Source organism: Vagococcus fluvialis, assembly GCF_003337315.1.
GTDB lineage: Bacteria > Bacillota > Bacilli > Lactobacillales > Vagococcaceae > Vagococcus > Vagococcus fluvialis.
The window spans coordinates 1-57,671 of the sequence record NZ_QPJV01000011.1 but is presented as its reverse complement, the minus strand read 5'-3'; the positions used below and the strand labels follow the sequence as shown (position 1 = coordinate 57,671).

General features: G+C 31.1%; 64 protein-coding genes, 1 riboswitch and 1 other annotated feature (1 of these 66 running past the window's edge). Of the genes, 4 read left to right on the top strand and 60 right to left on the bottom strand.

All coding sequences use genetic code 11. The annotated features are described in order from the left end of the window. From DFR54_RS10490 to flgB, 37 genes are all read right to left on the bottom strand, one after another. Nucleotides 1-221, bottom strand: partial view of a hypothetical protein gene (locus DFR54_RS10490; RefSeq protein WP_114290182.1) — the 5' portion only. 142 nt of this gene lie to the left of the window's left edge; the window shows 221 of its 363 coding nt (coding positions 1-221); it begins with the start codon at nucleotides 219-221; its stop codon lies beyond the left edge, outside the window. Nucleotide 222: 1 nt separating this feature from the next. Continuing rightward, nucleotides 223-507 carry a flagellar biosynthesis anti-sigma factor FlgM gene (gene flgM / locus DFR54_RS10485; RefSeq protein ID WP_114290181.1) on the bottom strand — a complete coding sequence of 95 codons (285 nt, stop codon included), beginning with the start codon at nucleotides 505-507 and terminating at the stop codon, nucleotides 223-225. A 199-nt stretch (nucleotides 508-706) separates the two neighbouring features. Next, complete coding sequence (fliY, locus tag DFR54_RS10480; protein WP_114290180.1) at nucleotides 707-1,747, bottom strand: flagellar motor switch phosphatase FliY; 1,041 nt, start codon at nucleotides 1,745-1,747, stop codon at nucleotides 707-709. After that, a complete protein-coding gene (gene fliM, locus DFR54_RS10475) occupies nucleotides 1,740-2,747 on the bottom strand; it encodes a flagellar motor switch protein FliM (protein ID WP_114290179.1) in 1,008 nt (335 codons plus the stop codon). The genes fliY and fliM overlap by 8 nt, the downstream gene beginning before the upstream one ends. Next, entirely contained in the window at nucleotides 2,744-3,154 is a 411-nt protein-coding gene (locus DFR54_RS10470) for a chemotaxis protein CheW (protein WP_114290178.1), read from the bottom strand. Before DFR54_RS10470 ends, fliM begins: the two co-directional genes overlap by 4 nt. Before the next feature lie 36 nt (nucleotides 3,155-3,190). Continuing rightward, the gene (locus tag DFR54_RS10465; protein WP_086343253.1) at nucleotides 3,191-3,553 is read right to left on the bottom strand and encodes a response regulator; all 363 of its coding nucleotides are present in this window, start codon (nucleotides 3,551-3,553) and stop codon (nucleotides 3,191-3,193) included. 15 nt (nucleotides 3,554-3,568) lie between these two features. Further along, a complete protein-coding gene (locus DFR54_RS10460; protein ID WP_114290177.1) occupies nucleotides 3,569-4,165 on the bottom strand; it encodes a chemotaxis protein CheC in 597 nt (198 codons plus the stop codon). Beyond that, the gene (locus DFR54_RS10455) at nucleotides 4,162-6,183 is read right to left on the bottom strand and encodes a chemotaxis protein CheA (RefSeq protein WP_114290176.1); all 2,022 of its coding nucleotides are present in this window, start codon (nucleotides 6,181-6,183) and stop codon (nucleotides 4,162-4,164) included. The genes DFR54_RS10460 and DFR54_RS10455 overlap by 4 nt, the downstream gene beginning before the upstream one ends. Before the next feature lie 21 nt (nucleotides 6,184-6,204). Beyond that, nucleotides 6,205-6,975 carry a CheR family methyltransferase gene (locus DFR54_RS10450; protein WP_114290175.1) on the bottom strand — a complete coding sequence of 257 codons (771 nt, stop codon included), beginning with the start codon at nucleotides 6,973-6,975 and terminating at the stop codon, nucleotides 6,205-6,207. Next, a complete protein-coding gene (locus DFR54_RS10445) occupies nucleotides 6,972-7,970 on the bottom strand; it encodes a protein-glutamate methylesterase/protein-glutamine glutaminase (RefSeq protein WP_233637784.1) in 999 nt (332 codons plus the stop codon). Before DFR54_RS10445 ends, DFR54_RS10450 begins: the two co-directional genes overlap by 4 nt. Nucleotides 7,971-7,998: 28 nt before the next feature. Continuing rightward, the gene (locus DFR54_RS10440) at nucleotides 7,999-8,487 is read right to left on the bottom strand and encodes a chemotaxis protein CheD (protein ID WP_114290174.1); all 489 of its coding nucleotides are present in this window, start codon (nucleotides 8,485-8,487) and stop codon (nucleotides 7,999-8,001) included. Further along, the gene (locus DFR54_RS10435; RefSeq protein WP_086343257.1) at nucleotides 8,487-8,981 is read right to left on the bottom strand and encodes a chemotaxis protein CheW; all 495 of its coding nucleotides are present in this window, start codon (nucleotides 8,979-8,981) and stop codon (nucleotides 8,487-8,489) included. Before DFR54_RS10435 ends, DFR54_RS10440 begins: the two co-directional genes overlap by 1 nt. A 72-nt stretch (nucleotides 8,982-9,053) precedes the next feature. After that, nucleotides 9,054-11,105 carry a methyl-accepting chemotaxis protein gene (locus DFR54_RS10430; RefSeq protein ID WP_114290173.1) on the bottom strand — a complete coding sequence of 684 codons (2,052 nt, stop codon included), beginning with the start codon at nucleotides 11,103-11,105 and terminating at the stop codon, nucleotides 9,054-9,056. A gap of 129 nt (nucleotides 11,106-11,234) precedes the next feature. After that, nucleotides 11,235-13,301: a methyl-accepting chemotaxis protein gene (locus DFR54_RS10425; RefSeq protein ID WP_114290172.1), complete on the bottom strand. Its 2,067-nt coding sequence runs from the start codon at nucleotides 13,299-13,301 to the stop codon at nucleotides 11,235-11,237. Nucleotides 13,302-13,386: 85 nt separating this feature from the next. Further along, nucleotides 13,387-14,097 (bottom strand): cell division ATP-binding protein FtsE, encoded by a 711-nt coding sequence (locus DFR54_RS10420; protein ID WP_114290171.1) that lies wholly within the window; start codon nucleotides 14,095-14,097, stop codon nucleotides 13,387-13,389. 15 nt (nucleotides 14,098-14,112) lie between these two features. After that, the gene (locus DFR54_RS10415; RefSeq protein ID WP_114290170.1) at nucleotides 14,113-14,850 is read right to left on the bottom strand and encodes a flagellar hook-basal body protein; all 738 of its coding nucleotides are present in this window, start codon (nucleotides 14,848-14,850) and stop codon (nucleotides 14,113-14,115) included. A 17-nt stretch (nucleotides 14,851-14,867) separates the two neighbouring features. Beyond that, the gene (locus DFR54_RS10410; RefSeq protein ID WP_114290169.1) at nucleotides 14,868-15,572 is read right to left on the bottom strand and encodes a flagellar hook-basal body protein; all 705 of its coding nucleotides are present in this window, start codon (nucleotides 15,570-15,572) and stop codon (nucleotides 14,868-14,870) included. Continuing rightward, nucleotides 15,569-16,279, bottom strand: a complete 711-nt coding sequence (locus DFR54_RS10405) for a sigma-70 family RNA polymerase sigma factor (protein ID WP_086343266.1) — start codon at nucleotides 16,277-16,279, stop codon at nucleotides 15,569-15,571. Before DFR54_RS10405 ends, DFR54_RS10410 begins: the two co-directional genes overlap by 4 nt. A gap of 64 nt (nucleotides 16,280-16,343) precedes the next feature. Continuing rightward, nucleotides 16,344-18,422 (bottom strand): flagellar biosynthesis protein FlhA, encoded by a 2,079-nt coding sequence (gene flhA / locus DFR54_RS10400; RefSeq protein ID WP_282957109.1) that lies wholly within the window; start codon nucleotides 18,420-18,422, stop codon nucleotides 16,344-16,346. 49 nt (nucleotides 18,423-18,471) lie between these two features. Beyond that, a complete protein-coding gene (locus DFR54_RS10395; protein ID WP_114290168.1) occupies nucleotides 18,472-19,539 on the bottom strand; it encodes an EscU/YscU/HrcU family type III secretion system export apparatus switch protein in 1,068 nt (355 codons plus the stop codon). 4 nt (nucleotides 19,540-19,543) lie between these two features. Continuing rightward, a complete protein-coding gene (gene fliR / locus DFR54_RS10390; protein WP_114290167.1) occupies nucleotides 19,544-20,302 on the bottom strand; it encodes a flagellar biosynthetic protein FliR in 759 nt (252 codons plus the stop codon). 12 nt (nucleotides 20,303-20,314) lie between these two features. Then, nucleotides 20,315-20,578 carry a flagellar biosynthesis protein FliQ gene (gene fliQ / locus DFR54_RS10385; RefSeq protein ID WP_086343269.1) on the bottom strand — a complete coding sequence of 88 codons (264 nt, stop codon included), beginning with the start codon at nucleotides 20,576-20,578 and terminating at the stop codon, nucleotides 20,315-20,317. 13 nt (nucleotides 20,579-20,591) lie between these two features. Beyond that, nucleotides 20,592-21,344: a flagellar type III secretion system pore protein FliP gene (fliP, locus tag DFR54_RS10380; protein WP_086343270.1), complete on the bottom strand. Its 753-nt coding sequence runs from the start codon at nucleotides 21,342-21,344 to the stop codon at nucleotides 20,592-20,594. Further along, nucleotides 21,328-21,708, bottom strand: a complete 381-nt coding sequence (locus DFR54_RS10375; protein WP_114290166.1) for a flagellar biosynthetic protein FliO — start codon at nucleotides 21,706-21,708, stop codon at nucleotides 21,328-21,330. The genes fliP and DFR54_RS10375 overlap by 17 nt, the downstream gene beginning before the upstream one ends. 16 nt (nucleotides 21,709-21,724) lie before the next feature. Continuing rightward, complete coding sequence (locus DFR54_RS10370) at nucleotides 21,725-22,225, bottom strand: flagellar basal body-associated FliL family protein (protein WP_114290165.1); 501 nt, start codon at nucleotides 22,223-22,225, stop codon at nucleotides 21,725-21,727. A 28-nt stretch (nucleotides 22,226-22,253) separates the two neighbouring features. Next, nucleotides 22,254-22,445, bottom strand: a complete 192-nt coding sequence (locus DFR54_RS10365; RefSeq protein WP_086343282.1) for a flagellar FlbD family protein — start codon at nucleotides 22,443-22,445, stop codon at nucleotides 22,254-22,256. A gap of 43 nt (nucleotides 22,446-22,488) precedes the next feature. Further along, nucleotides 22,489-23,388: a flagellar hook-basal body complex protein gene (locus tag DFR54_RS10360; RefSeq protein WP_114290164.1), complete on the bottom strand. Its 900-nt coding sequence runs from the start codon at nucleotides 23,386-23,388 to the stop codon at nucleotides 22,489-22,491. Nucleotides 23,389-23,431: 43 nt separating this feature from the next. Beyond that, nucleotides 23,432-23,869: a flagellar hook capping FlgD N-terminal domain-containing protein gene (locus DFR54_RS10355; protein ID WP_240913530.1), complete on the bottom strand. Its 438-nt coding sequence runs from the start codon at nucleotides 23,867-23,869 to the stop codon at nucleotides 23,432-23,434. Between the two features lie 12 nt (nucleotides 23,870-23,881). After that, nucleotides 23,882-25,234, bottom strand: a complete 1,353-nt coding sequence (locus DFR54_RS10350) for a flagellar hook-length control protein FliK (RefSeq protein WP_114290163.1) — start codon at nucleotides 25,232-25,234, stop codon at nucleotides 23,882-23,884. A gap of 23 nt (nucleotides 25,235-25,257) precedes the next feature. Next, nucleotides 25,258-25,692 carry a flagellar export protein FliJ gene (gene fliJ, locus DFR54_RS10345; protein WP_170126956.1) on the bottom strand — a complete coding sequence of 145 codons (435 nt, stop codon included), beginning with the start codon at nucleotides 25,690-25,692 and terminating at the stop codon, nucleotides 25,258-25,260. A gap of 26 nt (nucleotides 25,693-25,718) precedes the next feature. Then, nucleotides 25,719-27,035, bottom strand: coding sequence for a flagellar protein export ATPase FliI (gene fliI, locus DFR54_RS10340; RefSeq protein WP_114290161.1), 1,317 nt, complete (start codon nucleotides 27,033-27,035; stop codon nucleotides 25,719-25,721). Next, complete coding sequence (locus DFR54_RS10335; protein ID WP_167807521.1) at nucleotides 27,028-27,873, bottom strand: FliH/SctL family protein; 846 nt, start codon at nucleotides 27,871-27,873, stop codon at nucleotides 27,028-27,030. Before DFR54_RS10335 ends, fliI begins: the two co-directional genes overlap by 8 nt. Continuing rightward, nucleotides 27,857-28,861, bottom strand: coding sequence for a flagellar motor switch protein FliG (fliG, locus tag DFR54_RS10330; protein ID WP_086342752.1), 1,005 nt, complete (start codon nucleotides 28,859-28,861; stop codon nucleotides 27,857-27,859). Before fliG ends, DFR54_RS10335 begins: the two co-directional genes overlap by 17 nt. An 8-nt stretch (nucleotides 28,862-28,869) precedes the next feature. Beyond that, entirely contained in the window at nucleotides 28,870-30,525 is a 1,656-nt protein-coding gene (fliF, locus tag DFR54_RS10325) for a flagellar basal-body MS-ring/collar protein FliF (RefSeq protein WP_114290159.1), read from the bottom strand. 30 nt (nucleotides 30,526-30,555) lie between these two features. Further along, on the bottom strand, nucleotides 30,556-30,879 hold the full coding sequence (fliE, locus tag DFR54_RS10320; protein WP_114290158.1) for a flagellar hook-basal body complex protein FliE: 324 nt from the start codon (nucleotides 30,877-30,879) through the stop codon (nucleotides 30,556-30,558). Between the two features lie 25 nt (nucleotides 30,880-30,904). Further along, nucleotides 30,905-31,324 (bottom strand): flagellar basal body rod protein FlgC, encoded by a 420-nt coding sequence (flgC, locus tag DFR54_RS10315; protein WP_114290157.1) that lies wholly within the window; start codon nucleotides 31,322-31,324, stop codon nucleotides 30,905-30,907. 12 nt (nucleotides 31,325-31,336) lie between these two features. Further along, entirely contained in the window at nucleotides 31,337-31,726 is a 390-nt protein-coding gene (gene flgB, locus DFR54_RS10310; RefSeq protein ID WP_114290156.1) for a flagellar basal body rod protein FlgB, read from the bottom strand. Nucleotides 31,727-32,149: 423 nt separating this feature from the next. Here flgB and motA point away from each other — a divergent pair, with 423 nt between their 5' ends. Then, nucleotides 32,150-32,914, top strand: coding sequence for a flagellar motor stator protein MotA (gene motA, locus DFR54_RS10305; protein WP_114290155.1), 765 nt, complete (start codon nucleotides 32,150-32,152; stop codon nucleotides 32,912-32,914). Between the two features lie 25 nt (nucleotides 32,915-32,939). Beyond that, nucleotides 32,940-33,671 carry an OmpA/MotB family protein gene (locus tag DFR54_RS10300; RefSeq protein WP_114290154.1) on the top strand — a complete coding sequence of 244 codons (732 nt, stop codon included), beginning with the start codon at nucleotides 32,940-32,942 and terminating at the stop codon, nucleotides 33,669-33,671. A gap of 41 nt (nucleotides 33,672-33,712) precedes the next feature. Here DFR54_RS10300 and DFR54_RS10295 read toward each other — a convergent pair whose 3' ends face one another. From DFR54_RS10295 to parE, 12 genes are all read right to left on the bottom strand, one after another. Continuing rightward, the gene (locus DFR54_RS10295) at nucleotides 33,713-34,069 is read right to left on the bottom strand and encodes a hypothetical protein (protein ID WP_126809078.1); all 357 of its coding nucleotides are present in this window, start codon (nucleotides 34,067-34,069) and stop codon (nucleotides 33,713-33,715) included. A 19-nt stretch (nucleotides 34,070-34,088) separates the two neighbouring features. Beyond that, complete coding sequence (locus tag DFR54_RS10290; RefSeq protein ID WP_206172108.1) at nucleotides 34,089-34,424, bottom strand: thioredoxin family protein; 336 nt, start codon at nucleotides 34,422-34,424, stop codon at nucleotides 34,089-34,091. A 63-nt stretch (nucleotides 34,425-34,487) separates the two neighbouring features. Further along, complete coding sequence (locus DFR54_RS10285) at nucleotides 34,488-35,432, bottom strand: DUF1803 domain-containing protein (RefSeq protein ID WP_114290152.1); 945 nt, start codon at nucleotides 35,430-35,432, stop codon at nucleotides 34,488-34,490. A gap of 59 nt (nucleotides 35,433-35,491) precedes the next feature. Next, nucleotides 35,492-36,418, bottom strand: coding sequence for a manganese-dependent inorganic pyrophosphatase (locus DFR54_RS10280; RefSeq protein WP_114290151.1), 927 nt, complete (start codon nucleotides 36,416-36,418; stop codon nucleotides 35,492-35,494). Between the two features lie 60 nt (nucleotides 36,419-36,478). Further along, nucleotides 36,479-36,793 (bottom strand): DMT family transporter, encoded by a 315-nt coding sequence (locus DFR54_RS10275; RefSeq protein ID WP_114290150.1) that lies wholly within the window; start codon nucleotides 36,791-36,793, stop codon nucleotides 36,479-36,481. A 1-nt stretch (nucleotide 36,794) separates the two neighbouring features. Then, nucleotides 36,795-37,133, bottom strand: a complete 339-nt coding sequence (locus DFR54_RS10270; protein ID WP_114290149.1) for a DMT family transporter — start codon at nucleotides 37,131-37,133, stop codon at nucleotides 36,795-36,797. Nucleotides 37,134-37,184: 51 nt separating this feature from the next. After that, nucleotides 37,185-37,285: riboswitch (guanidine-I (ykkC/yxkD leader) on the bottom strand. Nucleotides 37,286-37,348: 63 nt separating this feature from the next. After that, nucleotides 37,349-37,603, bottom strand: a complete 255-nt coding sequence (locus DFR54_RS10265; protein WP_114290148.1) for a hypothetical protein — start codon at nucleotides 37,601-37,603, stop codon at nucleotides 37,349-37,351. A gap of 21 nt (nucleotides 37,604-37,624) precedes the next feature. Then, nucleotides 37,625-38,149 carry a hypothetical protein gene (locus tag DFR54_RS10260; protein ID WP_114290147.1) on the bottom strand — a complete coding sequence of 175 codons (525 nt, stop codon included), beginning with the start codon at nucleotides 38,147-38,149 and terminating at the stop codon, nucleotides 37,625-37,627. A 150-nt stretch (nucleotides 38,150-38,299) separates the two neighbouring features. Continuing rightward, entirely contained in the window at nucleotides 38,300-39,061 is a 762-nt protein-coding gene (pflA, locus tag DFR54_RS10255) for a pyruvate formate-lyase-activating protein (RefSeq protein ID WP_086343275.1), read from the bottom strand. 69 nt (nucleotides 39,062-39,130) lie between these two features. Then, entirely contained in the window at nucleotides 39,131-41,377 is a 2,247-nt protein-coding gene (pflB, locus tag DFR54_RS10250) for a formate C-acetyltransferase (protein ID WP_114290146.1), read from the bottom strand. 291 nt (nucleotides 41,378-41,668) lie between these two features. Then, complete coding sequence (gene parC / locus DFR54_RS10245; RefSeq protein WP_114290145.1) at nucleotides 41,669-44,110, bottom strand: DNA topoisomerase IV subunit A; 2,442 nt, start codon at nucleotides 44,108-44,110, stop codon at nucleotides 41,669-41,671. 24 nt (nucleotides 44,111-44,134) lie between these two features. Beyond that, nucleotides 44,135-46,150: a DNA topoisomerase IV subunit B gene (parE, locus tag DFR54_RS10240; protein ID WP_114290144.1), complete on the bottom strand. Its 2,016-nt coding sequence runs from the start codon at nucleotides 46,148-46,150 to the stop codon at nucleotides 44,135-44,137. A gap of 515 nt (nucleotides 46,151-46,665) precedes the next feature. Between parE and DFR54_RS10235 the strand changes: the two genes are divergently transcribed. Next, nucleotides 46,666-47,868, top strand: a complete 1,203-nt coding sequence (locus tag DFR54_RS10235) for an MFS transporter (protein WP_227258511.1) — start codon at nucleotides 46,666-46,668, stop codon at nucleotides 47,866-47,868. A gap of 21 nt (nucleotides 47,869-47,889) precedes the next feature. Here DFR54_RS10235 and DFR54_RS10230 read toward each other — a convergent pair whose 3' ends face one another. From DFR54_RS10230 to DFR54_RS10185, 11 genes are all read right to left on the bottom strand, one after another. After that, nucleotides 47,890-49,431: a bifunctional metallophosphatase/5'-nucleotidase gene (locus tag DFR54_RS10230; RefSeq protein ID WP_114290143.1), complete on the bottom strand. Its 1,542-nt coding sequence runs from the start codon at nucleotides 49,429-49,431 to the stop codon at nucleotides 47,890-47,892. A 12-nt stretch (nucleotides 49,432-49,443) separates the two neighbouring features. Then, nucleotides 49,444-50,253 (bottom strand): phosphonate ABC transporter, permease protein PhnE, encoded by an 810-nt coding sequence (gene phnE / locus DFR54_RS10225; protein WP_114290142.1) that lies wholly within the window; start codon nucleotides 50,251-50,253, stop codon nucleotides 49,444-49,446. 15 nt (nucleotides 50,254-50,268) lie between these two features. Continuing rightward, nucleotides 50,269-51,081, bottom strand: coding sequence for a phosphonate ABC transporter, permease protein PhnE (gene phnE / locus DFR54_RS10220; protein ID WP_114290141.1), 813 nt, complete (start codon nucleotides 51,079-51,081; stop codon nucleotides 50,269-50,271). Nucleotides 51,082-51,083: 2 nt separating this feature from the next. Beyond that, nucleotides 51,084-51,836, bottom strand: a complete 753-nt coding sequence (phnC, locus tag DFR54_RS10215) for a phosphonate ABC transporter ATP-binding protein (RefSeq protein WP_114290140.1) — start codon at nucleotides 51,834-51,836, stop codon at nucleotides 51,084-51,086. Between the two features lie 81 nt (nucleotides 51,837-51,917). Continuing rightward, nucleotides 51,918-52,964 carry a phosphate/phosphite/phosphonate ABC transporter substrate-binding protein gene (locus tag DFR54_RS10210; RefSeq protein WP_114290139.1) on the bottom strand — a complete coding sequence of 349 codons (1,047 nt, stop codon included), beginning with the start codon at nucleotides 52,962-52,964 and terminating at the stop codon, nucleotides 51,918-51,920. Between the two features lie 292 nt (nucleotides 52,965-53,256). Further along, nucleotides 53,257-54,081, bottom strand: coding sequence for an amino acid ABC transporter substrate-binding protein (locus tag DFR54_RS10205; protein WP_114290138.1), 825 nt, complete (start codon nucleotides 54,079-54,081; stop codon nucleotides 53,257-53,259). 20 nt (nucleotides 54,082-54,101) lie between these two features. Continuing rightward, complete coding sequence (locus tag DFR54_RS10200; RefSeq protein ID WP_114290137.1) at nucleotides 54,102-54,725, bottom strand: amino acid ABC transporter ATP-binding protein; 624 nt, start codon at nucleotides 54,723-54,725, stop codon at nucleotides 54,102-54,104. Nucleotides 54,726-54,736: 11 nt separating this feature from the next. Continuing rightward, the gene (locus DFR54_RS10195) at nucleotides 54,737-55,381 is read right to left on the bottom strand and encodes an amino acid ABC transporter permease (RefSeq protein ID WP_114290136.1); all 645 of its coding nucleotides are present in this window, start codon (nucleotides 55,379-55,381) and stop codon (nucleotides 54,737-54,739) included. Between the two features lie 48 nt (nucleotides 55,382-55,429). Beyond that, nucleotides 55,430-55,671 (bottom strand) — a binding site (T-box leader). A gap of 66 nt (nucleotides 55,672-55,737) precedes the next feature. Further along, nucleotides 55,738-55,905: a hypothetical protein gene (locus DFR54_RS13240; RefSeq protein WP_167799802.1), complete on the bottom strand. Its 168-nt coding sequence runs from the start codon at nucleotides 55,903-55,905 to the stop codon at nucleotides 55,738-55,740. Further along, the gene (locus DFR54_RS10190) at nucleotides 55,905-56,480 is read right to left on the bottom strand and encodes a DUF1700 domain-containing protein (RefSeq protein WP_114290135.1); all 576 of its coding nucleotides are present in this window, start codon (nucleotides 56,478-56,480) and stop codon (nucleotides 55,905-55,907) included. The genes DFR54_RS13240 and DFR54_RS10190 overlap by 1 nt, the downstream gene beginning before the upstream one ends. Beyond that, nucleotides 56,473-56,790 (bottom strand): PadR family transcriptional regulator, encoded by a 318-nt coding sequence (locus DFR54_RS10185; RefSeq protein ID WP_086342739.1) that lies wholly within the window; start codon nucleotides 56,788-56,790, stop codon nucleotides 56,473-56,475. Before DFR54_RS10185 ends, DFR54_RS10190 begins: the two co-directional genes overlap by 8 nt. Before the next feature lie 163 nt (nucleotides 56,791-56,953). Here DFR54_RS10185 and plsY point away from each other — a divergent pair, with 163 nt between their 5' ends. Next, a complete protein-coding gene (gene plsY / locus DFR54_RS10180; protein ID WP_114290134.1) occupies nucleotides 56,954-57,586 on the top strand; it encodes a glycerol-3-phosphate 1-O-acyltransferase PlsY in 633 nt (210 codons plus the stop codon). Nucleotides 57,587-57,671: the final 85 nt, after the last annotated feature.

Genomic DNA, 57,671 nt, shown 5'->3' with positions numbered 1-57,671 from the left:
AATAAATTGTCATTTTGAATCCGCTTTATTTCTTTTAATAACTTTGTTTCCTCTTCATTTGGTATTTCTTTTATTGAATTTAAAGGAACTATTAGCTCTTCCTTTTGTTTAATAATTTTTTCAAGTAATATTCCATCATTTTTAATTAAAGCCTTTTTTTCTTTTTTTAATAAACGAAGTAATTGCTTTAGCAATGGGCTAAACGATTTTCTTACCTCCATATTAATCTTCTTGTCCTTTAAACATTTCTAACATTTTATTCGCTATTTCCTTAGCTGAAACTTTATAAGTTCCATCCTTAACCGCTTGCTTAATCTCTTCAACACGTTTTGAATTATTTGAATCATCAACTTCAATGTTTAACCGAATCTGCTTACTTGTTCTCGACAAATTAATTTCTACGGATTCTTTTTTAGTTGTTGTGGGATATTCATTTTCTTTACTATATTGATTTGATTGCGAATGATATGATTCGAAATAAGATGTATACTGATTATTTACTTTCATAAAATACTCTCCTTGTATAGATATTAGCGACCAGTCATCTACTCATACATATTAATTATCGGTAAAATATCAAAGGTATTAATAGCCTAGCTAGTGAATATTTTTAACTATTACTAATTATATTATATTTTAAATAAGAATAAAGACAATTTAAATAAAAAAGCTTCATGAATAAGCCTTAACAGCTTATTCATAGAGCTTAGTGTAAATTATTTATTCGTTGTTTTTGAGACAGAATATTAGTAATTCTAATACCAAAATTCTCATTTATTACAACTACTTCTCCTTTAGCAATCAATTTGCTATTAACATAGACTTCTAATGGTTCGTCTGTTAGTTTATCTAATTCAACAACTGAACCTACTCCTAGAGATAAGATATCTTTAATAGATTTACGGCTATTTCCAAGAACTACACTAAAATCAAGAGGTACATCCATTAATAAATCTAAATTATCAATATTAGATTCTACCTTTCTATTATCTAAATTAGAAAATTCAGGCTGTTGAATCGTTACTTTTCTATTAGATTCTTTTTTGGGTAGTTCTTCATTTTTAATTTCTTCAACCATGATTTCACGCCCCTCTAAAACTTCTGCTGTATCTTGAAGCATTGTATCTGATATTTCTTTAACCATTTCTTGAGTATATATTTGCATAATTTCACTATCTATAACACCTTCCACAGTTAAATCAAATGAAATTTTACACACAACAGTTTCACCATCAATGCCCTTGTATTGAACGGCTCCTTCATCTTTCCATAGATTCACTTCTGGAGGTAATATGTCAACCTTTTTCCCCATCATAGTTGCCATTGAAGTTGAGGCTGAACCAATCATTTGATTCATCGCTTCTCCTACAGCACTTAATTCTAATTCTGTGAATTCTGTATTAGTTGTATTACCATCGCCACCAATCATTAAATCAGCAATGATAATAGCATCCTCAACATTCAGCAGCAATAAATTACTACCTTCTAAACTTTCTTTAAACTCTACTACTGTTGAAACTTTAGGAGTCACTAATTCGTCAAGTATTTGTTGAAATTTAACATACGTTACTTTTGGTGTGGTAATCATAACTCTTCTGTTTAAAATAGAAGACAAAGTTGTTGCTGCTTGTGACATAGAAATGTTACCAACTTCGCCAATAATATCGCTAATTGTTTGATCGAACGGAGCCTCAGGTTTTGTATTCATCAGTGCATCTATTTCTTCTTGTGATAATCTTTCATTCATCGTTCAGGTTCCCTTCTGAAAATTCTAGTAATTCAACCGCAAATTTATCTTCCTTTTTACCAGGTTTTACTAGACCAAATTGTTGGTTCTCTATATACATTTTTAATGGTTCTGATATTTTTTGATCTAAGCTAATAGTGTCGCCAACCTCAAGTTGAGCAAAATCCGATAATGTCATGACTGTCTGACCTAGCACTGTTTCTAATTCTAATTCAACAGATTCTATATTTTTTTGTAAATGTTCATTATCAATTTTGTTAAAATTTTTGTCAGAATCAAACCAATTTCGGAAGCTAAGTTTATCAATAATACCTTCAAAAAATACATAAGGTATACAAAGGTTTATAAAGGTATTTCTTTTAAAAATAGTTGCCGTAAATGTTACCAAAACAACAGGCTCATTTGGAGACATATTTTGTAATAATTGTGGATTAGTATCTAAACTATCCAATTTACTTTCAATGTCTGTAATCTCTTTCCAAGCATTTTCAAAAGCAGATACAAAAGTTTTAAAAATTTCTTCTAAAATAGCAATTTCAATATCAGTAAAGCTTTTCTTTTCTACGTCCTCATTTTTTAAAATTTGAGCTTCATTTCCACCACATAATAATTCAACAATCAACATACATAATTGCGGGTTAATCTCAATCATTTGAATGCCATTTAACGGTGTCGAATGGAATAGGCCCAGTAAAGTAAATTTAGGTATAGAATGTATAAATTCGTCATAACTTATTTGCTCAATCGATGCAAGTTTTAATGAGACATTTGTTCTTATCTGAGTACTTAAATGATTGCCTGCAAATTTAGAAAAATCCTCAAAAATCATAAAGAGAGTATTAATATACTCTTTAGATAATTTAGTCGGCCTTCTAAAATCGTAAGCTTTTACTTGTCCCATCTCTTTTTCTTCTGAAAGAAGGGTCTCTTCATCAATTTCTCCATTGCTCATCGCACTTAAAAGCGCATCGATTTCTTGCTGTGTCAGTACCTGTTTCAAATGGATCCCTCATTTTCAGTAAATATTGTCATGATATCGATAATATTTGTTAATTTTTCATTAATTGAAATAATGCCTTCAATGTTACTGTTATCATTTTTATTAAGTAATTGAATTTCATTTTCATCTACAGAAAAAACACCAACTATTTGTTCAACTAAAATGCCTATCTTACTATCTTTATTTCTAATAATAATTATATTTTCATGTCTACCATTATCATCCTCATTTAAAAATTTTGAAAAATTAATTAACGTTACGATTGTTCCTCTCAAATTAATTAATCCTTCTATCCATGGTTGAGCTTGAGGCACATGAAAAATTTTAGTTGATTTTATAATTTCACCGACATTTTCTGTTCGAATACCGTAATACTTACTATCTTTTGTAAATACGACTAATTGCATTACATATCCTCCTCAAAAAAATAAAAATTCATAAAGCTAAATGCTTACTTTATCTAAAGCTTTAATTACACGATCACTATCAAAAGGTTTAACAATAAAATCAACTGCACCAGCACGAATGGCATCCATTACCATTGATTGTTGCCCCATAGCACTACACATTAAAACTTTTGCATTACTATCAAAAGCTTTAATTTCCTTTAAGGCTTCTACCCCGTCCATTTCAGGCATTGTAATATCCATTGTTACTAAATCCGGTTGAGTTGCTTTGTATTTTTCAATAGCTTCCAAGCCATTTTGCGCTTCATCTACTACTTGGTAACCATTTTTTTCTAAAATATCCTTTAATTTCATTCTCATAAAAACTGCGTCATCAACGATTAATACTTTTTTTGCCATTTTAAATTCCTCTTTCTATAAGCCGATAGCTTTAAATAATTTTTCTAAAACACCTGTTTCTGGAATAAAGTAAAGATAGGCATCCATCTGATTGCCAGAATAAAAAAATTCATTTTTAATAATTAAAACTTCTTCATCATACTGATCATACGCCATATACAAACTACTTATTATTGAACCAAACATATCAATGGTAAGATTAGGTATACTTGACATCAAACGAATATTTAATAACTCACTAATAGCATTTAAAAAGGAGTTAACAATAATATTAACAAGTTCTTTAATAGATGATTCTATTAATTCCTGAGTTTTTTCCATAGAATTTAATAGCATCATTTGACTAATCTGATTAGCTGATTCTTCTGGTAAAGCAAATAAAAATACGCCACCGCCATTACCAAGAATTTGAGTTGTAACTGAATAAACAATTTTATCTTCTGACATAATTCTGGCATATAATTCTTCATATTCCATAATTTCTATAAGTGGTACTATCATATCAACTTTGGTATTAATCAAAGATGATATACTTGTTGCTGCATGTCCACCACCTATATTAACTAACTCTTTCATTGCATCAATTTGTAATGGCAGATATTTATCTATCATAATGATGTCACACTATCTTCGCTACAAATTACGTTTGTATCTAAAATCATTGCAATATCACCGTTACCTAAAATTGTCGCACCTAAATATTTTTTTAGATGTCTTAGCTCTCTACCTAATTTTTTGATAACTATTTCTTGTTGACCAACTAATTCATCAACCATCAATGCATAATATTTTTTCCCTAAAAGAACTAAAATTAAATGAGGTTTTTCTTTAAAATCACTATCTTTATTATTCAATCCTAGTACTTTATCTAGTCTTATAACTGGAATTGCTGTATGTTGATACATATAAACTTCTTGCATATGAACTTGTTTAATATCACTTTCAGAAACCTCAACGACCTTTTCAATTGCCCCTTGAGGTAATGCAAATAATTCTCCAGATACCTTAACCATTAATGATTGAATAATAGAAAGAGTTAACGGTAGATTGATAGTAAACGTTGACCCTACGTCTACAGTACTTTGTAAATCAATCGTACCTCCTAGCTCTGAAATTTTAGAATGAACAACATCCATACCAACTCCACGGCCAGAAACGTTTGTTATTTTTTTTGCAGTTGAAAAACCAGGATGAAAAATTAAATGTAATATCTCTTTTTCACTTAGACCATCTGTTATAATGCCCTTTTCTTCAGCGCTTTTCTTGATAAGAGTTGGATTTAATCCTTTTCCATCATCTGAAACAGTAATAATAACTCGATTCCCTTGTTGGAAAGCAGTAATTTTAATCTCTCCAACTGTAGACTTCCCTAATTCAATTCTTCTTTCTGGACTTTCAATACCATGATCTGCTGAATTCCTAATTAAATGAATTAACGGCTCACTTAGTTCTGAAACAACAGTCCGATCTAATTCAGTGTCTTCACCTTCAATAATTAATGTCATTTCTTTATTTAAGTCACGAGATAAATCTCGAATAACTCTTGGAAATCGATTCATTACGACACTAACTTGTTGCATTCTAATTTTAAGTACCAAATCTTGAAGTTCAGAAGTGATTCTTGCAACTTCAGTTAGAGGTTCTTTTATCTCGTTTTTATTATCAGTTAAAGTAATGTTTTCTAATCTCGTTCTGTAAACAACTAATTCAGATACCAGATTCATAAATGTATCTAGTTTTTCTAAATCCACTTTTATAGTTTGTTGTTCATGTTTAGTAACTTTTTTGATTTTACTTTGTAAGACTTCTATTTCCTTGACGTCAGGATTCTCATTTTTTTCCATTATTACTTTTTCTATTGAAGAATCATTAAGACATTCTTCAGCATTTAAAACAAGTAAATTCTCTATATCACTATTTGATAAAATATTATCTCTTATTTCCTCAATAGTATTTTCACTAATTAAAATAAAATGAAAATCTTGTCCAAATTCACCTTGTTCTAATGTTTCAGTATCTGGAAAGCTATACGAAACTTCACCAAGTTCGTTAACTCTATCCATAATTAGAAAAACACGTGGCCCTTTTAAACTACACTCTTTATCTAAACGAATACTAACGCAGTAAGCATTAAAGCTTGTATCTTTTAATTGGTTTATTAAATTAATATCTTCCTCTGATAAAAATTCGATAGGAAAATTAATTTTTTCAATTATTTCAATAGATTCTTCTACTTCTTTTGATTCCGATGCCTCTATTTCTTCTAAGCGTTGAATTAAATGACTAATCTCACTACTATCTATAGCTTCTTCGTCTCTTAAATTCTCAACTATTTCAGCCAGTGCATCCAAACAATCAAAAATAAGTGAGATACTATCAGAATTCACTTCAATTGTTTTGTTTTTAAAATATTGAAACACGTTTTCCATTTTATGAGTTAATTTAGCCATTGTCTCATATCCCATAGTGGCTGCCATACCTTTTAACGTATGAGCTGATCTAAATATACTATCTATTGTTTCTTCACTTTCGGGATTACTCTCCAGAGTCAATACCCCGTCATTTAAATTTTCTAAATGTTCGTCTGTTTCTTCAAAAAAAAGGTCTCGGTATTTCTCGTTCTCGTCCATCTCAAACACCTCTTTCTTTATTTATTTTTGATAAATAAATGAATCTATCTTTTTGAAACCAAATTTTTCCGGTTGATTAATTGTTTCTGTAGCTCCTGTAAAAAAAATACCTCCAGGTGCTAAAGAGTCATAAAATTTTTGATACAATTCATCTCTAGCTTCCTGTTTAAAATATATCGTTACATTTCGACATATAATCAAATGATAACCTGAATCAAAGGAGCTTTTTAACAAATCATGTTCTTTAAATTTCACTTTTTGTCTAATGCGAGGGTGAATCTTAAACCCATCATCTTGATGCTCAAAATAAGTTTCACGATGTAATTGGCTAATATTTTTTAACTCACTTTCAACATACAAAGCATCCTCTGCACGTTTCAAAATAACCCTATCAATATCAGTTGCTAATATTTTTTGACTCATATTAATTTTATTATCTTCAAATAACATAGCCAAACTATAGGGTTCTGAACCATTAGAACAAGCAGCACTCCAACATTTCAAACTTTTGAATTGAGGTTTTAACGTTTTTAGAAGATGATGTTCCAACGCTTCAAACAACTCAGGATTTCTAAAAAATTCTGTCACATTTATAGTCAGATAATTTTTCAACTCTTCCCTAGCAGCTATATCTTTTTCCATCAATTTCATATAGTCGTTTAAATTAGAAACAGAATGATTCGACATAACATTCAAAATACGTCTTTGTAATTGTTTTTCCTTATACGACTCTAAATTCATATTCAAATTCTTTTTGGCCCATATATTAAATTCATTAAAAGTTTCGCTCATTGTCTCACCTTAATCATCCAATTTAATTTTTCTTCTATTTGATTTAATGATAGTACTTCATCAATGACATCAAGCTCAATTGCTCTTCTTGGCATTCCAAATACGATAGAGCTATCTTTATCTTGTGCTATTGTGTAACCTCCAGCCTCAGATATATGTTTCATTCCTAAGGCACCATCATTTCCCATTCCAGTAAGAATAATACCAACTAATTGCTTACGATATATTTTAGATGCTGACTCAAACAAAGGATCAACTGCAGGCCTGACACTATGAATTTTATCTTCTTGCGTAAGTAAAATTTTTTGATTTTCAATTCTCATATGGTAATCACCAGGAGCTATATAAACAACTCCTGGTTTAATAATTTCTCCCTGCTTTGCCTCAACAACCTTAACCTTTGCCTCTTGATCTAATCTTGTAGAAAATGATTTTGTAAAACCTTTAGGCATATGTTGGACAATAAATATTGGAACCTTTAAATTACTTGGAATTGCCTTAATTAATTGCATTAGAGCTTTTGGACCACCTGTTGATGCTCCTATTACTATTGCACTAATCTTTGTAGGAAATGAAGCTTTTTCATCACTTTTTTTTGTATATTGTACACTTCTAAGCTCTGTAGTTTGAACAATGGATTTTATTTTACTAGCTAATTCATCCGTAAATGATTCCTCAATTTTGAGTAAATTAATAGGCTTTTCAACAAAGTCCATTGCCCCTTTCTCTAAACAAGAAATAGTCATTTCTTCTCCAGTATGGGAGCTAATCATAATTACTGGGATATCATAATGTGATTTTATTTGTTCTAATGTCTCTAAACCATTCATTCCTGTCATTTCAATATCTAAAGTAATTAAGTCAGGTAAAAATTTTGGAATTTTATTTAGAGCATCCTCACCGCTTCTAGCAGTTGTACATACTAGCATTTCTGAAATATTATTAATCTGATCCGATATTACTTTTCTCATAAAAGCAGAATCATCAACCACCATTACTTTTATAGTCACATTATTTCCCACCTTATAATTCATATAGTTCCCTATTAACCATTTTGACAGATACACCTAATGTTTCTAAATCTACAAAAAGCGAACGCCCCATATTTCCGCCAACATGTTTAGCTAAAATTGGAATTTTTAATTCTGACAAAATACTTTCTACGGCTTGAATATTTCGTTCGCCAATATTTTGAGATTTTGCTTGCCCTTGTAATTGAAACATACTTGCTCCGCCTGCTATTTTAGCTACTAAACGACCATTTTTGCTTTTACTTTTTAATTCTTCAACCATTTGTGGTATAGCTAAATCAGCGAATTTTTCAATTTTCAAATTAGTTTGATGATTAAAAAGCTTACTATCTGGAAGCATAATATGACTCAAGCCCCCAACCTTAGTATCTTGATTGTAAATAACAATACCAATACATGATCCCAGTCCTAAGGTCACCAACTGATTTGGGGCTTTGGTTATCTTATAGTCTGAAATTCCCACTTTCAATTGCTCAGACATTACTCTTCTGCCAACTCTTCTTGAGGATTTTCAGCTGTATCTGCTATCTCTAAAGCTCGTAGCAACTTATCAAGCATAATATTTCCCTCAAATAAAGTATCAACATTTAATTGAATAATAATGCCATTTTCTGCTTTGATAAAACTTTCAATATAGTTTTTATCAAAGGTTACTTCATTCTCCATAAGTTCAAACTGATTTTTTTCAAAATCCATAATGCCTCTAATAGATTCTACTAAAAGACCTAAATACTCTTCCTTCCATTGAACGATAATTATTTTCATCTCGTTACTTACTTCTGTTGGGATTCCATACAAACGGTCATTTAAATCAATAACGGGTAATACATGCTCATTATGTTCAATAACGCCTAATACAAAAGTAGACGTTTCAGGCACAGGTATTGTTTCTTGCCATTGAATAATTTTATTGATTTTTTCAATTGGAATGCTTAACTCTTGTTTCTTACTCAAAAAAACAATTTGCTTTTCCATTTTTCATCCCCCATTAATTAACACAAAAGGTTCCAATGGAAATTCCATTGAAACTTTTCGTGTTCATTATACTTAAATATTAAAGCTATTGGCTTGTTTTTTAAGACTATTAGCAATTTTTTCAAGTTCATAGATATTAGCAGTAAATTCTTCCATTGTAGCTAAAATCTCTTCTGCGTTAGCAGAAACTTCTTCTGTTCCTGCCGCATTTTCTTGTGTTGAAGCAGATATATTTTCTACAGAGAATAGCACTGAGTCTTTTTGTTTTTTTATTTCTTGACTCAAAATATCAATAGAATTAACTTCTTGAATAATATCATTAAATTGATTTGTCACTTTTTTAGTTGATGAAATGGCATGATTAATTGAATCAGTTTGTTTTTGACCACCTTCATAAGAATCAGTCACTTGAAGAACCATTTCATTAGACTTACTTTGTATTTCACCAATAATCATTTCAATATCCTTAGTTGAAACAGCACTTTGTTCTGCCAATTTTCGAACCTCTTCTGCCACAACAGCAAATCCTTTTCCAGCTTCACCTGCTCTTGCAGCCTCAATTGATGCATTTAAGGCTAAAAGGTTAGTTTGAGTCGAAATATCTGTAATAACTTGAATAATCTTATTAATGTTTTGAATATCACTATTCATAGTCCCCATACTATCAACAAGACCTTTAAGTTTTTGACGTTCAATTTCCCAATTCTCATAGACATGGTTCATTAATTCAGAATTTTTTTTGTTATCTTCAGTAGCTTGAATTGCTTTTTGATTCATATCAATTGCAGAACGGTTAATCGTTTCTATAGTAGAACCGAGATCGTTCATCTCACTTACTGTTTTTTCTGAATCCATTGCTTGAGAACTTGTTGCTTGAGCAATCCCTGTTATTGTTTCTGATACTTCTTCTGTTGCCGAATTAGTTTGTTTTGATATATCAGATAAAGAAACACTCATGTCTGATATTTGATTACTTTCTTCTTGAATGCTTTTAACTAACTTAGAAAATCCATCTAACATATTATTAAAGGCAACAATAATTTGGTTAACCTCTGTTCCATGCTCTTTAACTTCTCCAGTACCAAATAACTTTTGAATTTTTGTAAGTTCTTTATCTTGGTCAGTAGCTATAGAGTTACCTCTTAAGTTAGTAATTTTCACTTTCAGATTACCTTGACTTGCTTTTTCAAAAGATTCAACTAAAACATTAGCTACTTTGATGATTTGTTTTGAAATAAATAAAGCAATAACTATAGCTAAAATTCCCCAACTTATTGTTACAATTGCAGATATTTTTAGCATAGCTTCCTTTTCAACTTTGAATTCTTTATTTTCAACTCCAGCAACAATAATTAAGCCATCATCTGTTTGAAGATAATGAGAATGACCTGTTTTTGTTTTTATATCCCCTACTGGTTCTGTTATTTGTTGAAAGAAAGGTTGATCCTTTGCATTTGTATTACGTTCTTTAGGATCTCCTGAACCTAAAACATCCCCATCTTTTGTTAAAAGAATCATTCGACCTGAACGCCCTATTTTAGTATCATTAATAATTTTAGATATCTCTTCCATATTAATATCAATTGCAAGAACACCTAAAACATTATTATTATTTTGAACAGCTTTTGAAAGTGTAATAATAATCTCACCTGTATTAATATCAGCACTTGGTTCTGATAAATGAACCTTATTCGGTTCTTCAACAGCTTCTTTGTACCAAGGTCTAGATAGATACTTATCTACCTCAATGTCCATACCTACACTTGAAATGATTTTATTACCATTTGGCGCATAATAAATATCACCAAATGTAGCATCTGTATTTCTTACAAGTTTAAGTAATTCTCTAACTTGTTCTCTCTCTACAGGTGTTTTTACTGGTTTTTGTAACAAGGCAGTTTTACTAATTTCTTCTGTTGCTTTCTCTGCTGTCGCTTCAATACCTTCAATTCCATCTTGTACACGGCTAATACTATTTTTTGCCTCAACACTAATTCTTTTATCAATTGTACTTATCATAAACTTTGTGTTTAAAAATAAAACAACTAACACTGGAATTAATCCAAGTGCAACGATAAACCCTATAATATAAGGTCCTATCGATTTATTCCTATTTTTTTTCATCCCTTACAACTCCTTAAAATATTAGTTCCAATAGACTATCGACATTTTTAAAGGAAAGTTTAATAGGCTTTTCGATTTTTTATTAAAATAAGAGTGAGACTGTGACATAAATATGTCACAGTCCCATTTTTATTTAGTAACAAATCCGTTAGCTTGAACTTCTAGAATATTCGCTATTTCTTCAAGAGTACTAATGTTATTTGAAAATTCTTCCATTGTAGCTAAAATTTCCTCAGCGTTAGCAGAAACTTCTTCTGTGCCTGCAGAATTTTCTTCTGTTGAAGCAGAAATATTCTCTACGGAAAGTAAAACTGAATCTTTTTGTTTTTTAATCTCTTGACTTAACATATCAATAGCTTTTGTTTCTTGAACTAGTATTTCAAACTGATCTGAGACTTGATTAGCTGAATCAATCGCTTCGTTAATCACTTGTGTTTGTTTAACACCGCCATCAAACGAATCTTTAACCTGCGAAACAATTCCATCTGATTTCGATTGAATCTCTTCAATGATTGTCTCAATATCTTTTGTTGAATTTGAACTTTGTTCTGCTAATTTTCTGACCTCTTCAGCAACAACAGCAAAACCTTTACCAGCTTCTCCAGCTCTAGCAGCTTCAATAGAAGCATTTAATGCTAAAAGATTGGTTTGAGAAGATAAATCAGTAATTACTTGAATAATTTTAGTAATGTTTTGAATATCACTATTCATTTCACCCATGCTTTCAACAAGTATTCCTAATTTTTGTCGTTCTAACTCCCAATTTTCATAAACTTTAAACATTAATTCTGAATTTTTCATATTAACAGTTGTAGCTACTTCAGTATTGTTATTCATATCTAAAGAAGATTGATGAATAGCATCAATAATTTCGGCTAATTGATTCATTTCCGAAACTGTTTTTTCAGCATCTACCGCTTGTGAACTTGTAGCTTGGGCAATTCCTGTAATTGTTTCTGAAACTTCTTCTGTTGAAGATGTTGTTTGTTTTGAAATATCGAGTAACGAAGATGACATTTCAGAGATTTGGTTACTTTCTAATTGAATCCCTTCTATGAGACCAGAAAAACCTGTCAGCATACTATTATACGAACTTGCAATCTGATCGATTTCATTACCATCTTCTTTAATTTTCCCATCACCAAATATTTTATCAACAAACTTAAAGTTTTTACGTTTTGAATCCTTTTCATCCATACATCTTCTTGTACTAGTAATTTTGGAAGTTAAATCACCTTGTGAAGCTTTTTTGAATGAATCCACTAAAACTTTAGCTGCACGAATAATAACACGAGAAATACCAACAGCTAAAACAAAGGCTAAAATTCCGGAAATAACAATAACATAACCGGAAACTTTAAATAAACTACTTTTTTCAATACTTAATTCATTCTTTTCAGTTCCAGAATAAAGAATTAAACCATTCTTAGTAGTTGTAAAATAAGCGGTTTCATCTATATCTTTTACAAACCCTTTGTCACCGTCTCTATTTTTAAAATAATCTGTATCAGAGATATCCTTACCTTCATTTTTTTTCAATCCTGAACCAAGAACTAAACCTTCTTCAGTTACTAACATCATATAACCAGTATTTCCAACTTTAGTGTCTCTTACCATTCTAGAAATCTGCGATAAATCTACATCGATTCCTAAGACACCTACAATTTTATCTCCATTTTTTATCGCTTTTGATAAAGTCATGGTAATTTTATTTGTTTTAATGTCTGCATCTGGTTTTGACCAAACTAATTCTCCTGGTTTCTTCATTGCTTCAACATACCAACTACGATTTTCAAACTCTCTAAAATTGACATCTCTAGAAATTGAAGATATGTTATTTTTTCCAACTGGTGCATAATAGATATGTTCAAAATTCTCATCAGATTTATGGACTAATTTCAGAAGTTTTCTAACTTTTGCTTGACTTTCATAGTTTTGATTTACTTCTTTTAAGTCAGTTTCATCAGATAACGCATCAACTGTTCTTTCAACAGTTCTTCTAATACTATCAATATTATCAGCAACTCTTTTAACACTGTTCTTTTCTTCAATAGCAACCCTATTAGTTATCAATGTTGACATAACATTAATATTTAAAAATAACACAACAATGACTGGAATTAAGCTGATTGATACGATAAACCATATAATCAATGGACCTAATGACTTATTTTTTTTTGCACCTCTTTTAATCATTTAAAACACCCTTTCTATAATTATTCTTCCAATATCACTATCGGAAAAATAACATAGAAGTTAATAGCAAACTAAAAAAAATCTGTTATATAATAAATATATCTTTGTTATCAGTTGATAGACCATAATCGCCATTACTTTGATCTCTAACTAACTCCCCATTATCTATTTCTAACACACGATTTCTAACTGTATTTACTATTGTCGAATTATGCGTAGCCATTAAAATGGTTGCTCCATCTTGATTCAACTTATAAAGAATTCTCATGATTTCAATAGAAGATTTATTATCTAGATTGCTTGTAGGTTCGTCCGCTAAAATAATTTTAGGATTATTTACAATTGCCCTAGCAATGGCCACTTTTTGTTGCTGACCAATGGATAATTCTGAAGGATAATCATTTTTAAAACTCAACATTCCCACCTGACTTAGAGCAGCTAGAGCTTTCTCTTTTATTTTTTTTCTATCAAAATCAATAGCATTTAACGAATATACAATATTTTTATATACTGTTAAGTGATCTAATAAAAAAATATCTTGTGGAATCACACCTATCTGTCTACGATAATCAGGTAGTTTTTTATCTGGCAGTTTTAATAAATCAATATTCCCAATCTGTAAAAAACCTTGTGTTAGTCTTTCTTCACAAGTTAATAACTTAATAATTGTTGACTTTCCTGAACCACTAGGACCAATTAAATAAAGAAACTCTCCTTGACTTACGTCTAAGCTAACATCAGATAACGCCAAGTTACCCTCAGTATATTTTTTATAAACATGGGAAAATCTAATCATTTATTTCAAATCCTTTTACTGTTTAAATTCATTAATTCGCTGCATCATCTCATCTGTTGATTGTAAAACTTTTGTATTCATAGAATATGCTCTTTGTGTAAGAATCATTTCTGACATTGAGTCTGCCAAATTAACATTAGATGACTCCAAATAAAATTGATTAATTTCTGGATTGTCCAGTCTCTCTGCAATTCTTCCATTTGGTAAGACGTATTGATTATTTCCAATGTCTATCAATTGTTCGCTTAAGTCTCCACTAAAAATTGGAATTTCTCCTACTGGCATCCCTGCCACACTAACCATTCCTTTTTCATTTATAGAAGGAATACCTTCTGGCCAATCATTTTTAGGAACTGATAGTGTTATTTCAACAGTATTTCCTGCACTATTTCTTAATGTTCCTTCTGAATCAAATCTAAATGATCCATCCCGTGAATAGGCTAGTTGATTATTTGGCAATCTAATTCCAAAAAAACCTTCTCCTGAAATAGCTAAGTCAAAGGGATGATTACTAGAAATTAAACTTCCTTGCTTGTTGTTGTTTTGTCCCTGTGTTATTTTAGTACCTCGTGAAATACCATTTGCAATTCCTCTATTTTCTGAAATAACATCATTTCTAAGTAACTCTTGAAAATTTGCATTTTTTTCTTTAAAACCTATAGTATTGACATTTGCAATATTATTAGAAGTAATATCTAGATTTGTTTGTAACCCTTTTAGTCCAGATTTACTTATTGATAAAGCTGAATTCATATTAGTAGCACCTCTTTTTATACTCTTCCTATTTCATTAGTTAATTTCCTTAATGTCTCATCAGAAGTGTGTAATGCTTTTTGATTTATTTCAAATTCCCTAGCTGTTTGTAATAAATCAGTCATTTCATCCACCATATCAACGTTTGAACTTTCTAACATATGGTTTTCGACACGACTATTTAAATCCTGTTCACCATTTACTCCTGAAAATAATGACTCACCAATTGCAGTTAAATTATTTAAATCATTAAATTTTGTTAATCTAAAATTTGGGTTTTGTTGTCTTGCATCAACAGGTTGCCCATTATCAGACAAAACTAAATATCCTTCTTGTGTCACTAATTGATTTTGCTCATTTACTTGAAAATGACCATTTTTAGTATATCCAATCGTTCCATTTGCTAGTTGGATATTAAAAAATCCATCTCCTAAAATAGCATAGTCTGTTTGTTTATTTGTCTGCTTCATGCTACCCGTTGTCATATTTTTATTGATTTCATCAATTCGATTACCAAAAATAAATGTTCCTATTTCATTCTTATCATTTAATTGAGGTCCTTTTAGATGATTAAACATTTGTTTTTCTTTATCTGTTTTTTGAATAATTTTTTGGCTTTTAAAACCAAATGTATTAACATTTGAAACATTTGAACTTGTATTTTCTTGCTTTTTTTGTAAAATATTAAAACTTTTCTGTAATGTATCCATACTTCTTATCATTCTAATTCCTCCTCAATTAGTTTTTTTAGTTTTATTAAAATTTTGCCGTGTAATTGTGAAACTCTTGGAATTGAGACATCTAATACTTCAGCAATCTCTTTTAAAGTCAATTCTTCAACATAGTATAAATTTAGAATAATTTGTTCTCTTTCAGGTAACTTCTCTATGGAATTTCTTAAAGCTACTTTTTTTTCATCATCTAATAATATTTCATCAATTGGTATTGTTTGTGTATCTTCGACTATATCTTTTAATTCTAGTGATTCACCTTGTGTTGTAAAAATTGTATCTTCTAATGATATATTGGCTAAATAATGCACTGTTTCATGAATTTTCGATAGTTGCTTAGAATTTATTCCTAATTCTTCACAAATCTGTAAATCAGTTGCTTCAGTCATATTTTCAGATTCAATTTTTTCTTTAGCTTTATAGAATTGATCTAAATGACTCATACGGTTTCTTGATACCCTTGATGTTTTTCTAATCTCATCAATTATTGCTCCACGAATTCGAATATAGGCATAACTTTCGAAAGATACATTTTTAGAAACATCAAATCTTTTCAATGCATCCATTAATCCGATAACACCTATATTAAATAAATCGTCCTTATCATAGTCAGTTGATTTAACTTCAATTCTATTAACAACTCTTTTAACAAATGGTAAGTATTTGACAATTTCGTGTTCGTAATCAACTTCATACACAACAATTTCCCCTTCCCAATAACGCTATAATATATTGCTCTATACTAAATTGATCTTATATCTATTAAATGTTATCTAGAGATAACATACCTACAGTTTCAATTTCAACTTCATTTGGAACTTCGTTAAGTGATAATACTGCTACTTCCGGAAAATTATAAGAGATTAATTTTCTAAAAGTTAATCGTGTATTAGGAGACGCTAATATAACATACTGAATATTCTGAGTTATTAGACTTTGATTAACTTGATTAATTGAATCAAATAATCTTGTTATCAAATCAGGTTTTAACACAGGAACTGAACCAGAAGTCGTTTTTTGAGTACTTTTTGATATCAATTCTTCTACTTCCGGATGTAAAGTCACAACTCGTAAAACACCGTCTACTCCTAGATATTGTTTTACAATAGTTCTTTTTAAAGACTGTCTAACGTGTTCAGTCAGAACTTCAACATCTTTTGTAGCTGTTCCATAATCTGCTAATGTTTCTAAAATAGTTACCAAGTCATTAATTGGTATCTGTTCTTTTAGTAAATTTTGAAGAACCTTCTGAACCTCACCAAGCCTCATAATTTCTGGAATCAACTCATCAATTACAACATTATATTTATCTTTAATACCTTCTAATAAGTGTTTTACTTCCTGACGTCCTAAAAGTTCTGCCGTATTATTATAAATTACTTCTTTAAGGTGAGTGGCAATCACCGTTACAGGTTCTACAATTGTTGAACCATGAATATCAGCTATTTCTCGATCATGTTCATCTATCCAAAGAGCATCTAAACCAAATGCAGGTTCTTTTGCAGGAATCCCATCTAGTTTCATCTGCTCATTTTCTGGATTTATAACCATAAATTTATTTGGGTAGATTTCACCTCTAGCAACTTCATTTCCCTTTATTTTGATGCAATAATCATTTGGACCTAATTGTAAATTATCTCTAATTCTAATAGGAGTTAACAATACACCTAATTCGTGAGCACATTGTTTCCTAATACTTATTATTTGCTTCATTAATGAATTGTCTAAGCTATCATCAGTCATAGGAATAAGAGCATAACCAATTTCAATTGAAATTGGCTCTACTTGGAAAGAAGAGACACTATCATCTTCTTCCAATTCTTTTTCCTTTTGCAGAAGCAGTAATTCTTGCCGTCTTTCAATTTGTCTTTGTTCTTCTAAATCTTCACTTTCGTATTTCTTAAAGGCAATAAACCCAAAAATACCGCTCATTATAAAAAATGGTATTTTAGGAAATCCTGGAACTAGTGCTACTATAAACATGACGCAAGCAACAATACCGGCTATTAATGGATTAGGAAAGAAATCCTCTTTAATCGCATTACCGAAAGTATTGTCATCATCAGATCTTGTAACAATAATACCTGATGATACAGAGATTAATAACGATGGTATTTGACTGACCAAACCATCACCAATCGCAAGTTTACCGAATCTATCAAGTGCCTCTAACACACCCATCCCTTGCATCAGTGAGAAGATTAATATACCACCTATTAAGTTAATTAAAGTAATGATAATTCCAGCAATAGCATCACCTTTTACAAATTTACTAGCACCATCCATAGCACCATAAAAGCTTGCTTCTCTTTGAAGATCTTTTCTTCTTTTTTTCGCTTCGTCTTCAGTTATTAAACCAGCATTTAAGTCCGCATCAATTGCCATTTGCTTTCCTGGCATAGCATCTAATGTAAATCTTGCTGAAACTTCTGAAACTCGACTGGCACCATTAGTAACAACTACCATTTGAATAATGGTAATAATGATGAAAATAACTGCTCCTACAATATAATTATTTCCTGCTACAACATTTGCAAAAGCATCAATAACATGACCTGCATTTCCCTTAGTTAAAACTAAACGAGTTGAAGATATATTTAACCCTAAGCGAAACATTGTAGTAATCAATAAAAGTGTGGGAAATGTTGCAAATTCTAAAACACTTTTTGTAAACAGTGTTATTAATAAGATATTAATACCGATTGTCATATTAATAATGATTAGAAAATCAAGAATTGTACTAGGTAACGGTATAATAATTAGACCAATTACAGCAACAACCATAAAGGAGATAATAACATCTGAGTAATTTAGATGTTTTAAATTTAATTTGGATAACACTCTATTTTCCTCCTTTATTAGTTATTTTTTACTATCCATTTTGTAAGACTTATATTTTATACTTATTTTTTTCATTCATCTGATAAACAAACGCTAAAATCTCAGCCATTGTTTCATACATATCTACAGGTATTGGTTCACCTATACCTGTTGTTTTATATAACGATCTTGCAACAGGTTTATTTTCCAAAATTGGTACTCTATTTTCTGTTGCTTCTTCTCTAATTTTTTTTGCCATATGATCAGCACCTTTTGCAATAACAATAGGAGCCCCGTCACTTTCTTTATTGTATCTAATAGCAATTGCTAAATGAGTTGGATTAGTGACAATTACTGTTGCATCTTTTACTTGATTCATCATCCCAGAAACCATTTGATAATATAGACCTTTTCTTTGAGCTTTTACTTGTTGATCTCCTTCTTGCTGTTTAAATTCATCTTTTACTTCTTGTTTAGTCATTTTTAATTTTTTACGATATTCAAACCATTGAACAACATAATCTAAAATTCCTAAAATAAGTAAAATAAACGCAATTTTTATAGATAATGTTTTTAAAAAAGATAAAACAAATTCTGGTAAAGTTTCAATGCCAACAGAATAGCTTGTGAAAAAAACTATCAAAACATTTTTAATTTCTTTTAAAGTGATAAAGAAAATTAAAATTAGTTTTCCAATGTTTTTAAATAAAGTAAAAAAAGCTTTCTTACTTACTAAGTTTTTAAATCCACTAATTGGATTCAACTTCTTAAAATCCGGTTTTAATGGTTTTGTTGTAAATAAAAATCCAACTTGAGACATGCTACTTATCCATGAACTAAAAAAACCAATTGCTAAAAAAGGGGCTAAAATAATCAGAAATTTAACTATGCTTTGTATAGCAATCACATTTAAATTTTCTTCAATATTTATATGATTAAATTGAAAGGAAAAATGAAGTTTTAAAATACCTACGCTTTTTTCAATAACATATTCCCATAACGGTATAAAAAATACTGAAAATATAAAAAAAGATATGGCAGAAACAAGTTCTGGACTTTTAACTATATCTCCTTTTTTTCTAGCATCTTTTAATTTTTTAGCGGAGGGTTTTTCCGTTTTTCCATCTTTATCAGCCATAATCTCACCTCACTAAAGATTCCATAAATTCATTTAAGTACCTACTAATATCAGGCAAAACTTTCTGAATTGACTCAATAAGATTTGGCATAAATAATAGAACAAAAAAGAAACTTATTAAAATTTTCATCGGCATTCCTAACATCAAAACATTAATTTGAGGAACACTTCTAGAAATAATTCCTAATACACAATCCGTCACTAAAGCCACTAAAACTACTGGTGCTGCAAGAAGGATTGATATCTTAAATACTTCTACAAATAAAATCATCATACCTTCAACTGTGTTACCATGCATGGACATTTCAGTAATTGGAATAATGCTAAAAGATTGAATCAAATTATCTATGACTAAATGATGCATATCCGTAAAGAAAAAAACAGCTAGTGCTAGCCAATAATACAGTCTCCCATAGTTTGAACCTTGAATTCCGACTCCAGGATCATAAACTGATCCCATTGAAAATCCCACTTGAAAATCAATAATTTGGCCTGCCATTTCAATGGCAGAAAATACTAACTGGACGATAAATCCTAAAGCCATTCCAACAAGAATCTCTTTAAAAGACTGTAAAGAGAATATAAATAGATTTTGAAAAACTACTATTTTTTGTAATGAACTAAGAACAGTGACACTGAATGATAAACTAAGCAGTCCCTTTAAAAGGTTAGGAGCTTGTTTTAATGAAAAACCTGGCGAAATTACCATAAAACTAGATATTCGACAAAACACTAAAAAAAATGTTGCTAATATATCATTCATTTTCAACCAACCTTACAAAGACGACATAATCTTAAATAAACTTTTTGTAAATTCTATTAATACATTTAACATAAAATTTCCTAAAATAATTAAGCTAATAAAAACCGTTAATAATTTTGGAACAAAACTTAATGTTTGTTCTTGTATTTGTGTTGTAGCTTGTAAAATACTTATTACTAATCCTACGACCATCGCTACTAGTAGTATTGGCCCTGCTATTAGAATTATTTTTAGAAAAGCTTGATGCATGACATCTAAAACCATTTGAATTGTCATAATAAATCATTCCTCACTGAAATCCACGAACGAGAGTTTCGACTACTAAATACCATCCATCTACTAATACGAATAACAGTAGTTTAAATGGTAAAGAAATCATTACAGGTGATAACATAAACATCCCCATAGACATCAGAATACTTGATACTGCCATGTCTATAATCAAAAAAGGAATGAAAATAAGGAAACCTATACTAAATGCTGTTCTAAGCTCGCTTATTAAAAATGCTGGAACAACAACATATGTTGGAAGAGACTCAGGATTTTTTACTTTCTCTAAGTTACTATATTTAACAAACAGTGCTAAATCTTTTTCTCGTGTTTCTTTTAACATAAATTTCTTTATTGGTTTTTCTGCTTCCTCAATTGCTTTTGATTGAGATATTTCATCTTTAATTAATGGCTGGATAGCAACTTTATTAACCTCGTTATACACAGGATGCATAATGAAAAAGGTTAAGAATAAAGCTATTCCAATCAATACCTGATTAGGAGGTGTCTGTTGAGTTCCCAACGAACTTCTAACAAATGATAAAACCATAATTATTCTTGTAAAAGAAGTTGTTAATATTAATAAAGCTGGAATTAATGTTAAAACTGTCATCATGACAAACATTTTCACAGAATCAGAAGAACCAGTATTTCCAGAAATTTTATTAATGGTATCACTTAACTCATTAACATCTACTGCAATTACTTTAGTTGGTAAAACAAAGAGACCTAGAAGAATTAGACAAAAAATAGACTTAATTTGTTTTTTCATTCTTGATCCCCTTCTTTACATCACGCTTTACAACGTTTTTCAAAAATGCTGTAAATTCCTGATTCTTTTTTTGTATCTTTTCTTGCTCTAATAATATCTTCATCTCTAACTCTTTGACTTCTGCATCATTGAGTTCCTTTATTATCTTATTTTCTGTTTGAGAGATACTCATCAAAAAATAATTGCCACATAAAAAAACAATTGCGATAGAAGTATCTTTCCCAAGGGAAACCTTCTCTATAATTTTTATGTTTTGGCTTTTATTTTTTGAATATTTGTCTACATATATCAAAGTAATTCTTATTAGCAAAATAATTGCTAATAAGAATACTATAGTTTTAATTAGTAAAAAAAAACTGGTCATTATTTCTCCTTCATAATTATTGAATAACTAAGTTAGTAATGAAAACTTCTCTAACTAAGGCTGATCCATAATCACCATTAATTTGGTTTTTTAATTCTTCTTTTAATTTATTAACGCCATTTTGATCTTCCAAAATACTTTCTGCATCTTTTTGTCTTAATAAGTTAATGATACTATCTCGAATTAAATCTTTACTTGAATTTATTACCTCTGCATTTTTTTCGCTAGAAGTTAATAAAGACAATTCAATACGAATGTATGTAGCTTCCCCACTTTTTCCAGTTGCCAAATTAATTAAAAATTCATCTAAAGGAACAGCTACTTCATTTTCGCTAAATTTTTGCTCCACTACTTGTGGTGTTTGCTTGCCATTTACTTTATGTGAGATAGCATTACCTATAAAGGTTCCAGCAGTCCCTGCAATTATTCCTACAACAGCTACTACTAATATCAAAATAATATTTTTTTTACCTTTTTTGGGTTCCTTTACTTCTTCCTCCAAAATTTCTTGTTCCATTATTCACACCTCGTTTTTAATTAACTAACTAAAAAATTCGCCCAACTAGTCTTTTTTGATAGTCTAAATATAATTGAGCAATCTCTTCAGCAGTTTCTTGAACCATTACTTTCTGTCCATCTCTTAATGTAATAATCGAATCTGGTGATTTATCAATTCGATAAATCAACGAACTGTTTAGTAAGAATGACTTTCCATTGATGCTTGTTAATTGAATCATATGTTTTCCCTCGCTTAATAAAACACCAAATTTTATCGATTAATTAACGTTTTAAATTAATTAATTCTTGTAACATTTCATCAGAAGTAGTAATACTTCTTGAGTTCGCTTGATAAGCACGGCTAGCGATAATCATCTCTGTAAACTCATTAGCCAAGTCAACATTTGAACCTTCTAAAGTTCCTTGAACTAATCGTCCACTTCCATCTTCTCCGGCTCTAACCATTTTAGGAGCTCCAGAGTTTCCTGATTGAACGAAATTATTACCACCAACTTTTTCTAGCCCATCTGGATTAGAAAAAGTTGCAATAGATATTTGCCCTAAAATGTATGTGTTATCATCACTATATTTTCCTGTAACTAATCCCGTAGCATCTATAGAGTAGTTCACTAAATCAATTTCTTTTCCATCAACAGTAATTTTATTTCCAATTGTTAATGGTCCTAAAACTGAATTATCTTCTAAATCTTCATTAGGATTAAAGGTACCATCATTTTTAATTGGTCCATTTTTTGTTTGGTATCCCATAACTTTATAGCCATCTGCATTAGTTAGCGTTCCTGTGCTATCTAATGTAAATCCTCCGTCACGTGTATAAAATTTAGTCTGATCTTTACCATCTTTTTGTAAAACAAAGTAACCGTCTGCATCGATTGCAAAATCTAAAGGTCTACCAGTTGGTTGTGGTGTTCCGTTTCCAGTAAAAGTATCAATTGCACCAACTTTAACTCCTAACCCAACTTGTCTAGCATTGACTCCACCAGCACCAGTAACAGTTGGTCCTTGTGCATTGGCCTCTGTTTGACTCATTAAATCTTGAAATCTTACGCGACCAGCTTTAAAACCAAAAGTATTTACGTTAGCTATATTATTTGAAACAACGTCCATTTTAGTTTGTAAACTCTTCATTCCACTTACACCTGAATATAGTGATTTAAGCATTTTTTTCCCCTTACTAGCACAAAAAAGTGTGCTCCTTTATTTTTTATTCTCCGACTTCAATCATTTGACTCATCAAATAATCTTTACCATTTACTACTAGTGTTGCAAAACCGCTTGAAAATTTAACTTTTTCAATTGGGCCAGTTATTTTTTCCCCATTTTCGTACATAGTAGCTGTTTTTCCAACCATACTAATGGCTTGTTGTTGTTGTGTCATCATCATCGTATACTCTAAATTACTACCTAATTCTTGTAGTTGCTCTAAAGTTGTAAACTGAACAAGTTGGGAAATATAATCTGTCCCATTGCTGCCTCCTCCTTCTGATCCTGATAAAGAAGGATTGCTCATAGATGCTGCTAAAATTTTTAAGAAATCATCCATTTTGATTCCATTCTTAGAATCAGCTTTACTAGAACTATATGATGAAGGATTTGCCAATTGACTTGTTCCTAAAGCCATTTGTCTGTTTATATCTGTCATACTCTCACCTCTTTAAACCAATATATCGACTGAATCTGTTATATTAACTTGTTTCGTTTCTTCATACTCATCTTTTAACTGGTATTGTTGAGCTAATTTACCTGTATTAAAGAATTTTTCTTGTTGTTGCTGATTTTGCCTATGATTTAAATTACCGTCAAAAGAAGAAAAATTATTATTAGGTAAATTTAAAGATACTTCTGATTTTGATAAAACAACATTATGCTTACTTAAAGATTCTTGAAGATTAGTTAAATTGCTTTGAATCAGTTCTTTTACCTTATCAGTTTCTACTAAAAATTTTGCTGAGATTTTCCCATCTTTAACGTCTAGCACAACATCTAATTCTCCCAAGCTCTCTGGTCTAAGTGTTAATTTAAATGTGTTACTTTCTTTCTCAGATAAATTAGTTATTTCATGGCTAATCGTGTCAGACAAACGATTTATGTTTTCTTGTTCAAAATTTTTATTAACTAAACTACTTCCCGCAATATTTTTGCCAACAACTGACTTATCTAATAAACTTTGAACAGGCTGTGATAATATTTGTACTTGTGATTTTATTTCATTAGGTTCTTCACTTTCTATTTGTGGTACTGCTTCTATTTCAGAAAAATCTTTTTTCTTTATTATTTCTAATGGAATACTCTCTTTAGATACCTTTAATGCTGATTTTTCTTCTGGTGCTATCGACTTTTGATTAACCTCATTAATCCCATCAACTTCATTAAGAATCTTATTTTGAGCTAATGGTTGTTCTAAATCGATTTTTTCTGGTATCTTTTGATTTTTATTTAATATATCAGTAGCTGTATCCACGCTTATCAGTTTAGGTGTCTCGTCTAGAGTTGATAAATTAAACTCTTTCCCGTTCATACCAGCAATATGATTAGAATTATCTATAATTGGTAATGTACCGGGTTCAACATCCAAACTTGGTAATTGATTTTCAACACCATTTTGTAAATCAATTAAATTCAAATATGATGCTGACATATTATTAACAATCAATGAAAGAGGATTAGCATCAATAAATTGACTTAACTCTATTTCTTCGGAATCTTTAGAGTCAGTATTTTTTTCTTTTACAAGTGATTTATCAACTTCAACAAGTAAATTCTCGTCCTCTGTATTACCATTTTCTGTTAAATTAACAATTGGAGAATCATTTCCAACAGGGGATTCGCTTTTATCAATGCTATTTCCATCTTCGGTTATACTTTTTGGCAATAACGCAGCAACCTCTTCATTAAACATCGACAAAAATTGTCCAGTGGGAGCATCAAAATTTATCCCACTTAGATTTTCTTCCAATTTAATAACTGAAGTAAAAGGTATATTTTCCAAGCCAGTAATTTCTGCCACTTAATCACATTCCCTTCTATCTATTATAAGAAAGAGTAACAATGTCGTAATGTTCCCATTTCATCTAGATTTTTTTGTTCTTCACGCTTTTCTAAAAATAAGAAATTCTCGTGATGTTTTTCTTTTAATCTCTCTATTACTTTTCTCTCTTTTTGTGCTTCAACAAAAACTTCCATCATTTTATTTGTTTCATTTGAAAATTGCTCGACAGTAGCTTGTTGTTTAACAATTTGTTCATCCAAATAATTCTTATAAATATACTGTTGTCTTAAATCATTAATATTAATTAATGTTGCAACTTCTTCTTTCATCTCATCACTAGCTGTAATGAAATCATTTAATAATTCTTCTTGTTCTTTTTGAGCTTGTTGGTATATTAAAAAATTTTTCTTGGCTTCTTCTTCTTCAAGTTCACGCCAATTTAAAACATTGTCTAGTTTAAATTTATATTTCGACAACCATCTCACCCTTCCCTCAGAATGTTTCAGTGAAACACTCGGCTTAATGATTCTGTCGTTTCTAAGAAAGTTGACGGCTCATCAACTTTTTGTTTTAGAAATGACTTAATTTCATTATTTATTTCTATTGCTTTATCTACTTTAGGATTAGTTCCTATTTTATAAGCACCAATATCAATTAAATCCTTAGCTTCTGAATAAGTTGCTAAGTTTTCTTTGAGTAAGCCAGCTTGATTGTACTGGTTTGGCGTTACTATGCTTTTCATTAATCGGCTAAGACTTTGTTGTATATCTATTGCTGGGTAATGATTTTCTGCGGCTATTTTTCTTGACAAAACAACATGTCCATCAAGAATACCTCTGACAGCATCAGCAATAGGTTCATTCATATCGTCACCTTCAACTAAAACTGTATAAAAAGCTGTGATTGAACCTTTTTCAGCCATCCCACTTCGTTCTAATAACTTTGGTAACATGGTGAAAACTGATGGTGTATAACCTTTTGAAGTTGGTGGTTCACCTGTTGCCAACCCTATTTCACGTTGAGCCATTGCAAACCTAGTTACTGAATCCATCATTAAAATAACTTTTTTACCTTGATCTCTATAGTATTCAGCTATAGCTGTTGCTACAAAAGCACCCTTTAATCGTACAAGTGGTGGTTGATCTGATGTAGCACATACTATGACTGATTTTTTATACCCTTCAGGCCCTAAATCATTTTCTATAAATTCTGTAACTTCTCTTCCACGTTCACCAATCAAACCTATTACAATGACATCTGCTTCACAATATCTTGCAATCATTCCAAGAAGTGTACTTTTTCCTACACCACTTCCAGCAAAAATCCCTAATCTCTGACCTTCCCCTACAGTCAAGATTCCATCAATTGCTTTTACTCCAGTACTCATAACTGTTTCAATTTTTCGTCGTTTAAAAGGATCAGGTGACTCACGATTAACAGAATATTTTTCTGCATTTAGTAGTGGTTCATTATCAGTAATTACTCGGCCTAATCCATCTAGCGTTTTTCCTAATAGTTGATTATTTATTTCAATTTCAAGTGCTGATCCAGTTGGTTTTACCAAACATCCTGGCCCAATTCCATCTAACTCGTCTAATGGCATCAACAGAACTGTTTTATTAACAAAACCAACTACTTCTGCCATAACACTTTTATTAGTTTTATTTATTTCGATTTGACAAACTTCTCCGATAAATACATCTAATCCTTCGACTTTAATAATTAAACCAACTACTTGAGTAACTTTTCCAAACTTCAAATAATAAGAACGATTACTTATTTTTTTATTGATTTTATTTGCTTCTAAAAAATCACCCATCGGAATCACCTTCATACAAATCCTTTACCATTAAATCAAGTTGTTTTTGAATTTGTAAATCAATAACTTCATAATTCGTTTCAATGATACAACCATTTTTTTCTAAAGATTCATCTACTAAAACCGCAAATTTTAAATCGGAGAAACTTTCTTTCATTTTTTCCATGTACGAATTAGTATTTTCTAAATTATCCTTTGTAACATAAATTGAAATAAAGTTTTCAGCTTTTTCTAACTGATTTAAAACAGGTTGTAATAGCAATTTAAGTTTGTCTTCAGATAAACTCAATTCATGGTGAATAATATTTTCTGCCATAACTGCTGCTACTCGAATGAAATCCATTTGCTTCTCTTTTTTATAAATTTCAATTGCTTCAGTTGTTTGCTCCATGATTTTATGAGCATTTTCTTTTAGCGATTCCGCTTCTAATTGCCCAGCTATGTAACCTTCTTGTACACCTGTTTCATAGCCATCTTTTTGTCCTTCTTTTAGTCCAAGCTGATAAGCTACCTCTTTAATTTCATTACTTTCATCCTCAGCTTTTACTAGTACTGATTGCCTTAATTCTATTAATTCTTTAAAAAATTTAGCTTTTTCTTTTTCAATTAGTTTTTTAAAATCATTTTTTTCCTTGTTTAATTCATTTATTAATTGTTTCTCTTTTTCTCTCTGAATTTCATTAAAATTATATTCTAACTGCTTCATCTCAGAAACCGTTAAGCTTTCTTTAGAAGCAGTTACTTCCCTACTCTTAGGAGTATAAAAAGTTTCTATTTTTTTCACTTCAGAATGAGTATTTGTATCTTCATTTTTAAAGAAGTTACGAGATGACTGCATCTTGGTCACCTCTTCCGATATAAATTTCTCCTTCCTCATCAAGTTTTCTTATAACAGCAACAATATTTTGTTGTGCTTCCTCAACAGCAGATAATCTTGCTGGTCCTAAGAATTGTAAATCTTCTTTTAATGTCTCAACAGACCTTGAACTTTGATTACTATAAATGAATTCCTTGATTCCCTCAGATGCTCCCTTAAGCGCAAGAACCAATACATCATGATTAACATCTCGTAAAACTTTTTGGACATCTGATTTTTCTAAGCCAACAATATCTTCAAATGTAAATAAATTAGCTTTTATTTCTTCAGATAATTCTGGTTGACGTTTTTCTAAATCACTTATAATATTTTTCTCTGTACTTCTTCCAACTGAGTTTAGAATTTCAACTAAAGTATTAACACCACCGACATTTTCAGTATCATTCTCAACAAAATTAGAAAATTTATTTTCAATAACTTTTTCTATTTTTTCAATAATAATAGGTGACGTACTTGAAATAGTACCAATTTTTTCAGCAATTTCTGCTTGTCTATTATCTGGAAAGTGAGCCAATACCTCTGCCGCTTTATCAGGTTGCATATAACATAAAATTAGTGCAACAGTCTGCGGATGTTCACTAAGTAATAAATTTGTAAGTTGCTGTGTATCTGCTTTTCTAGCAATATTAAAAGGTCGTTCTCTCAATTGAATTTGATTTAAAACACTAACAACCTCTTTTGCTTTTTGAGCACCTAACGCTTTATTTAATAAATCAATAGCGTAATCAATACCTCCGTCAACTACATGTCTTCGAGCAGTTGACATCTGAACAAATTCTTCTATAACTCTCTCTCTGTCCTCTGGTTTCACATAATCAATATTTGCTATCTCATAACTAACTTTTTGAATATACTTTTCTGGTAAAAGTTTCATTATTTGAGCTGCTGTTTCAGATCCCAGTGAAATCAACAAAAGAGCAGCTTTTTTTGTTCCATCTACATTTTCCATTGATTCACCTACTTATCTTTCATCCAAACTTTTATTAATTCTGCTGCAAGTTCAGGATTATCCTTGGCATATTTTTTAGCTTGATTCTCTTTATCCATACTCTCTTTTAATTGTTGTTTTTCTCTAGCTAATAATTCATTATCTAAATCATCTTTAATAAGTTTTTGATGATTAATTTCAATGTCTTTCACTACTTGTTCAAACTCCTCACTTGTTGAGTTCTCAGTTTGCTTCTCACTTCTAATCATTTTAGGTTCAGCAACTATATCTTTTGTAACATCTAAGTCATAGTCGAATAAATCTTCTAAATCATCTTTCTTCTTACCTTTTCTAATAAGTAAGAATATTAAAATTCCTAATACCGATAAAACTGCAATAATACTGCCTAAAACGAGAGGTTGTTTGATGTAAGATAAAAGGTTATTAGATGAAGTGGCTGTATCATCTTTAATAACTACCTCTTCTTCTCCTACTTTAATCGCTTGAACTGTTACTTTATCTCCACGTTCTCTTTCATATCCAATAGCTGATTGAACTAATTCCTCAAGTTGATTTTTTTCCTGAACAGATAAATTCCCGTTAATTAAAACTGAAGCTGTTACTCTTTTAACGACACCTGGTGCATTTAACACTTTGGTTGTTTCAGTATCAAGTTCATTATTAATTGTATGGCTATATGACTTAGTCCCATTAGCTGTATTCCCAACAACATTCGTAGCATTATCTCTAGCCGTTGCTCCTTCAATTCTTCCAGGATTAAGTTCATCTCCAGTAGCTTGTATAACTTCACTTCTTATTTCAGGTTCCGCATATTTGATTGTCGTTTTTTCGATAGAATCAAAATCTAAATCAACATTAATCGCAAGATTTAAGTCATCTTCTTTATATAAGGTTCCTAGTAATCTCGATGCCTTACCTTCCAGTTTTTCCTCAAAACCATCTTTTAATGTTTGATATTTACTTGCTAAATCACTTGCATTATTTGATTTTTTATCCTCTAGCCCATCCGATAATACATTACCTTGCTCATCGACAATTTTAATGTTTTTCTGAGGTAAATTTTCAACTGCTCCACTAGTTAACAAAGCAATACCTTTAATAGCTTCTTCATTTAATGATTGATTAGAATTTAACTTTAAAACAATCGATGCACTTGACTCTTTATTTTTTTCTTCAAAAATACTTTTATCAGGTGTTACTAACATAACTTTTGCCTGATTCACAGCTTCTAAAGATTCGATAGCTCGCTGAATTTCACCTGTTACCGCTCTTTGGTACATAATTTTTCTATCTTCATCTGTAGCCATCATATTTTTTTCATCAAAAAGTTCAAAACCCGTCGATTTATTTGGTAGTTTATTTTCAACTGCTAGCTCAATTCTGACTTTATCAATCATCTTAGAATCAACAAGAATTTTACTTCCTTTATCTTCGAGTTTATATTTTATGGTATTTTCATCTAAATTTTTTGTTATCTGTCCTGATTCTTCATCTGAAAGATCAGAGAAAAGAACAGAATAATCAGTTTTATTTAACATAAATGTTGAGAGAAGTATAATTACAATTACACTAATAGAAGCTAAAACAATGCTAATTTGCTTAATTCTATTTAAATCTCTCCATTTATTTAATAAGCTATCTTTTAGCTCCTGAAATTTATTCATGTTTTGTATTCAATTCCCTTCACTATCCAATTAAAATTGCATATTTTTTATATCATTATATGCTTCAATACACTTATTTCTTACTTGAACAGCGCTTTGTAATACAAGTTGTGAAGATGACATATCAATCATTGCGGTATGCATATTATCTAATTCACCTGATAATAATTTAGGTATATTCTCACTACTTTTTGAAATACTAGTATCTATCTTATCAATTGTCTGAGATAAAATACTTGAGAAATCTTTTCCTGTTTCTTCTATTAAATTTTCAGAAATACTATTTGTATTCATGATTTCTTGTAGCTCGTTTTGATAAGTTTGTATAGAATTTAAATGATTTGAAATGGTCATAATAAATCTCCTTAATCTTTCTCTTTTAATCCTTAGATATTTCTAACGCTTTTTTCATCATATTTTTGCTTGACTCAAAAGCTGAAGCGTTGGCTTCATAAGTCCTCAAAGTGTTCATCATATTAATCATCTCATCACTCAAATTAACATTCGGTAACTCTAAGTAACCATATTCGTCTGAATCAGGATGTTCTGGCTGGTATGCTCTTTTGACTTCTTGGTCTTCTAATATCCCAGTCGTTTTTACACCATAACTTTTCATTACATTGTTTGATGTTTGTTGTTTTAAGCTTTCTTCAAAAACTACTTCTTTCCTTCTATATGGCCCGCCATTTTCAGTTCTAGTAGTATTAACATTTGCGATATTAGTTGATATTGTATCTAACTTTATTCTCTCTAGTGATAACCCACTAGAGTTAATATTAAACGAATCAAATATTCCCATACTTTCCTCCTATTAATGATTAATTACATAATTCATCTGAGATAGTTCATGATTCACTTGACGTGTTAATGCACTATAATATAATTCATTAACCGCTTTCTCAGTCATTTCGGCATCAAGATCAACATTATTCCCATCTTCTTTGACAGAAGTCTGATTTATTCTGATAACCTCTGGAGTTAAAAAGTCGTTCTTACCATTAATTGACAAATGTTTAGAATTTGTACTTGTTAAATCAATCTCATTCTTTGACATAATTCGATTGAATTTTTCTTCAAAAACGACACGTTCTAATTTATAACCAGGTGTATTCACATTAGATATATTATTAGAAATAGCTTTCTGTCTTAAATCTGAAGCATTTAGCGCTTGTTTAAGTAAAGATAGATTATTAGAAACCATTTTACTTCCCTCCCCTGAATTTTTTTAACAAGATACTCCAAAAAAAATAAACACTGTTAATAAAAATGTTTATATTGTTTTGAGATAAGTTTCACTAACTTCGACACGGCTAGAATTATATCTTAGAAAAAAAGTCTTTTCGCTTCATAATTTGCACATAGATATGCAACCTTCTTTTTTTTTGAAACTATTTACTTGACATTTTACATTTAATTAATTATAAAGTTGTTATTTTCTTTGATTAAAACATAAAAAACGTTCCTAATTAAAATAAATAAATAAAATTATATTTTTATTCTTGCTATTAACTTAAGAGTTAATCATACCGATATATACAGGGTGAGATTTTTTAGTGATACGAAAAATAATATCACTTCAGAAAAAAAGTATATTAAAAATAAGTTTTTAGGAGAGTTAATGACTATGGATATTTTTTTAATTTTAGGGATTGTTATGGGGTTCATCTCTGTAATTGTTGGAATGATTGTTAAAGGAGCTGATGCTACAGTACTTTTAAATCCCGCAGCAGCAATCATTATTGGAATTGGAACGCTAGCTGCACTAATCAACTCATATCCTAAAAAAGATATCAAACGCCTTCCGAAAATTATCGGTGTTTTATTCAGTACTAAAGAGAGCTTAACATCTGAACAGCTCGTTAGCGAAATAATGATATTAGCACAAAAAGCGCGTCAAGAAGGTATTTTAGCTTTAGAAAGCACTGTAGATAATTTAGATAACACCTTTTTAAAAAATGGAATGGAGATGGTTGTGGATGGTGTCAATGCAGAACAAATTGAAGAAGTTTTAACAAATGAAATATCTGCATTAGAAGAGCGTCATCGTATCGGTGCGTCTATGTTTAAGACTGCAGGTTCTTCTGCTCCGACACTCGGTGTTTTAGGTGCTGTAATTGGTTTGATTGGGGCACTTGGAAACTTAAATGACGTAAATGCACTAGGACATATGATCTCTGCTGCTTTCGTAGCAACACTTTATGGTATTTTCTTCGGTTATGTTTTATTTATACCATTTGGGTCACGATTAACTAGAAAATCAGAAACTGAAGTAAAAAAAATGCTTATCACATTGGAAGGTGTCCTTGCTATTCAAGCTGGCCATAATCCTAATACTATCGAAAGAAAACTTCTAGGAATGTTAGATCCTGATGAAAAAACTGACAAATAATTAATGGAAGATGAGTTGATTCTGTTTGAAGCGTAAAAAAAAGCATGAGGAACACGCAGATGAAGGTTGGCTACTCCCCTATTCTGATATGATGACTCTTCTTTTAGCATTGTTCATTGTTATGTTTGCAATGGCAAAAACGGATGATGGAAAAATTGACCAATTAAGTAATGAATTTAATGTCATCATTTCTGGTCAAAAGAATAGTGGTAACGGCGGTATTCTTCCTGCACATCCAAAACAACAAAAAAATAATAACTCCTCAAAAATGGAAAATAGCCCGAAAGAGGATTTAACTGATGAAGAAAAAAAAATTCAAGCTGTTGGAGATTCAATTAAAGATGAACTTTCAAAAGTAGGGCATGGAGAAGATATTGAGGTTGACCTCGAAAAAGATGGTTTAAGAATCGCTATCCAGAGTGGTTTACTCTTTGAACCTGGTAGTGCTGAGATAACATCTTCAATTACTGGGATTGTACAAAAAATTTCTGATTCTTTAAAAGAAGTAGATAATGAACTTATTATCGCTGGTTATACTGACAATATACCTAACAATACAGAGCAGTATAAATCCAATTGGGAATTAAGTGCTGCAAGAGCTATTTCTATAATGGAATCTTTAGTCCGAAATCATGGTGTTGAAGAGAACAAAGTTTCTATCCAAGCTTACGGAGAATTCAAACCTAAAGCACCAAATAATTCAGATGAAAATAGAGCCAAAAATAGAAGAGTTGAAATATTTATTATAAAAAAATAAAAACAAATGATTTAGTTGTATTTACTAAATCATTTGTTTTTCTATTCTTTATCATCAAATATAGCTACAATACTGCCATCTTGTTGTTTAGAAGCACTAATTAAAAATAATTTTTTATCAGAATATTTTTGAATGTTATAACTATTGTCTTCTTGTTTTAATCCATTTAATTCATCAAATGAACTAATCGTTTCAACATATTCATACTTTTTAATTAGCTCTTTTATCTCTTGATCTAATTTTTCAAACTCTTTAGAGTCAATTTCCTCTACTTTAATGCTACCAGTATCAACAGCGACAACATCAGGTTCTTTACTTTTTACAAACTCATTGTATACGAAATACCCGCCACCACCTAATATGATTACCATAACAAGGATTGAAAAAAAATTCTTCATCAGATCACCTCTTCTTTTTTTAACTGTTTTTAATTCCATCTACGATTTTTTCTACTTGCTCAAAAAGTGTTTGAACAGGCACAAATCTAGCTTGTCTTAAATATTCTTTACCATTAACAAATAAAATCACCACAGGTACAGTCATAACTGAAAACTCACCTGCTACTTCAGGTATTTCAAACGTATTAACCTCATAAAAAGAAATATCCTCACTAAATACAGCTAACTTATTCTTAATTTGTGGTTTAAGACCATGACATACACTACACTCTGGATGTCCAAAATAAACAAATACTAATTCATCACTAGCTATATTTTCTTTTAACGTATTCATATTATTTACTTTTTCAAACATTTTTTCGCCTCATTTCACATTTAATTGTATTAAACATACAACCTCTTGACAAAGAAAATGCTTTTACCCCCAAGCTTGCAAAGTCTTAGGTAAAGATATAATATTATTTTCCAGTAACCAATTAAGTAAAATAGCACGAATTAAATAGTGACTTTCTTTCTTTTCTGTAATCAATTCTTCATTATACGTCATTAGCGACTCAAGTAAGTTATTCAACTCTACACACTCATCAGCTAAATTCACATCTAACATATTAAATTCGTAAAACTCATTATTAACAGAAATATATCCCATTGATAGTAAGGCTTCCATAAATATATCGGCTTTTTCTACAGGAATTTGTTTACCTCTTGATAATCTGCGAAGTTTTCTTTCAGAGTAGTTTATAAAGTAACTAGGATTTATATCTCCCAGAATATTTCTTAAATTAATAAAATCAATTGGTACATTCACTTGTTCTCTCTTCAAATAATTGAAAAAATCAGTTATATGATGATTATAGTGTGGATAATAACTGCCTAAAGAAATAAACTCACTTTTTTTACCTAATACTTTAGATAGTTTTATTGGTAGACTTAGCCACTGAACAGAGTTTTCTGTTTCCTCATAATAAACAACGTCATTTATTTCCTCAAAATTACCTAAGTAATGAATAACTTTAAAAGAATCTTTTTCTGTTTTTATCTCTTCAAAATCTTTTTTTATTTCCACTAAGTGAGAGTCTAAAAAAGTTTCACAATTTTCTTTTAAGTTTAGCTGATACTCTTTCGTTATCACTTCACCAAAAGCTGCGTATCTACCGTGATGTCTTGTAATTAAATGGTTTAACACTAAACTATCAATATATTCGTCTGTAATATCTTCATTAGGAAAAGCTCTTTTTAAGTCTCTTAAAGTAGCTTGACCCTTCTTATCTACTAAAAATTGTAAGATTTCTGAAAATCTAGATTCAGAAATCAAATCAATTTGTTTAGCTTTAATTTCATTGCCACTTATCTTAATAATCATGTATTATCACCTTTAAAAAAGAGGTTGTGACATACCTAAGTCACAACCTCTTAAATTGATTAGCTAAATGCTTTCGTTAATTGAGGAACTACTTGTTTTTTACGTGAAACAACACCTTCTAAGAAAGCAACATTATTTTCTAAGGTTACGTTAAAAGCTTCTTCAAGCTTTTCTTTAGGTTCACCAACTACAAGTGCTACAGAGTCACTATCTAAGATATTTGTAACAACTAAAACAAACATATCAAAACTATTAGCTTCATTTTGTTTAGCCATTTCTTCTTCTAATTCAGCTTGGCGACTTAAAACATCTTGTACATCTACTGTATTCACTTGTCCGATACGTAAGTTTTTATCTCCCATTGGGAAAGTTTTCGCATCTCCATCAATTAATTGTAAAGCTGTTTTATCACTTAAGTTAGTACCAGCTTTTAACATATCTAAACCATAAGTGTCTAAGTCAACATCAGCAATTGTCGCTAATTCTTTAGCTGCTTTAACGTCTTCCTCAGTACAAGTTGGTGATTTAAATAATAATGAGTCAGAAACAATCGCTGATAACATTAAGCCAGCAATTTCTTTAGGAATTGTAATTCCATGTTCTTTGTACATTTTTAATATAATTGTGTTTGTACAACCTACAGGCTCAGCTCTGTAGAAAAGTGGATTGGCTGTTTCAAAGTTAGCAATTCTATGGTGATCTACAACAGCTACTACTTCTAATTCTTTAATATCAGAAACACTTTGTTGAGCTTCATTATGATCTACTAACATTACTTGAGTAGTTTCACTTCCTGCTGTTTCAATCACACGCGGAGCTTCCACATTGAAATAGTTTAACGCATAAGCAGTTTCTTCATTTACATTTCCTAAAGCGACTGCCTCAGCATTAACACCTAATTGATTTTGTAAGTAAGCAAAAGAGATAGCAGATGTAATTGCATCTGTATCCGGATTTTGATGGCCAAAAACTAAAACTTTTGACATAATAATAATTCCTCCAATAACAATATCTTATTCTGATATTATAACATAGAATAAAGTTTTTTAAGAAATTAATTTTAATCCAACTGCAGCAATTAGAATCAATGAAATAAAGAAAATTCTTTTAATATCCTTTGATTCTTTATATAAAATAATCCCTAATATAGCACCACCTGATGCACCAATACCTGTCCAAACAGCATAAGCTGTACTCATAGGTAAAGTTTCAATTGAATAAGAAAGTAAAATAAAACTTAAAGCAAATATAACTATTAACTTAATAAGATTTTTAGTACTTTTTTGGTTTACATACTGGTTAATACTATTAACACCTAACATTTTAAATATTCCTGCTAAAAATAAACTCATCCAGGCCATTTTATTTACCTCCTCCTTTGATTTTATCATCAGATGATAATTTGAGTCCTATAACACCGACCAATAAAATTCCGACAAAAAAGAGTGTCATAAAACTCATAGGTTGGTTAAACACAAAAGCATCTACTAAAATAGTTCCAGTTGTTCCAAGACCAACAAAAACAGCGTAAACTGTTCCAACAGGAATTTTTTCTCCTACTTTAATCATTAAATAGAAACTAATAAAAATAGCGATAAGTGTACCTAACCATTCTAATGGATTTGAGGCGTGTTTCAGCCCAATCACCCACATCACTTCAAAAATTGCTGCAATGACAATCGATAGCCAACTGCGATTCATACCTATTTCCTCCTTAATTTACAAGAAAAAGCCCAGAAGATAATCTAAATCATCTCCCAGGCTTTTGTCCTTCCGTGTTTCGTAAGTTTCTACGAGCTTACTCTTGGACCAGACTAACGAAAAAACGTTACGGAACCCTAGTAAGTACTTTTTATTAATATCATTTGATTTTAGCACACTTGAAAAAGACTTCAAGTTTTTAAATCTGATGCTCATTAAATTTTTACATTTTTACTTTGAATAAAGGTAAAAACTAAATATCCCCCTGTTACTAAGAATAAAAAAATTCCCAGATACAGCAGAGTTGCCCCTAATGGATAATTAATAGCTACTTCTAACTGAATTCTTTTAAGCTCTTCTTTTGTTATTTGATCAAAATCTTGAATAGGTATCAAAATAGTTTGTAAAAAGTAACCTATGATTGTCATGATAACACTAATAGCAAACAACCACTTAACTACTAATTTCATAATTTTCTCCTTAAGATACAATTATTCTACTATTTGAATACTCGTTACATCTTCCTCACTAGTCTGTTTAGGATCACCTTCTGTTACATAAGCATCTTGAAAAACATTAATTTTAATTTTTGTACCTGATTTTAAAGTTTTAAAATCTATGTCTTTATTTTCACTCGGCTCAACAAAATAAATATATTCTTTACCAGTGCTCCCTTTATATAACTCATTGCTATCGTTTTTAACATTAGCAACTTTGACTGTCACTTGATAAAACTCAAGACCGCTATCAGGTTTATTAAATAAATCTATAATTTCTCCTGTTATTTCAACTTGTTCCTCGCCACTTTGAACTCGATTTTTCTTTTCTTCTAGTCGCTTTTCTTTTTCTTTGGCTAACCGTTTATTAGCTTCTGCTAATATTTTTTCTACATCTGAAGTATCTTCTACATCAGTAAAACTACTGTTTGCAGTTTCTGACTTTAGATTAGTTGTTTTACAAGCAGATAAAGAAAAAAGTAATATCGTACTTAAACTATAAAGTAGTATTTTTTTCATTTAAACCCATCCTTTTTGTTGGAATTAATAAGTAACGTAAGTTATTACTTTATTTTAGAAAACTTTTAACCAAATAACTCTTAATAATAGATATATTTAGAAAAACTTAATTTCAATAAAAAAAGACTGGGAAACCAGTCTTTCTAAAATCTATCTTGTTTGATATTTAGTATAATCTTGGACATGTAATAGGTCTTGAGCATTTTTCACACGGTCAGAAGTAGGTGGTTCAATTCCTTCTAGAGGGTATTTAAGCCCTAACTCTTCCCATTTGTATTTTCCCATTGTATGATATGGTAAAATTTCAACCTTATCAACGTTGTTAAGTGTTTTAATAAACGCATCTAAACGGATTAAATACTCATCATAGTCACTTCTAAAAGGAACTAAGACATGTCTAATCCAAACAGGTTTGTCGATACTAGATAAGTGTTTAGCCATTTCTAAAATGTTATCATTTGGATTTTTTGTCAGCTTTTTATGTGCTTCATTATCTATATGTTTAATATCAAATAATAATAAATCTGTGTATTTCATTAATTCATTAAACTGACTAAAGAAAGGCTCATCATAAGTAAATGGTCTACCACAAGTATCAATAGTCGTGTGAATTCCTTTAGCCTTGGCTTTTTTAAATAAGTCTGTAATAAATTCAGGTTGAAGTAAAGGCTCTCCACCACTGATTGTGATACCACCTTTGTCTCCCCAGTATTTTTGATAGCGTAAGGCTTCTTCTAAAATTTCATCTGTTGAAACTTCACGTCCACCATTAATCTTCCAAGTGTCTGGGTTATGACAGAATTCGCATCTCATACGACATCCTTGCATAAATACAATAAATCTAACACCTGGTCCATCTACAGTACCAAAATTTTCAGTTGAATGAATTCTTCCCATCACTTTTTCTGCCATCATCTACCATTCCTTATTAAAAAAGAGATGACTGAAAAGCCACCAGTCATCTCTTTAGTTATTATTTTTTTACATTTTGCTATGTGAAGTTCTAGCAATTACGTCTGCTTGTTGTTCCGCAGTTAAGTCACGGAATTTAACAGCGTATCCAGAAACACGGATTGTAAGGTTAGGATATTTTTCAGGATGCGCTTGAGCATCTAGTAAAAGATCAGTTGTAAAGACGTTCACGTTTAAGTGATATCCGCCATTATCAAAGTAACCATCCATAACGTTTCTTAAATTATCAATACGAGTTGTATCATCTTTACCTAAACCATTTGGATTAATAGTTTGTGTATTTGAGATACCGTCTAATGCGTTTGTGTAATCTAATTTAGCTGTTGAATTTAATGAAGCTAATAAACCATTTTTCTCACCTAAGAATTTTCCATCTTGGTAACTTGGGTTAGCACCAGGTGCTAAAGGTTTACCTGCACGACGTCCATCTGGTGTATTACCTGTAGCTTTACCATATACTACATTTGACGTAATTGTCAATAATGAAAGTGTTGGTGTTGAGTTACGGTAAGTATGTTGACGTTTGATTTGATCCATAAAGTATTCAACAATCCAGTTAGCCATTGCATCTGCTTCTTCGTTGTCATTTCCGTAAGTTGGGAATTCGTTTTGTGGTACATAATCAATTGCCATACCGTCTTCGTCACGAATTACTTTTACGTTACCATGTTTAATTGCCATGATACTATCAGTTGCATGTGAGATACCTGCAATACCTGTAGCAAATGTACGTTTAAGATCAGATTCCATGAATGCTAATTGTGGAGCTTCATAAGCATATTTATCATGCATGAAGTGGATAACATTTAATGTATTTACATATAATTCTGCTAACCAATCCATAATGTCTTTGTAGCGTTCCATGAATTCGTTGTAATCTAACGTATCACCTGTCATTGGACGATATTTTGGAGCTACTTGAGCTTTAGTTTTTTCGTCAACTCCACCGTTAATAGCATAAAGTACTGCTTTAGCTAAGTTAGCACGAGCTCCGAAGAATTGCATATCTTTACCCATAACTGTTGCAGACACACAACAAGCAATGGCACAATCATCTGATCCCCAGTTAGCACGTAATAAATCATCATTTTCAAATTGAATTGATGAACTTTCTTTAGCGATTTTAGCTGAGTAAGTTCTAAATCCTTCTGGTAAATGTGAAGAGTAAAGAACTGTTAAGTTAGGCTCTGGAGAAGGTCCCATGTTTGTTAATGTATGAAGAATACGAAAGTCACTCTTAGTTACTAATGAACGTCCATCAAGTCCCATACCTGCAATAGATAATGTTGCCCAAATTGGATAACCTGAGAATAATTGGTTATATTCAGGTGTACGAGCAAATTTAACCATACGTAATTTCATAATTAAATGGTCAATCATTTCTTGAGCTTCTAATTCTGTAATAACACCGTTTTGTAGGTCACGTTCGATATAAATATCTAAGAATGCTGATACACGACCAATTGACATTGCCGCACCATTTTGAGATTTAATTGCTGCTAAGTAACCAAAGTATGTCCATTGAATAGCTTCTTGAGCATTTTTGGCTGGAGCTGAAATATCAAATCCGTAATAAGTTGCCATCTCTTTAATATCGATTAACGCTCTGATTTGTTCAGAAACTTCTTCTCTTAAACGAATCACGTCATCAGTCATTACTTTGTTACCAATTAATGATAAATCTTTTTTCTTTTGTTCTACCAAGAAGTCAATTCCGTATAATGCTAAACGACGGTAGTCACCGATAATACGTCCACGTCCATAAGCATCTGGAAGACCTGTAATAATTTTGTTCTTACGAGCTGCTCTCATTTCTGGAGTGTAAGCATCAAATACACCTTGGTTATGAGTTTTTCTCCAGTCAGTGAAGATTTTTGTCATTTCATCATCAGTTTCATAACCATTAGCTACTAATGAATGATTAGCCATGTTAATACCACCAAATGGCATAAATGCTTGTTTCAATGGTACGTCAGTTTGTAATCCAACAATTTTTTCTTCTTCTTTCATTAAGTATCCTGGCTCATGAGAAGTAATTGTTGCTGGAATATTATTATCCATGTCGTACACACCATTTTTTTCGTGTTGTACTTCAAATAATTCTTGTAATCTTGACCATAATTTTTCAGTGCTTGCAGCAGCAGGCTCTAAGAAACTGTCATCACCTTTATACTCAGTGTAGTTTTTTTGAATAAAATCTCTCACGTCTACGCTTGTACGCCATTTGTCGCCTTTAAATCCATCCCAATGTCCCATAATTGAGAAGCCTCCTTGTTGTTGGTTGTTTTTAAGTTTTAATTGAACTCTTTTACATGCTCAGTATAACACATACACAACAACTTGCAAGTGTTATAGTGAAAAAAATATTTATCTTTTATATTTATTTAATAAACTAACATAAAACCTATTTATATCAACGTTTATATATGTGAAATTAATTTTAATCACTGTTATATTCTTACTTTTTTCTGTACTATAACAGATTGTTTTTTTTAGCTTTGATATATAACAGAAAAGAGATGTTCTTAAAGAACATCTCTTTTAATCTTATTCAATAATCTCTGTAAATACCTCTTTAACAGAACCATCTTGTTTCTCATCTATAATAAATGAGCCATTAGATTGTCTATCGTTTATAGGTAAATCTTTGTAATTCACTTGGTAAACTTTATTATTCTCAGCAACTATGTGAATCATTTTATTATCTTGATTTTTCACAACTGAAAATACTCGGTGAGGATTTGATTTTAATTCTCTTAAAACCATTAACCCACGTTTCGCTCGTCCAAGCTTACTTAATTCTGAAACTTTCATACGTTTAATTGAACCACGTTGAGTCACAATTGTAATTGTCACATCTTCTCCGCGGTCTAATATCAGACCATCTACTACAAAGTCATCTGCTTTTAAATTAATAGATTTTACACCAGCAGCTCTAGCACCAACAACTGGTACCTCATCTAAATCATAATAAAGTCCAAATGCCATATTCGTAACAAGTAGTACATCCTTATGACTATTTTCTTCGATTAAATCTGCTGCAATGATTTCGTCTGTATCTGTCTTAAGTTTAATACATAATGTAGGTCGACTCTTATAAGTACGCCAAACATCAAACTCCTTCATTTGAGTTCGTTTGATCATTCCCTCTTTTGTCACAAAAACAAACTGTTTAGTTTGACTAATTTCTGAGTATGGAAAGACTGCTACAATATTCTCTCCCATACCTAATGATGTAATAGATAAAGAGAAATGTTCTCCTACATCTTTCCATCTCTTATCAATTAATTCATGAACTGGGCGATAAATCATATTCCCTTTATTCGTGACAATCAATAAATGATCATGAGTATTTAATTGAGAGCTAAAAATTAGGCGGTCAGTTTCTTTCATCTCAATCGTATCTTCTTTAGAAGCTGAATAGGACCTTAAGCTACTGCGTTTTGCATAACCTTCTTTAGTAATACTTACCATAACATCTTCTTGAGGAATTAAGACAGCTGTTTCAATGGTAATTTCAGCAATTTCATCTTCAAGTTTAGTTAATCGAGGTGTTTTATATTGTTTCTTAACTTCTCTTAACTCTGTTTTCATGACATTTAGTAATTCTTTTTCATTATTTAAAATTAATTGTAATTTAGCAATTAATTCTGATAATTCTTTACTCTCTTTTTCAAGAGCAGTAATATCAGTGTTTGTTAATCGGTAAAGTTGTAAAGATACAATAGCTTCTGCTTGTTCTTCAGTAAAGTCATACTCTTTTACTAAATTCATTTTTGCATCTTTTTTATCCTTACTGCCTCTAATAGTTGCAATGACTTGATCTAAAATTGATAAAGCTTTAATTAAACCACTAACAATATGCTGTCTATTTTTAGCTTTTTTTAAATCAAATTCACTTCGTTTTCTAATAACGTCTTTTCTATGATCAATGTAGGCATCTAAAACTGTTTTTAAGCCAACTTGTTCTGGACGTAACTTATGAATAGCTACCATGTTAAAGTTATAGTTAATTTGAAGATCCGTATTTTTAAACAAGTAATTTAAAATACCTTCAGCATCTACTTCTTTTTTCAGTTCAACAACAATTCTTAAACCAGTTCTATCACTTTCATCCCTAACTTCAGAGATTCCTTCTAAACGACGGTTTAATCTTAACTCATCCATTTTTTTAACTAAAACAGCTTTATTAACTTCGTAAGGAATTTCAGTAATAACAATTTGTTCTCTACCAGCTTTTAAAGGCTCAATAGCTGTTTTAGATCTTAAAATCACTTTTCCCTTACCTGTTTCATAAGCTTTTTTCAGCTCTTTTTTCCCTTGTAAAATACCACCAGTTGGAAAATCAGGTCCAGGAATAAATTCCATTAATTTATCTAAACTGGCATTAGGATGATCAATTAAATAAACTGTTCCATCAATAATTTCCGCTAGGTTATGAGTTGGAATTTCTGTTGCATAACCTGCAGAAATTCCTGTTGAACCATTCACTAAAAGGTTAGGATATTTTGCTGGTAAAACAGTTGGTTCTTTCTCAGTGTCATCAAAGTTCCAAACAAAATTAACTGTTTCTTTTTCAATATCAGTTAATAATTCGCCACTTAATTCCGAAAGACGAGCTTCCGTATAACGCATAGCAGCTGGTGGATCCCCGTCCATACTACCATTGTTTCCATGCATCTCGATTAACGGGTTTCTTAATTTCCAGTCCTGACTCATACGAACCATTGCTTCATAAATACTGCTGTCACCATGGGGATGATAATTACCCATGATATTACCAACAGATTTAGCTGATTTTCTAAATGCTTTTTCAAATGTATTGCCATCTTTATTCATTGAGAATAAAATACGACGTTGTACAGGTTTAAGACCATCACGAATGTCTGGTAACGCACGATCTTGAATTATATATTTTGAATAACGCCCAAAACGATCACCCATGATTTCTTCAAGGGTTAGTTGTTGAACTCCTTGTCGTTCACTCATTCTTTTTTCTCTCCTTCATTGCTATTAATCAAATAGACTAAGTTCTTGAAAGTTTTCTCCTTCTGGTTTCACTTCTTTTAAAGTGGCTTTTGGTTCTGTACTTTCTAAGATACTACTATCTTCATCTAAAGAGAACTGAACATTTTTTTCTATCCAACGTCTTCTTGGTTCTACCTTGTCGCCCATTAAAGTTGTCACACGGCGTTCAGCTTTTGCCCCGTCTTCAATCATTACTTGGATTAAAGTTCTTGTTTCAGGATCCATAGTTGTTTCCCATAATTGGTCAGCATTCATTTCACCTAATCCTTTATAACGTTGTAACATATAACCTTTGCCCATTGATTTTGTAACTTCTTTTAACTCCTCATCTGTCCAAGCATACTTAATTGTAGCCTTTTTACCAGTTCCTTTTTGAAGTTTATATAAAGGAGGTAAAGCTATATAAACTTTTCCAGCTTCAACTAAAGGCTTCATATAACGATAGAAAAACGTTAGAAGAAGTACTTGAATATGAGCTCCATCTGTATCCGCATCGGTCATGATAATCACTTTATCGTAATTACAATCCTCAATATCAAAGTCGGCACCAACACCAGCGCCGATTGTATAAATCATTGTATTGATTTCTTCATTTTTTAGAATATCTTGTAATTTAGCTTTCTCAGTATTAATTACTTTCCCTCGAAGTGGTAAAATCGCTTGAAATTTTCGATCTCGTCCTTGTTTAGCAGAACCTCCGGCAGAATCTCCTTCCACTAGATATAGTTCATTCTTTTTAGGGTTACGAGACTGAGCTGGAGTTAGTTTACCTGATAATAAAGATTCACCTTTACGACGTTTTTTACCATTACGGCTGTCTTCACGTGCTTTTCTAGCTGCTTCTCTTGCTTCTCTTGCTTTTATCGCTTTTCTAATAAGCATTTGAGACATTTCACTATTTTCTTGTAAAAAGAAAACTAACTGATCGCTAATCACATTCTCAACTACACTTCTAGCAATCGGCGTCCCCAATTTCCCTTTTGTTTGTCCTTCAAATTGTAATAAATTCTCAGGAATTCTTACAGAAATAATAGCTGATAAACCTTCTCTAAAATCGCTACCTTCTAAATTTTTATCTTTATCTTTTAAAAGCCCTGCTTTTCTTGCATATTCATTAAAAGATTTTGTTAAGGCTGTCCTCATACCAACTTCGTGAGTTCCACCATCTCTTGTCCGTACATTATTAACAAAAGATAATGTATTTTCTGAATAGCCATCATTATACTGACAAGCAAATTCAGCTTCAATTCCTTCTTTTTCACCTGAGAAATAAATGACTGGTGTCAAAGTATCTTTATCTTCATTTAAGTAAGTAATAAATTCTTTAATACCTTCTTCGTAGTAGAAAACATCCTCTTGTCCATCTCGCTCGTCTTTTAAAGTTATTTTAATTCCTTTTAAAAGAAAAGCTGATTCTCGGAGTCTCTCAGCTAAAATATCATAAGAAAAAACAGTGGTTGAAAAAATTGTTTCATCTGGTTTAAATGTAATTAAAGAACCATTTTTCTTCTTAGATGATTTGATTCGTTTTAGTTTACCGTCTGTATGTCCGCCGCCTTTAAAATTTAAATGCACTTCCTCACCGTCTTTAACAGTTTCAACTTTTAAAGAGCTTGATAAGGCGTTAACAACACTGGCGCCAACACCATGTAATCCACCTGACGTCTTATAGCCACCTTGGCCAAACTTACCACCAGCATGTAACACAGTGAATATAACTTCAATTGTTGGCTTCCCAGAAGCATGAATCCCTGTTGGCATTCCTCGACCATAGTCGCGAACACTAATACTGTTGTCCTGATGAATAGTTACATCTATCTCATCACCATATCCAGACAATGCCTCATCAACAGCATTATCAAATATCTCAAATACTAAATGATGTAGACCTTTTGAATCTGTTGATCCGATATACATCCCAGGTCTTTTCCTTACAGCTTCTAAACCTTCTAAAACCTGAATAGACGCATCATCATATTGTCTTTCAATTTTTTTCGACATATAAAAACTCCTTTGCTTCTCTTCTATGTAAAACGCATGTTTCCGACTATATAATAGTACTTCAAAAAATTTTTAAGTTAAAGTATATTTTTTTAAGAGAACAAAAAAAAACAACTTGCTAACAAGTTGATTGCTCTCATCTATCTATCTCTATTTTATACTAAAAACACAAAACTTGCAAAACTTCCTTTAAAAATAAGAAAAGGCTCTTTTAAAATTTTCTTTAAAGAGCCTTTTCATTCTAGTTTTTTATTATATCAGAATCTCCTGTAATAATGATAATAAACCTAACTTTTTCATACCTTCGCTCCCAACATATCTATTAACTTTTTTTATTATATGTTTCCATTATTTTTTTCACAAAGGATTTTAGTCTTATCTTTTACTAAGGTCATAAAAAATAACTGTTTAAAAATAGCTCCATTTACATAAAAAAAGCTTTTCACTACCTATATTTATAGTGTATATTTAGTTATAGACTTTAAATCATATGTCATAAGAAGGGATGATTATCTGTGACTAAAAAATCAACACCAACTAACTTAAATATCTTATTAGGCTCTCTTTTTTTAGGCTATGTAATGGTTTACTTCGATAAACTATCAGTTGGTATTTCTATTGTATCCATTAGTAAAACAATTCCCATGTCAGAAAGTACAAAAGGACTTATTTTAAGTGCTTTTTTTATTGGCTATGCATTAATGCAAATACCAATGAGCTTTGCCATTAATAAATTCGGTGCCAGAGCTGTTGTAATAAGCTCCATCAGCTTAATCGGAACTTTTGATTTTTTATTTGGACTCAGTCAAAGTGTGCAAATGCTTCTTGCTGTAAGACTACTTACAGGGATGTTTGCCCATTCTGGATACGCTTCTGCTTCTAGTAAAGAGGTGATCGATAATTTTCCTCTTAATAAAAGAACATTCGCTAAAGGTATTTTAATTTCTTCTTCAGGAGTTGCTGGTGTGTTTGGCCCGATTCTTTTATCTCCAATTATTGAAATTAAAGGTTGGCGTTATGCTTATGTGTTATTAACTGTGATGTCACTTATTATTGCCATTATTATTGCTTTTTCAATTCCTAGAAAAAATAAAGAGATGAGTGAAACAGATCAAACAGAAAAAATATCTATTTTCTCTGTTTGGAAAAATCCAACTATTTGGATTTTGTTTACAGCAGCCTTTTTTATTAATAATTTATTATATGGATTAAATAATTGGCTCCCTACTTTCTTAACCTCTTACCGCGGCGTTAGTTTAACTCACTCTGGGATGATTAGCTCTGCTGTTGGCATCTTCGCTTTACTTGGCGCTATTGGTGGTGGTTATATAGTCAGTCGATTCTTTTTCGGCAAAGACCGTGAAGTCATTTTTGGAACATCAATTATTGGAGCTATTCTTGTTTTCTTAGCCTATTTTGTCCATAATCCTTATAGTTTTATTGTTGTCCTTGGACTTGCGACATTATTCCTCACTCTTGCTTTTGTTACATTAATGGCCATTCCTATGAAACTATTTAATGGTAAGACATTTGCTCCTAGTTATTCAACAATTGCTACAGGAGGTATTATTGGTGGGGCTTTTGCGCAAATTGTGATTGGTTTCTTAGTTGAAATGAGTGGTACCTTTTTAACTGCCTTTATTTATTTCCTAGTTTTAGGCCTGTTAACAGCTTTTAGTATTTTCTTTATAAAATTAAAACCACAAGCTATCGATTAATTTCGATAACTTGTGGTTTTTTTAATAAATTAATTTAAAGTTTGTTGGTTGAATAGGTTCAATAACTGGATTTTTTTCTAAATAGCCTGAAATTAATTCAGTCATGTCAACTGTCACTTCTTTAATTATTTTTTCTGCGCCAAACATCGCATAATCTCCACCACCAACAGCACGGTATTGATTCATAACAACTTCAAGTGACTGATTTGCTTCAATCTCTTTCCCTTCAAAAAGAAGTTCAACAATCCGCTCCCCTTTTGGCTTAGAGATATCAATTGTGTAATCAATGCCACTATATATATCATAATTATAATGTTCAACTTTAGGTTCTAAGAATTCTTTACTAACAACAATTTCCGCAGAATCATTTAAATCAAAATAGCTAGCACTTCTTTCAAGGGCAGATTTTAATTCTGAACCTGTTACTTTTAAAACAGCCAAGGTATTTGGATAGATATAGTTAGTTACGATATCACGCATACTAATTGTTTCACCAAACCCTTTACCATTATTATCAAAAAGAGCTGTGCCAGAAATAGCTACACCTGTTGCATCTCTTTGAACATCTTGAATAAATTCAATATAAGGATGACTCTTTTGTCTAACTACCATAGGGTCCGTAATTTTCATATCACCATTTACTTTACCTAACTGTTTATCAAGCCAGACTTGAACATTATTTAACAGTGGATTAAATCTTTCGACTAACTCTTTATCTTCTTCATAAGAATCAATTGTTAAAAGTTCTGCTGATGTTGATTCAATTTGCTTTTCTTCATTCAAAACAACATCTACTTTGGCTAAGTAACGACCTTTGTCTCCTGGTTGAGTAACAGGAATATTATTCTCAACAGTAGAAATCACTCGATGTTGATGACCAGTTAACAGTACATCAATTCCAGAGACTTCATGTAGTAAATCATATCCTTCGTTTTCACCAGTTAAGACTTCAGTAGCTTCTCCAGTAACTATATCTTTTTCAAACCCACCATGATAACTAACAACAACTATATCTGCTAACTCTCTTAATTTAGGAACAAATTCTTTAGCAGTTTCAACAGCTGATTTAAAGACCAAATTTTCAACAGTTGCAGGTTGCTCCCAATGAGGAATATATTGTGTTGTTAGACCAAGAACAGCAATTTTAACACCATTTCTTTCAAGAATAACGTAAGGATGGCCAGTTAAAAATTCACCAGATTTTTTTAAAATATTAGCACATACTATTGGATAATCTAATTTAGCAATTGTTTCTTCTAAATAGTCTAAACCATAGTTAAATTCGTGGTTTCCTAAAACACCACAATCATAACCAACAGCATTCATTACATCAGCCATAGATCCTTGTTCTTTATTTTTAGCTAAATAGTAGCTAAAAGGAGAACCTTGTAAAAAATCACCATTGTCTATTTTTATGACAGGAATTTCAGCTTTCTTTTCAATTTCTTTCATCTTAGTAACGACTTTAGTTAAACCAAAACCAAGAGATTGATTGGTTTCACGAAAATCTGTTGCATATAAATAACCATGTGTATCACTTGTAGATAAAATCGTTAACTTCATTTTTTAACACACCTATCCATTAACTAGTTTATTTCTTAATTTATTTGAAACAAATTCAACGATTAAAATTAATACAATTAAACCGATTAAAATTGATCCAACTTGGTTCCAACGATATGAGTTCATCGCAAAGATAAGTGGAGAACCAATACCACCTGCACCTACTAAACCTAAAATAGTTGCATCTCTTAAGTTCATATCAAAACGATAAATCGTAATGGAAGAGAAATTAGCAATTAATTGAGGGATAATACCAAAACGAATTTTTTCAAAAGTTGTACATCCCATTGAATCCATTGCTTCTAAAACACCACGGTCAATGTCTTCGATAACATCAACATAAAGTTTTGACACCATTCCAATTGATGTCAGTGACATTGTCATCGCTCCAGCAAAAGGACCAGGGCCTGTTACACGAACAAACATTAATCCATAAACAAGAGCAGGCACTGTTCTAATAACAATAACTAAAAAACGTGTTGTTAAATAAACAGGTTTTGGAACAATACTTGGTGCCATTAAAAAGGCAACTGGAATAGATAAAATTGCTCCAAAAATAGTTCCAATAAACGCAATACAAATTGTTTCAAATAATAAATAGAACACACCTTGGTTCGTAAAGTTCCATAATAATTCCATATCAGGTGTTAAAATCCCCTGAATAATTTTACTTGCTATTTTCCAACCACCATCATCAACGGCGTTAAACTCAATTGCCGATAAAGACCAAACAAAAGCTACCACAATGATTGTCGTTAGAATCAAATATTGAACTTTCTTAGAAGGTTCTTGTTTTAAAGTTGCTTCTATTTTTTGATTCATTTTTTTCTCCTTTACCTATTGTAACTTCTTACGTGCAAATTCACTAATTGATTCGATAATCGCAACTGAAACAATTAAGACTACTAAGATTGTTCCAACATTTCCATATTCACGCCAACCTAATTGTTCGTTTAAGATAATACCTAAACCACCAGCTCCAACATATCCTAAAATTGAAGCATATCTTAAGTTACCTTCAAAGTTAAAAAGAGTCGTTGAAAGGAAGGTAGGTAAAATTTCTGGAACAACTGCATAGCGGAATGCTTGGAATCTAGTTAATCCCATAGACTCTAAAGCTTCAAATGTTGACATATCTAGTGATTCAATTTGTTCATAAGTAAGTTTTCCTACATAAGCAACAGTAAAGATAAAGATAGCTAATGTCCCTGCCATCGTCCCTAAACCGAACACAAATGTTGCAATTAATGCTGTTACAATAGTAGGTAATGTTCTTAAAATACTAAATAATAACTTAAAAAAACCGGTAACGATTTTACTTGAAACAATATTAGCAGAAGCTAACAAGGCAAGTGGTACAGAAACAATTGCCCCAACTAATGAACCAAGTAAAGACATTTTAATCGTATCAAATAACGGACCCCAAACACGGTTTAAAAAGTCTAAATTCGGTGGGAACATCCCTTTTAAAATAACGAAGAATTGATCTCCACGAGTGACTAGAGCAGTCCCGTCAAATTTAGTTACTTTCATTGAAATCACAGTAAATACGACAAGAATCAAAATAACTAAAGGTACAACTGAAGGTTTTTGATAAACCGTTTTACCATTAGATAACTTAATCTCTTTTCCTTTCCATAGTGAGTTCATGATTATTTACCTTCCTCTTTGTCAGTCAAATATATTTCATCTAATACGTCTTGAGTAACATTTTCAGATGGACCATCATAGACCACTTCACCTTTTCTAACGCCAATTACACGATCTGCATACTCTAATGCTAAATCCACGTGGTGAATGTTAATCAAAACGGAAATATTTAAATCTTTGTTGATACGTTTAAAGTCGTCCATAACTACTTTTGCTGTGACAGGATCAAGAGCAGCAACTGGCTCATCTGCTAAAATAACTTCTGGATTTCTTGCTAATGTTCTTGCTAAAGCAACACGTTGTTGTTGTCCACCTGATAATTGATCCACACGAATATAAGCTTTATCAAGAATTCCAACATTGTCTAAACTCTCTAAGGCATTAATTTTTGCTCCTTCTGGGAAAATGCCGAAAATTCTTCTCCACCAAGACAATTCTGGCACAGAAGAAATTAATACGTTTTTAAGCACAGTGGCTCTTGTTATTAAGTTAAATGATTGGAAAATCATCCCAATTGTTTTTCTAAAGTCCCGAACTTCTTTTCCTTTAATGCTAGTCACATCTGTACCGTTAACTGTTAAAGTTCCATCACTGATATCATGCATTCTGTTAATACAACGAATTAATGTTGATTTTCCTGCACCTGATAAACCAATAATAGCAACAAATTCACCTTGTTCAATTTCTAAGTTAACATCTTTTAATCCTACATAACCATTTGGGTATGTTTTTTGGACATTCTCAAATTTAATCATAATATTCCTTTCTTAAAAATAAACTGTCGCTATTCTTAATGAATAGCCACAGCTCATTTTCTCTATTGCAAAAATAGTTTATTATTGTGCTTCTTGGATTAATTTTTGTGCTTTACGTTCGTTATCGTAGTCAGCAGATGTTGCTTCTTGGTATCCTTCATGACTATAGATTGCGATAACTTCTTTACCTTTTTCACTGTTACCAATGTTGATAAATGCTTTTTGTAAAGCTTTTTTCAAGTCATCATCCATAACTTTAGAACTTTTACTTACAGAAATTGTATCATTGTAGATAGCTGGAGTAACACCAATTACGTTAGTTTCATCCCAGACACCTTTTTCACGGTTATATTCTTTAGTCCATGCTTCTTCAAAGTCACGACGAGCATCAGCGTAAGCTAAAACAACATCTACTTGACCAGCAGCTAAACGAGCGAATGCACTACCGTAAGAATCAGATTGAACGATATTTTTTAATTCAGATAAGTTTTTATCATAGTTTTCTTTTAACCATAGACTTGGGTAAATGTATCCTGCAGGAGATGAAGAACTCATAACACTCCATGATGCACTATTAATTTCGTCCCATGTTAATTTTTCACCAGCGTTAACTTTTTTAGCTAATTCTTGACCTTTTGCTGAAGGACCAGCAATCATTAATGCACGGTAAGAGTTTGCTTGTTTGTCAGTTGGCGCAGTTGGTTTGTTGTCGTTCCATTCTTTTGCATCATCAGAATCGATTGAAAGACCAGCACGAGTTGCAGTTAAGATAACTTCTGCTCCATCATCATATAATACGTAAGTTCCACCAGGGATGAAACCAACATCTAAAGTACCGGCAGATAATGACTCACCTACAGCTTCAAAGTTAGTACCAACAGTGATGTCGATATTTTTAACATCGTAACCTTCTTTTTTCAATTCTTCCTTCATTAAATCTTTTAAAGGATCTGTAGCAGAAACAATCTCTTCAGGATCACGTGATGGTACAAAACCAACTGATAATTTATCAACAGTTTTTAATCCATCCTCAGCTTTTTTATCTCCCTCAGTTTTACCACTTCCACAAGCAGTTAATGTTACAGCTAAAGCTAAAACTCCAGCATATTTAAATACCTTTTTAAACAATGAAACTTCCTCCTTAGAATACTAAATCTCGTACGTTTCGTACTTTTTAAAGTATATCACTCGTTATATAATAATTCTACGGAGAAATTAACAAATCCGAATATTTTACAAAAATAACACCTATTATTTACATTAATTTTATTTAAGCCTAGTTTTTCGTTATTTATTCTAATTTTTTTTTAATACAAATAATCGTTTTGTCATATAATCAATGTTGTAAGTGATTACATTCTCAAACTTTTATTTTAATTTCACAAAATTTCATTGATAATTACAAATAATTATCATCTTTTTATTCCGTTAATACTCTATTTTCTCCGAACCATTTCTCACTAACCTTAACAGAACTTCCGTCTTTGTATGCTTTTTGTAAAGCATCATTTAGTTGTTTAACTAATTCTGTTTCGCCTTTCTTAACACCAATAGCAAAATTTTCATTTTCAAATTCACTTGGAGCAACAGCAAACTTCTTACTATCTTTTTGTTGCGAAATATAATATTCAGCAAAAACTTTATCAATTAATAGGCCATCAATTCGTTTAGCTTCTAAGTCAAGAAAAGCTTCTGTAAAAGTTGGGTATAATATTGCTTCTTGATCTTTAACAAAATCTTTTAACAACTCAGGATTATCTTCAAAAGAGTCTGCTCCACTAGAACCTTCTTGAGCACCAATGACTTTATCTTTCATATCTTTAAAAGTTTTAATACCTGAGTCACTTAAACTAACTAAAACTTGTTCATTAGACAAATAGTTCATTGTAAAATCAACTTTTTCTTTTCTAGCATCTGTTACTGTATAACCGTTCCAAATGACATCAATTGTCCCGTTATCAAGTTCTGTTTCTTTAAGAGTCCAATCAATTGGTTGGAATTTAGCTTTGATACCAAGCTCCTTAGTTACTTCTTTAGCTAAATCAATATCAAAACCTACTATATTATCTTTCTCATCTCTAAAGCCCATTGGAACAAAAGTATCGTCAATCCCAATCACTAACTCATTTTTTTCTTTAATATCATCCCACTTACTTGCCTTTGTTTTTTCATCAGCATTCCCACAACCTACTAAGACAAGCGAGAGACCTAAGACTGTACCACCAATTTTTAATAATCGTTTCATTATATTTCCTCCTTTATATTTTATACTGGATTAACTTCAATTAAAGTATCCGATATTTTTTTAGCAAATGATAAATCATGAGTTACAACCACTTGGGTCATACCCTCTTCTTTTAACTCCATAATTGTTTCTGCAATACTATCTACTAAAAGTGGGTCTAGAGCACTTGTTGGCTCATCGTAGCAGAGAAGCTTTGGTGACATGATCAAAGCTCTGACAATGGCAACACGTTGTTTTTGCCCTCCAGAAAGTTGTGATGGGTATTGATTAACTTGTTCTTTCAAACCAAACTTCTCTAATAACTTAAGAGCTTCTTCATCAATTTGTTTTTTATCTTTTTTCTTTGTCATTTTAGGGGCTAAAGTAATATTTTCTAATACTGTAAAATGTGGAAATAAATTAAAATCTTGAAATACAAAACCTATATCTCCTGCTATTTCTGAAAACTTCAACACACTATCATTCATCCAAACTTCACCAGAATCAGCTGTTTCAAGACCTGCTAGACATCTCAACAAAGTTGTTTTTCCTCCTCCAGAAGGACCAACTAAAGTTAAAATTGAGTTTTCAGCAATGGATACATTCACATTGTCTAAAATTTTTTTATCTCCAAATGATTTAGATAAACCTTTGATTTTTATCATGTTTTTCCCTCCTAAGCTTGAATACCTCTTCTTTTTTCAATCATTCTTAATAATAAAGTAACAATGCCTGTTAACAATAGGTAAATAACTGCTACCACTAAAAGAGGAACAATACTTGCTTCCCTTTGCATGGCAATTCGCCCTGCTTTCATAACTTCACTTAAACCTAAGGCATAGATCAATGAGGTATCCTTAACTAAAGTAATAATTTCATTACCAAGAGATGGAAATGTAATATTAAACACTTGAGGAACGATTACTTTTCGAATCGTTTGTCCCTTTGAGAGTCCTAAAACAAATCCTGCTTCGTATTGACCTTTAGGAACAGATTGAATACCACCACGGATGATTTCTGCAAAATAAGCAGAATAATTAATAACAAAAGCAATCAAAACTGCCACTACTCGATTTTGAATCGTTAATCCCATAAGTGGAAAACCAAAGAAAACAAAAATCATTTGTAACAATAATGGCGTACCTCTAATTAACCAAATATAACTTGCGACTACCTTTCTTAAAATTTTTGATGAACCTGTTCCAATAAAACCTAAAATAATACCAATAGGTAAGGAAAAGACTAATGTTAAAACAAAAATATAAATTGTCATCTTACTACCTTCAATTAATGAAGGTAAGACTTTAAGTACTAAATCCATTTTATTTTTCCTCCTTAAAAACAAAAAAGTCCCCTTAGCATAAAATGCTAAGAGGACGATAACTAAACGTTTCGTGGTCCCACCTCAATTTATTTCATTCATCAGAACAAAATATCTCTGTCAGTTTTTTTAACTGATCACTTTAACGGGTGATAAGACCGGCATGCCTTACTTAATTTTTCAAGCACACAACTAGAAAGTATGTTTCGATTAACTTCTTGCCTTTTCACACCAACCAAAGACTCTCTTAAAAGAAGGACTAATTTACTCGTTTTCATCATCGCTTTAATCTTTTTGTAATTTATTTCTAATAAATTTATCATCAAAAAGATTAGTTGTCAAGAATAAAAACTTTTTTATTTAGGTAAAGAAATAACTTGATACCACCTCTTATCATTTGTTTGATATTTTTCCATATTGAAACCACTCATTGAGTAGCCCAAACAAGTAAGGCCAAATCCTAGTATTAACATGATAACACTAACTGCAATTAATTTTTTTACAACTTCTTTAGATTGTAACATTAGAAGATTCCACCTTTCCATGAAAAGACTTTTTGTAATGTGTTTATTATTTTTTTAGAAAAGACACCTACATACTTAGTTGAATAAACAGTGCCAAGTAAGAGTAAAATACCGACTGCTGTTGCGATTAAAGCCACGCCAAGTTGAGTAACAATATAAAATAATTGTTGATTAAATACTAAACCTGCTAAGCTGACAATTCCTGTTAGCAAACCACCGAAACTTAAAGCTCCTAGAATAAATGGACCACACCACAGAATAATTAATCCTGAAAATAATAACAAAATAATTGAAATTAAAATTGAGCCCCAAAGTGGTGCTCCAACAATTAATAGTACAATCAACATCGGATTTCTTTTTACTGCTAATGTTTCTGTTAGTCCGTTTTCGTCTTTAATCGTTTGAACAATTTGGTCAATTGAATCTAGTTTATTCAATGCTTCTAACTCCGTATATCCATCCTCCATATAATCATTAATTATCTCATCATAATAATTAATATAGGTTGTAAAATTTTCGATTTGTTGTTGTTTTAATTCTTTCTCCAACGATAGTAAAAAATGTTCCTTAGTCATTTTCCGACACTCCTTTTATGTAATTAAAAATTGTTTCAACTTCTTTCCATGAAACAACAAACTCATTCAGATTTTCAATGCCATTTGGTGTAATTTGATAGTATTTTCTAAGTCTTCCATTATGTTCAACAGAATAAGAAGATACTAATTTGTTTGACTCTAATCGCTTTAAAATTGGATATAAAGTAGATTCTGAAATTGGTAATAATGATTCCATTTGTTTAATAATCATATACCCGTATGACTCTTCTTCTTTTATAACTGCAAGTACGCAATAATCGAGGACCCCTCGTCTTAATTGTATATCCATATAATACCTCCTTACAAGTTATACTAGACGTCGCGTAGTATCATGTCGTCAATGGTATTTTAAAAAATCACACTTAAGACTTATTACTCAACTTATCATGACTCGATATTGTCCCTTCTTCCAATTCGTGGTAAAATATTTTTTAGCCTAAGGAGGTTTTGTATTGAAAATTGTTATATTTTTTCTTATCGCATATTTATTAGGGTCTCTTCAATCAGGTGTTTGGATTGGGAAATTATTTTATCAAAAAGACATTAGACAATTTGGAAGTGGAAACACAGGTACAACTAATACCTTTCGAGTTCTTGGAAAAAAACCAGGTACTGTTGTTTTATTTTTAGATATTTTAAAAGGAACATTAGCAACAGCTTTACCTATCTGGTTTCATATTTCTATTAACCCACTATGGTTTGGCGTTGCTGCTATACTAGGACATACTTTCCCAATATTTGGTAAATTCAAAGGTGGAAAAGCAGTAGCGACAAGCGCTGGCATGTTACTTGCCTATAACCCATTATTTTTTGTGTATTCAGCAAGTATTTTTGTTATTTTTCTATTTATTACAAGTATGGTTAGTCTATCAAGTATTATTAGCGCAATTTTAATTACTTTATCAACTGTCTTACTACCGATTATTTGGCCGGCAATTTTACCACATCAAGATTGGTTACTTACTCTTCTTGCTACTGGTATTTCAACCTTTATTATTTATCGTCACAGAGATAATATTAAACGTATTAAAAACGGTACAGAAAGTAAAATTCCATTTGGATTAAACAAAAAAAAGGCTCTATAATTTAAAGGACTGATGAATCAAATTTTGATTCATCAGTCCTTTTTTAGTTTATTTAAATATAAAACATGTCGTCTATCTAGTAAAA

Coding starts and splice junctions, on each gene's coding strand:
- flgC (WP_114290157.1), bottom strand. CDS start 31,324: ATGGGAATATTTGATTCGTTTAATATTAACTCTAGTGGGTTATCACTA.
- DFR54_RS10185 (WP_086342739.1), bottom strand. CDS start 56,790: ATGGATATACAATTAAGACGAGGGGTCCTCGATTATTGCGTACTTGCA.
- DFR54_RS10190 (WP_114290135.1), bottom strand. CDS start 56,480: ATGACTAAGGAACATTTTTTACTATCGTTGGAGAAAGAATTAAAACAA.
- fliY (WP_114290180.1), bottom strand. CDS start 1,747: ATGAATGAAAGATTATCACAAGAAGAAATAGATGCACTGATGAATACA.
- parC (WP_114290145.1), bottom strand. CDS start 44,110: ATGAGTGAACGACAAGGAGTTCAACAACTAACCCTTGAAGAAATCATG.
- DFR54_RS10370 (WP_114290165.1), bottom strand. CDS start 22,225: ATGGAACAAGAAATTTTGGAGGAAGAAGTAAAGGAACCCAAAAAAGGT.
- pflA (WP_086343275.1), bottom strand. CDS start 39,061: ATGGCAGAAAAAGTGATGGGAAGAATTCATTCAACTGAAAATTTTGGT.
- DFR54_RS10440 (WP_114290174.1), bottom strand. CDS start 8,487: ATGTCTGAGCAATTGAAAGTGGGAATTTCAGACTATAAGATAACCAAA.
- fliR (WP_114290167.1), bottom strand. CDS start 20,302: ATGAATGATATATTAGCAACATTTTTTTTAGTGTTTTGTCGAATATCT.
- DFR54_RS10470 (WP_114290178.1), bottom strand. CDS start 3,154: ATGCAATTAGTCGTATTTACAAAAGATAGTAAGTATTACGGTATTCGA.
- phnE (WP_114290142.1), bottom strand. CDS start 50,253: ATGAATCAAAAAATAGAAGCAACTTTAAAACAAGAACCTTCTAAGAAA.
- DFR54_RS10290 (WP_206172108.1), bottom strand. CDS start 34,424: ATGTTTGAAAAAGTAAATAATATGAATACGTTAAAAGAAAATATAGCT.
- fliE (WP_114290158.1), bottom strand. CDS start 30,879: ATGACCATTTCAAATCATTTAAATTCTATACAAACTTATCAAAACGAG.
- fliI (WP_114290161.1), bottom strand. CDS start 27,035: ATGGGTGATTTTTTAGAAGCAAATAAAATCAATAAAAAAATAAGTAAT.
- DFR54_RS10195 (WP_114290136.1), bottom strand. CDS start 55,381: ATGGATTTAGTACTTAAAGTCTTACCTTCATTAATTGAAGGTAGTAAG.
- DFR54_RS10285 (WP_114290152.1), bottom strand. CDS start 35,432: ATGATTATTAAGATAAGTGGCAATGAAATTAAAGCTAAACAAATTGAT.
- phnE (WP_114290141.1), bottom strand. CDS start 51,081: ATGAACTCACTATGGAAAGGAAAAGAGATTAAGTTATCTAATGGTAAA.
- motA (WP_114290155.1), top strand. CDS start 32,150: ATGGATATTTTTTTAATTTTAGGGATTGTTATGGGGTTCATCTCTGTA.
- fliG (WP_086342752.1), bottom strand. CDS start 28,861: ATGGAAAATGTAGATGGAACAAAAAAAGCTGCTCTTTTGTTGATTTCA.
- DFR54_RS10455 (WP_114290176.1), bottom strand. CDS start 6,183: ATGGACGAGAACGAGAAATACCGAGACCTTTTTTTTGAAGAAACAGAC.
- DFR54_RS10205 (WP_114290138.1), bottom strand. CDS start 54,081: ATGAAACGATTATTAAAAATTGGTGGTACAGTCTTAGGTCTCTCGCTT.
- DFR54_RS10430 (WP_114290173.1), bottom strand. CDS start 11,105: ATGAAAAAAAATAGGAATAAATCGATAGGACCTTATATTATAGGGTTT.
- DFR54_RS10420 (WP_114290171.1), bottom strand. CDS start 14,097: ATGATTAGATTTTCCCATGTTTATAAAAAATATACTGAGGGTAACTTG.
- DFR54_RS10415 (WP_114290170.1), bottom strand. CDS start 14,850: ATGAATTCAGCTTTATCAATAAGTAAATCTGGACTAAAAGGGTTACAA.
- DFR54_RS10460 (WP_114290177.1), bottom strand. CDS start 4,165: ATGATAGATAAATATCTGCCATTACAAATTGATGCAATGAAAGAGTTA.
- DFR54_RS10200 (WP_114290137.1), bottom strand. CDS start 54,725: ATGATAAAAATCAAAGGTTTATCTAAATCATTTGGAGATAAAAAAATT.
- DFR54_RS10260 (WP_114290147.1), bottom strand. CDS start 38,149: ATGAAAAAAATACTACTTTATAGTTTAAGTACGATATTACTTTTTTCT.
- DFR54_RS10410 (WP_114290169.1), bottom strand. CDS start 15,572: ATGATAAGAAGTATGGATACATTACAGAAAAGTTTTAATATTTTACAA.
- fliF (WP_114290159.1), bottom strand. CDS start 30,525: ATGAATAAATTTCAGGAGCTAAAAGATAGCTTATTAAATAAATGGAGA.
- flgB (WP_114290156.1), bottom strand. CDS start 31,726: ATGGTTTCTAATAATCTATCTTTACTTAAACAAGCGCTAAATGCTTCA.
- DFR54_RS10465 (WP_086343253.1), bottom strand. CDS start 3,553: ATGGCAAAAAAAGTATTAATCGTTGATGACGCAGTTTTTATGAGAATG.
- DFR54_RS10355 (WP_240913530.1), bottom strand. CDS start 23,869: ATGACAGATATAAACAGACAAATGGCTTTAGGAACAAGTCAATTGGCA.
- fliQ (WP_086343269.1), bottom strand. CDS start 20,578: ATGACAATTCAAATGGTTTTAGATGTCATGCATCAAGCTTTTCTAAAA.
- pflB (WP_114290146.1), bottom strand. CDS start 41,377: ATGGGACATTGGGATGGATTTAAAGGCGACAAATGGCGTACAAGCGTA.
- DFR54_RS10360 (WP_114290164.1), bottom strand. CDS start 23,388: ATGCTTAAATCACTATATTCAGGTGTAAGTGGAATGAAGAGTTTACAA.
- DFR54_RS13240 (WP_167799802.1), bottom strand. CDS start 55,905: ATGTTACAATCTAAAGAAGTTGTAAAAAAATTAATTGCAGTTAGTGTT.
- DFR54_RS10335 (WP_167807521.1), bottom strand. CDS start 27,873: ATGCAGTCATCTCGTAACTTCTTTAAAAATGAAGATACAAATACTCAT.
- DFR54_RS10295 (WP_126809078.1), bottom strand. CDS start 34,069: ATGAAGAATTTTTTTTCAATCCTTGTTATGGTAATCATATTAGGTGGT.
- DFR54_RS10275 (WP_114290150.1), bottom strand. CDS start 36,793: ATGGCCTGGATGAGTTTATTTTTAGCAGGAATATTTAAAATGTTAGGT.
- DFR54_RS10375 (WP_114290166.1), bottom strand. CDS start 21,708: ATGACCAGTTTTTTTTTACTAATTAAAACTATAGTATTCTTATTAGCA.
- DFR54_RS10425 (WP_114290172.1), bottom strand. CDS start 13,301: ATGATTAAAAGAGGTGCAAAAAAAAATAAGTCATTAGGTCCATTGATT.
- DFR54_RS10435 (WP_086343257.1), bottom strand. CDS start 8,981: ATGGAAAAGCAAATTGTTTTTTTGAGTAAGAAACAAGAGTTAAGCATT.
- fliP (WP_086343270.1), bottom strand. CDS start 21,344: ATGAAAAAACAAATTAAGTCTATTTTTTGTCTAATTCTTCTAGGTCTC.
- DFR54_RS10230 (WP_114290143.1), bottom strand. CDS start 49,431: ATGAAGTTAACGATTTTATCTACAAGTGATACACATGGTTATTTATAT.
- flgM (WP_114290181.1), bottom strand. CDS start 507: ATGAAAGTAAATAATCAGTATACATCTTATTTCGAATCATATCATTCG.
- phnC (WP_114290140.1), bottom strand. CDS start 51,836: ATGATTAAATTTGAGAATGTCCAAAAAACATACCCAAATGGTTATGTA.
- DFR54_RS10445 (WP_233637784.1), bottom strand. CDS start 7,970: ATGGTGGTTGATGATTCTGCTTTTATGAGAAAAGTAATATCGGATCAG.
- DFR54_RS10395 (WP_114290168.1), bottom strand. CDS start 19,539: ATGGCTGATAAAGATGGAAAAACGGAAAAACCCTCCGCTAAAAAATTA.
- DFR54_RS10265 (WP_114290148.1), bottom strand. CDS start 37,603: ATGAAATTAGTAGTTAAGTGGTTGTTTGCTATTAGTGTTATCATGACA.
- parE (WP_114290144.1), bottom strand. CDS start 46,150: ATGTCGAAAAAAATTGAAAGACAATATGATGATGCGTCTATTCAGGTT.
- DFR54_RS10450 (WP_114290175.1), bottom strand. CDS start 6,975: ATGAGCGAAACTTTTAATGAATTTAATATATGGGCCAAAAAGAATTTG.
- DFR54_RS10270 (WP_114290149.1), bottom strand. CDS start 37,133: ATGAATCGCAGTTGGCTATCGATTGTCATTGCAGCAATTTTTGAAGTG.
- DFR54_RS10365 (WP_086343282.1), bottom strand. CDS start 22,445: ATGATTCAATTAACAAGCATCAATGGAAAGTCATTCTTACTAAACAGT.
- DFR54_RS10280 (WP_114290151.1), bottom strand. CDS start 36,418: ATGTCAAAAGTTTTAGTTTTTGGCCATCAAAATCCGGATACAGATGCA.